The sequence below is a fragment of the Ensifer sp. Root278 genome, assembly GCF_001429285.1.
GTDB lineage: Bacteria > Pseudomonadota > Alphaproteobacteria > Rhizobiales > Rhizobiaceae > Ensifer.
In genome coordinates, this window is record NZ_LMJJ01000015.1 from 1 (window position 1) to 57,671 (window position 57,671).

Below are 57,671 nucleotides of genomic sequence, written 5' to 3' on the forward strand. Positions count from 1 at the left end.
GACCAGAGCACACCGCCGCCGGCACTTGCCGATTACATGCAGCAGCTTTACCTCGATGCGCCCGGCTGCGATCCGCAGATACGCCCCCTCGTGCACGTGAACGACAAGGGCGTCATTTCCGGATTTGTCGGCGTCAACGTCCTGCCMATGGTGCTGAATGGCCGCCGGCTGCGCGCCGCCATCTGCGGCTCGCTGATGGTCGAGGATCGCGAGAGCGACCCCCTGGCCGGAGCGCGCATCCTCAAGGCCTTTCTGGCCGGCCCACAGGATCTTTCCTTCAGCGAAACCGCAAGCGACGTTTCGACGAGCTCGTCCATGTCTTTCAGTCGCAGCATCAAGAGCGCATCGGTCTCGCCNGAGGATCGCGAGAGCGACCCCCTGGCCGGAGCGCGCATCCTCAAGGCCTTTCTGGCCGGCCCACAGGATCTTTCCTTCAGCGAAACCGCAAGCGACGTCTCGATGCAGATGTGGACACGGCTGCGGGGCGTCGTCCTGCCGCAATACAGCCTCGATTGGGTGCGTGTCATCCAACCCGCTTCCTTCAGCCTGAGTGTAGCGGCCAACCGCATCAAGCCGGCGCGGCTTGCCGCACCCTTCGCGCGGGCCATTGACAGTGCCTACCGCAAGCGGATGGCGCCGGGCGAACAACGTTGGTCCGCCGTCTCTGCCGCCGGCATCGGCCAGGCCGGTTTCACGACACAGGAAACCGATCGCAACGGCTTTGCCGCTGTGGTCGATCGTTTCATCGCGCAGTTTCCGCTGCGCCCCGAATGGGCCGAAGGGCAGCTCGACTACATTCTCGGCGATGCGGAGCAAAAGCCCGAACAGGGAGATCTCGTCTACGCTCTGGTCGCGGCGCGCACCGGCACGCTCGTTGGCGCTTTCGCCTATTACGCCAAGGCGGGTGCGATCGGGCGGGTGCTGCAGGTTTTGGCGCTGCCGGGCCAGGCCGGCCCGGTCATCGACTGTCTTGTCGATCATGCCGCCAAGCGTGGACTTCCGGGCCTACGAGGACGGACACAGCCGGTGCTTATGGAAGCCATGCTCGGGCGCCGGATTGCCTTCGTCCATGTCGCCTCGACCGTGCTCCACTCCCGTGACCCGGCAATCGTCCAGGCCTGCCGGGACGGGCAAGGCTTTTTCAATGGTATTGCCGGAGAGCATTGGTGCCGGCTGATCGCCGGACAGTTCGACTGACCAGGGCTTCGGTTATTGCGGCGCTTCCTTGAAGCCACCGCAACAACCTCGCCGAGCTACGCGGCTCGCGTTCAGCCCTTGATCTCCTCCACCGGCTGCACGAGCTGGGGACCCAGATGCAGGTAGCGCGTCGCCTTGCGCTTCGCGGCGATATCCGCCCAGACGCGCTCCACCTGCGTGACCGTCAGGCCTGCCGCTTGAGCGACGGCGTCGATCTCGATACCGTTGTTGAGCCCGTAGAGGCAGAGGTCCATGCGGTCGTATGGCAGCGAGAAGTAGAATTCCTCCTGCGTCTGCTCCAGCGAATAGGTGTCGGTTGTCGGCGGCCTGCGCCGGATCTCCTCAGGAATGCCGAGATGGGCGGCAAGCGCGTAGACCTGCGACTTGTAGAGATGCGCGATCGGCTTGACGTCGGCCGCGCCGTCACCGTTCTTGACGAAGAAACCCTGGTCGTATTCCAGCCGGTTCGGCGTGCCGAGCACGGCGAAATTCAGCCGGTCGGCGTGGTAATACTCCACCTGCTTGCGCGTGCGCTGCTTCATGTTGGTGGCGGCGACGATGCCGAGATAGACCGAAGGCGGCATGCGATGCTTCGACTGCGTGCCTTCAGGGCTTTGAACCACGAGCGAGGAAATGTTGTAGCCTTCGCCTTCGAGCGCATTGGCGATCACGATCTTCGAGGCCCATCCGTCACCATAGTCCGGAACCAGTTCGCGAATGAATGCATCGCGACGCTCGTAGCAGCCCATCGCCTTCAGCGTCGGACCGATATCCTCGATGATTGCCTCGACGCCGAAGGTCTCGGCGACGAGGCGGCCAAAGCGCAGGCTTTCCGGATCGGAATCGTTTTCCGGCATGAACAGGCAAAAGACATTCTTGGCGCCGACGGCGCGCACGGCCAGCGCGACCGAAACGCTCGAGTCGATACCACCGGAGAGCCCGAGCACCAGACCGCGCTTCTTCATCGACCGCAACTGCTCACGCAGCCCGGCGACGATCCGGTCAGTCTCGGCCGCATGATCGATCGTCAGCGTCTCGGCCGAAAACGGGCGCGCGCCCTCAGTCATCAGAATGTTCATTGGGCGGGCTCCATCGTCTCAGCCGCAAGGCGGCGGCTGACCTTACCAGTATCCGTCTTCGGAAGTTCGGTGCGGAATTCGACAATCTTCGGCACCATGAAATCTTCGAGATGGCGGGCGCAGTGGCGAATAATGTCCTTGTCCGTCAGGCTGGGATCGGACAGCACCACCAGCGCCGCAATCGCGTGGCCGAGCACCGGATCGGCGACGCCGACCACCACGGCCTCGGCGATGCCCGGATGCGCATGCAGCACGGTCTCGACTTCCTTGGGCGCGACCTTCTCGCCGCGCGTCTTGATGATGTCGTCCTTGCGGCCGACGAAATAGAGGAAGCCCTCTTCGTCGGCCTGGAAGAGGTCGCCCGTATAGAGCACCTTTTCCCATCGGTTCGTCCCCGGCCGCAGCATGCGCTCGGTCGCGGCATCGTTGCGCCAGTAGCCCTGCATGACGTGGGGGCCGCGAATGACAAGTTCACCGGGAACGCCCGGCGGCGCGCGTTGGCCTTCGTCATCGACGACGAACGCCTCGGTGTTCGGGATCGCGATGCCGACCGAACCCGGCCGGCGGTCGAGTTCTTCCGGCGGCAGATAGGTGCATCGCTTGCATTCCGTCAGCCCGTACATCGAATAGAGCCGGGCGCCCGGAAAGAGCTCGCGGAGCCGCGCAATATGCGGCGGCGGCAAGGCAGCGGCGGTGTTAGAGAGATAACGCAGGCTCGGCAGGAAGCCGGGTTCCAGATCGCGCATCTGCAGGATCATCGCCGCCATCGTCGGAACCAGTGGGAAGCCGGTAACGCCCTCCTCCCGGATCCGCTCGAAGATCGCATGCGGGAACGCGAAGGATTTTTCGAGCACCAGCGTCGCGCCGATGCGGATCGCCATCAGCATCTGGTAGAGGCCGTAGTCGAAGGCAAGCGGCAATACGTTGAGGATGATATCGTCCGGTTCGTTGCGCAAATAGGTGGTGATCGAATCCGATGCAGCATCGATGTTGCGATGGGTCATCATCACGCCCTTCGGCCGACCGGTCGAACCCGAGGTATAGATCAGCATCGCAAGGTCGACATCGATGCCGCGATGCGGCACGGGCGTTGCCACTTCCGCGAGGCAGGTTTCGAAGGAGATCGCGTCAGCCGGCGTCTGGCCATTGGGCGCAGCCGTCGAGGCAACGAAGAGATCCGAGTTGCCGCTCAGCGCCTGGGCCTCCGCCACGATCGGCATCAGCTTTGCCTGCGTCAGGATCGCCGCCGCCTCGCAGTCGGTGATGATATAGGCGAGCTTGTCCGCCTTGGTCGAGGCGTTGATCGGGCTGAAGGTCGCGCCGGCCTTCAGGATCGCGAAGATCGAGACAGCCGCTTCCCAGCAATTGTCCATGAAGACGAGCACGCGATCGTTGCGTTTGACGCCGGCCCGCGCCAGCGCGGCAGCCAGCCTGCCCGTTAGGTCGTCGAATTCGCCGTAGCTAAGGCGACGGCGGTCGGTGACCAGCGCCGTTTTCGCCGCTTGCCTGCCGGCATTGCCAATAAGGAATTGCTCGAACCGCATGGACGCCCCCTCGCGCCTAGATTATGCCGTGGCCGGCGCCCCGACCCGGGCCTCGATGAAGGCCGAAATGCGCGCAAGCGAATCGAGATTCGCAGGCACGATGTCGGCGTCGCCCATGACAATGCCGAACTGGTCTTCGATGAAGGCCACCAGTTCGAGAACGCCAGTTGAATCGATGATGTCATTCTCGATCAGCGAGGCTGTATCGGCGAGATCGTAGGACGTATCGCCGAACAGGAAGTTTTCGATGACGAAGGCTCTAACCTTGTCTTTGATCGTTTCCGTCATGTGGTTTCCTTTCCTCAATAGTTCAGGCTGCTTCCGCCGCGCGGACGCTGGTGCCGGTAAAGATTTGCAGCCAGAGCTGTGTCGACAGGACTCCGACGAAAGCCGCATTGTCGCGGAAGCCGGTGACCGGCTGCGACTGGCATTTTTCGTAGAGCTTCGTCACGGCTTTGGCATTGAAAAGCCCGCTGTCGCTGACGCGCGCCTCGCTCATGACATCGCGAACGTAATCGAGTTCGCCCACCCCGGTGAAGGAATGGCTGTCCGGCGCGCGATAGGGCTGCTTGGTTCTCTGGCCGATGGACGGGGGCAACAGATCCTTCGTCGCTTCGCGCAGGATATGCTTCTCCACCAGCCCCTTCAGCTTTATTTCGGGCGGCAGACGGGTCGCAAATTCGACGAGGCGATGATCGAGGAACGGGAAGCGTCCTTCGATCCCGTGGGCCATGGCCATGCGATCGCCCTGGCTCGACAGGATATAGCCCGGCAGCAGGAAGCGGCTTTCGAGGTATTGCGCCTGGTGCAAGGGGTGCCAGCGTCCGAAGGCTGCCGGAAGCCGGCTCGCCAGATCCTCTGCCGCATCGTAGTTGCTCAACCGCGTACGCAGATCGCCCGAGAAGAAGATCTTGGTCGCCGCCGTGCTCTTGAAGCGTGGCCGGTGCGAGAAGAGCGGATCGTCGAGCGGCACGTCGCCGGCGCCGAAGAACGCGGCGAGATACTCCGCCGATTGCTGCTGCAGGCCCGGGATGTAGGGATAGAGCTTGCGAAAGAGGTGCGTGCGCATGCGCGACCCGGGCTGGCGGCCGCAGAACCGACGGACCCGCGCCTCCTTGAAGATATCGTAGCCGGCAAAGACCTCGTCGGCGCCTTCGCCCGTCAGAACCACCTTCAGCCCCTGCTCCCGGACGAGACCCGAAAGCTGATAGAGCGGTGCCGGCGCCGTTCGGATGATCGGTCGCTCCGCAAAGCGGATCACCTCCGGAAAAGACCGCGCAATGTCGCCCGCCCGGCAGGCAACGGCGCTGTGATGCGTGCCGAGCGCTGTCGCCATTTCCATCTGGAAGGCGCTCTCGTCATGCTCCACGCTATCGAAGGTGACGGAGAAGGTCCTCAGCCCCTGCGGCGCCATGCCGGTCGCCATCGCCGCGACAATGGAGGAGTCGAGCCCGCCCGAAAGGTAGGAGCCGACGGGAACATCGGCGCGCATCCGGATCCGGGTGGCATCCGTGAGCAGCGCGCGCAGTTCTTCGGCAGCGGCACGGTCGTCCGTGAACAGCGGCGACGCCCCGCGGTCGGGATAGTCGAGTTGCCAGTAGGGGCGGATCGCGACCTTGCCCTTTTCTGCAATCATGAGATGCGCCGGCTCAAGCTCATGAATGTCGCGAAAACCGGTGCGCGGCGCGATCGGCGCCCAGAGCGTGAAGATCTGATCAAGCGCGATGGGATCGAGTTCGGCAGAAACGCCCGGCACCTGAAGCAGGGCCTTGATCTCGGATGCGAAGTAGAGGGTGCCGCCATGGTTCATGTAGAACAGCGGGCGTACGCCCATCCGGTCGCGCGCCAGCATCATCCGCTGGCGGCGGCGATCCCAGATGGCGAAGGAAAAGTCGCCATTGAGACGGGACAGGCATTCCTCCCCCATGACATCGTAAAGATGGAGGATCACTTCGGTGTCGCTCGAGGTGCGGAAGCGCCGGCCCTTGGCACGCAGCTCATCGCGCAATTCGACATAATTGAAGATCTCGCCGTTGAAGGCGATCGTCAATTCACCGCTCTCGTCCGACATCGGCTGCTGGCCGTCGCCGAGACCGACGATCGACAGGCGCGCATGACCAAGCCCGGCCTCCTTGTCGACGAAGACGCCGTTCTCGTCCGGGCCGCGATGGGCAATCGCGGAAACCATTCTCTCGAGGAGGTGCTTTGCGTCTGGAATTGAGCCGAAATAGCCACCGAAACCGCACATGTTCAAATACTTTCACACCGGTCGATCACCGCTGAAGCATAATCCGCATGAGGTACTCATGGGTTAAATCTCCGGCATTTTCTGGTTGTATGGTAAATGCCACGGTTCGGGCGCAAAACCCGACATAGTGGCAGGGAAGTCTAACCTTATCGCTCCGAAATTCTTGTTTTCGATATCATTTTAAACATCAGATAGAGAAACAGGACCGGCCAAAAAATGCAGATGAGCAGCCCAGCAAAGCGATACATGCTCCAAGGCGCACGCGCCTGCAAACCTTCAAGAAAAGTCATCGCCAGGAGAAACAAGGCGGTCAGGCAATAGGCGGCAGACGCAAAATACATCCATGACATGCGGTCGCCCTCACGATACAATATCAAGCTTCCTGCATGAACCCTTGGATCGACCTCAATCTGAGGACAAAGGCATGCAGCAAATCAAAGTACTACAACAACCTTTGCGCGTCTCGTATGACGCGCGGCGCGGTAAGCAATAGCGGCCAAGAAATTTATAGCACTGAAAATTACGTCTTTAAACGAAGAATTAACATTCTCTAAAGAATGGTTAACCATGCCGGCTCCGCGCCTGTTGTCGGCGGGAGCCTGTCTCGCTCGAGAATGATCCCGCAGGACGTGACCTGAACGCCTATCGCCGAGCGCGTCTGCGCGAAGAGACAGCCATCTGCTTCAAGCGGTGGGTGCCGTTCTCGCAACCGCCTAGCGGTCGCGCTGCCTGGAAACGAACAAAAGGTCGAAGCCCCGAAACTCCCGGCGGGCGATCGATTTGCGCAGCGCCGCCCAGATCGCCGAGGGATTGTCGAGGCTGAAGCCGCGCAGGCTGCGGATCAGGCGCATCGTGGCTGTAATCGTGCGAATGGCGCGGACCACTGAAGGACCGCTCAGCGAGGCAAAGAGGATTTGCGGGTGCACCGCAAGCAGGACGCCGGCTGTGCGTTGCGGATCGATAGCCCGGAACTGATCCAGGGCACGATACTCATATCCCTCGATGTCGATCTTGAAGCAGAGCCGCTCGGTCCGGGCCATGGTCTGAAGCTCGGCGATCGTAACCGTCTGCGCCCGGATCGCCTCGCCGTTGTCGTCGGCAATCAGCGCGGAGGTTTCCGAGCTGCCGAAACCGCCGCCGACAGAGTGCAACACCAGCACCTCGTCCTCGGAAAGTGCGGCGTTGATCACGCGCACCTCACCGCTGTTTTCGGGCTGCATCTCCTTGAGGATGCCGAAGCAAACGGGGTCGGGCTCGACGGTGATGACGTTGTCTGCGATCTGCGCGGCCCAATAGGGCGTCACTCCGATCCATCCGCCGATGTCGATGAAGGTCGTCTTGCGATCGACAAGGCGCTCGATGTTCTGAAACGTACAAGGCTCCCAATCGCCATTCTGCAGCCGCGCGAAGAAACGCTTCTTCTCCGGCTTTTCGGGAAACTGAACGGTTTTGCGGAAATAGGTGATCGAACGCATGTCGCCTGTCTAGCCGATAAACCCGCCAAGCGGAATCGCTTTTGCGAAAGGCTCACATGCCCCGAGGGAATGTCTCCACATGGTACAGCTTAGGTTGCGAGGTGCGTCAGGCGTCAACCCGCTCGACCTGGTTACGGGCTTCGCTGAGTTCGGCCGTGGTCTGGGCCAGGCGGTCAGCCAGGACACGCATGATTTCCACCGCCATCTCGGGAAAGTCAGCCAGCAGCTTGAGGAAATCCTCCTTGCGAATACGCAAGGCTTCGAGCGGTGTGGTGGTCCGCACGGTCGCTGTACGAGGCGTATTACAGAGGATGGCGATTTCGCCGACGATCGAATTTTGCTCAAACTCGGCAATCTTGAAGGGCCCGCCGGCGGTGTTGATCAGTACCTCCGCCTTGCCGGAGAGAATGACATAGGCCGCATCGCCGATGTCGCCCTGATAGAACAGCGCGTCGCCGGCACCGTACATCACCCTATCGGACGTGAAGGCAAGAAGCTTCAACTTTGCCGGCGGCAATCCTGAAAACAGGGTTATCCGGCGCAGCATTTCAACTTCATCCTTGAGCAACATCACAATCCGTGTCTCCGATTTCCCGTCGGGAGCAGTCTGCCTCCCGCATCGCGGCGGGACCATATGCTCGTGCCCTGACATTAATATTACATCAAGATGCCATTTCCTTGTAGTCGCGTCCGTCATCCACTGCGGCATCGGCACCGGTGTCATGAATCAGGCGCCCATTCTCGAACTTTGCGACACGGTCGAAGAGGTCCATCAACGAGGGATTGGCAAGAACCCAGACGATCGCTGGATCGCGCCCGGCCCGGTCAAGCATCGAGAAGACGTTGCGCACGACCTGCTCCTGGACGCGTTGATCGAGCGCAAGCAGCGGCTGGTTGAAGATATAGAAATCGCAGGCGCGGATAAGCGCGCGCGCAAGATCGAGCTTCTGTCGCTGTGCTGCCGTCAGACGTTTGCCGCCCGCGCCGACATTGTAGTCGAAACCGAAAGCCAGCACTTCGTTATAGAGGCCGCCGGCTTCGAAGAGATCGCGGACAATCGCCCGGATCTTTTCCGACCCATCGGCATGCTTGTGGCCAATACGCCCGAAGAGCACGTTGTCGATGATGCTGCCTGAGGCAATGTAACGGTTCGGACGATAATGCTCGATCATTCCAGCGAGGTCGGCCGGCAAACCCTCATCGAACTCACGGCGCGTGGCAACAACCTTCGCCATGACCTCTTCCGTCAGCAAACCGAAGCGGTGCCGCGGCTCGATGTAATCGAAGCACAGCCGGATGATCTTGATCTGATCGTCTTCGGAAACCTCGGCCTTGCCGCGACTGCGCACCTTCTGCAGGATGGCCTCGTAGACAGGTATTTCCTCGGCGGTCATGAAGGTCAGCTGCTGGAAGAACGGGTGATCCGGCGGCAAGTCGCGGAACAGTTCGACGACGTTCTCGGCGATCTCGATCCCCATCGCGTAGAATGTGTCACGCAGCCCGACCCGTTGCAGGATCGTCTTGAAGAACGGGTGGTTCTCAAGCGCGTTCGCCCACATCGCCTGATCGGTGATCGTGCCAAACAGCATGTTTTCGCCGATCGTCGCCTCGATGTTGTAGGTTCCCGGTTCGAAGAACACGACGAGATCGCTGAGCTTTTCCTTTTCAAGACGTTGCCTGAGCGCGCTGCGCATTTCGACGATGCCGGCTGCGAACGCCGCATGGCGGTTCGCGTCGATCGTCGAGCGGACGGCCAGCGCCATCACGTCATTGGTCAGCAGCACGGCGTCGAGAACCGGGCGGATCTGCACGAGCAGATCATCCGGACCGCTCGCCCCGGCCGAACCGTAGTCGAGCCAGTCGCTGTTGACATCCAGATGCGGATTGCCGGCCAGGCGCGCCTCGGTCACTTCCCACTTGCGGTGCGTAGCGCCCTCCCCTTCGTAGTTTACTTCCGTCAGCGGAGCGTGCTTGAGGCCGTAGAGGATGTTGTCGCCGAGGCTGCCTTGGAACACGTAGACATCGGACGAAGCGTAGGCGATCCGACGTCCGGTAACCGATTCCGGGATCTCCAGAATGTCCTGGCCGCCGATGACCACCTTGCCGCTCGCCGGCCAGACCAGCCGGCCGAAGGCCTCCGCCAGCACCTCGCCACCGCCTGTCAGCGCCACCTTCTCGCCAGGCTGCACCTGAAGCGACACGTGGTCGAGCACGGTCGAGCCGCCGTCGTCGATCACCGTCAGGTTCACCGCCGCCAGCGGACCACTCAACGATTCGATGGTCCCCGCCGCAACGGCCTGAACCTTCGGATCGAGCAACGGATCGACGCTGAATTGCTCGACGACCTGCGCGTACTTGACCTGAACGTCCTGGCGAGCCTGATCCCAATCGATCAGTTCCTTCAGCGGACCTGGCAGGTCCTTATAGGCGCCTATGACGGCAACGAGCTGACCGATATCGAGGCGACCTTGAAGCGCGAAATAGCCGCCGATCGCGTAGAACAGGAAAGGCGTGACCTGCGCCAGGAAATTGTTGATGAACTTGACGAGGAACTTCCACTGGTAGAGGTCGTAGCGGATCTTGAAGATCCGGCCGAGCCGCGCCGCGATGTCGGCGCGCTCATAGTTGGAGGTATCGTGCCCGCGGATGGCACCGATGCCGTCGACGATTTCGCTGACACGACCGGAGAGTTCGCGCGCCGTCAGCTGCCGTTCACGCCCAAGCACCAGCAGCCGCTTGCGCATGCGCGGGATGATGACCGCCTGCACGGCGACGATCAGCGTCGCGATCAGACCGAGCCAGAAGCTCTGCAGCAGGATGAACACCAGCGCCGTCAGCGCCTGGCCGCCGAGCAGCGCCGGCGAGACGAAGGCGTCACCGGTAAAGCCGCCGAGCGGCTCGACCTCATCCTTGATCATCGTTGCGATTTCGGCCGGCTTCACTCTTTTGAAGTGGCTTGGCGGAAAGCGGAGGACACGATCGACGAGTTCGAAGCGGATGCGCCGCAGCAGGCGCTCGCCAAGCCGGCCCTTGAAAGTGTTGATGTAGAACTTGAAGAGGCCGTTGATGACCACCAGCAGCAGGAAAACCAGGCTGAGCGCGAGCAGCATGCCTTCTCGGCCGAGATGGAAACCGTCAAAGACATTGATCGTTCCGAAATACGGCAAGTCGAACGAAATCGGCAGGAAGGCCTGCGTCGCCTCCGGACTGTCGAAGCCGTCACCCTGGATCGGTCCATTGACGATCTGCTTCGGCAGGTCGAAGGACAGGAAATAGGGGATCATCGACAGCGCGACGATCACCAGAATCCAAAGCTGATCCTTGCGCGTGTGGGCCCAGATGTAGCGGGAAAGGCGTGGTTCCATGTGTCTGGCAATAGGACCTTATTGAACACGATAGCTGCTGGCGTGGCGGGCTGCCGTTTGCCTCACCACGCATCATTCCTCGGCGAAGCCTCCGGATGGGTGCCTGTCGGCGCTCGATCGCGAAGTGGATGCCTGCATATTCCGTCCGGCGCCGAATCCGGTTCTGTCGATTATGCAGGTGCGAGGGAAATCTGCAATGGACGTGGTTTCGACTCCACTGCCGCGAAAGCAACCACAGAGAACGTCACTCTCCGAAGCACACGCCGTTATTGCACTCGCCCGGCGCCCAGCTTACAACGAGAGCATGAAACACACCAGCCACCCGACTTCCCAAACCAGCGATTGGTACGAGCATGCCTTTGATTTGGCACGCGGTATCGCCGCCTATACGCAGAGCCCCCTCATCGAAGGCGTCGCGAAGGTAATCGCCAAACATCCCGAAGCCCACATCGCCAACGCCTTCAATCACAAGCAGATTGCCTGCAAGCTCTGGGCGCGCGACACGCTTTTGAGTGTTGCTGGTTCATCCTACGCCAGGATTGCGATCCTCGGCGGTTGGTATGGCATCCTGGGCGCGATGCTGCTGGAGGATGCGCGCTTCAACGTCGCTGCGGTCGACAGCTTCGACATCGACCCGGATGTGGAAACGGTTGCGCGAACCCTGAATTTTGCCTTCCCGGAGAAATTCCGTGCGGTCACGGCCGACATGTATGCGATCGACTATACGACGCTTGGGGCCGACCTGGTCATCAACACGAGCTGCGAACACATCGCCGATCTGAGGTCGTGGCTCGATCGCATTCCCGCTGGCACGCGCGTCCTCTTGCAATCCAACGACTATTTCAGCGAGCCCACCCATATCAATTGCGTGGCCTCCGTCGAGGAGTTCACGAAACAGGCGGCGCTTTCGGCGGTCGAATTTGCCGGCGCGCTGCCGACGAAAAAATATACCCGCTTCATGCTGATCGGCACGGTCTGAGGGCGGCTGGGGCGCCGCAGCGAAGCGAGCTATCTGTCTGTCGAATAGCACCGCAAACCGGCCACAAGTTCACAGAAGCCGCCGCCCGCGCGGAGACCGATCAAAGAGCCGTGCGGCCTTCCAGGATTTCGGCGGTCTTCATCGCGCCGTCAAGATCCAGCGGCGGAATGTTCGGCTTCGGTCGCCCCAGCATCGCTTCGACATCGCGCGCCAGCCTCTCGGGCGTCACCTCCGCCTCCGGCAGAACGCCGGCAAGGCCGAGCTTTTCGAGCCGTTCCGCTCGGGTCGACTGCTCGGTTTCGCCGCCGGCGACGAAAGGGATCAGCAGGGATCCGCAACCGGCGCGGATGATGTCGCAGACCGTGTTGTAGCCGGCCTGAGAAACCGAAAGCCGCACGCCCGAAAGCAGGCTCGCGAAATCCTTGCGGAAGCGGAAGAGCTGCACGTTGCCGGGCGCGGCAGCTTGCAAGGCGTCATAGTCCTGCTGCGGCAGGTTCGGCCCCGTGACCAGGCACCATTGCAGCTCGCGCGGCAGCAAGCTCGCCGCCTGCAACGCCGCGCCGATCAGTTCCTTGCCCACCGCACCGCCACCGGCCGAAACGAGTACGTCGAACGTTTCCGTCGGAGCGTCCGGTGTCGGCCCCGCCACGAGGCCCGTATAGGCGACCTTGTCCTCGATCTCGGCCGCATAGGGATAGGTCTCTTCGAGCCGCGCGAAGGCAGGGTCCCCATGCACGAGCACGAGGTCGAAATACGCCCTGACGACGTCGAGTGTCTCCTCGGCGCGGCCGGGTTTCGTCCGCTCCTGCAGGATGTCCCTAAGCGAAGCGGCAACGAGGGGTCTTGGGGTCTGCCTTTCGATCACCTCGAGCAAGGGCATCAGCTCGAAACGCATCTGGCGGCGGCCGAAAGGGAAGGCTTCGAAGATGACGATATCGGGATCGCATTCAAGGTACGCCTCGATCAACAGCTCCCGGCGCCGATCCTTGAAGGCGTCGCTCACCGGATTTCCCTCGCTGTCGGCAAGGCCGGAAAAGCCCTTGTCGCCCGCGAGCACCGGCGGAAGGGCCACATGCTTTACGTCACTCCCCGGGAATCCCGGAACCGGGCTGCCGCCGGTCACGACGGTCACCTCGAAGCCCCTGGCGGCAAGGGCGCTCGCGATCCGGCTCGCCCGCGCCAGATGGCCGATGCCGAGGAGATGCTGCACGTAGAAAAAGACACGGCGCGCACGCATCACGCGGCTCTCCATTCGCTGGCAAACAGCCCTGCAAGCTGATCGATACTGGTGTGGTGATCGAATTGCGCGCGGACCTTCCGCTCCGCCGCACCGCCCAGGCCGTGACGGAGCGCGGGATCTCGGATGAGTTGCTCCAGGGCCCGTGCAAGCGCCTGCGGGTCTTCCGACGGGACGACCCTGCCGTTCTCACCATCGATGAGAAGTTCCGGAACGCCGGAAATCGCCGTCGAGACACACGGCAGCCGTTGGCTCGACGCTTCGACAAGCACGTTGGGCAACCCGTCGCGATCGCCGTCGGCGGTGATCCGGCAGGCAAGCGCGAAGATATCGCTCGTCCGGTAATGCGCCAGCACGTCGGTCTGGTCGAGCGCACCCTTCCAGGCAACCCTGTCGGAAACGCCAAGCTCGGCCGCAAGCCTCTTGAGCGTGCTGGTCAGTTCACCGGCACCGATATGCTCGAACCGCCAATGAAGGTCCGCCGGCAACAGCGAGAGTGCCTTCAGCAAGACGTCGTAGCCCTTCTTGTCGACGGCGCGGCCGACGCTGACGATGCGGACGGGATCCGAAGGGTCGGAACCATTGCGGTCAGAATGCGTGCCCTCGAAACGAGGGAAACGATCAAGATCAAGGCCGTGGTAGCTCAGATGCACCCTCGCCTTTTCGCTCGTCAGGCTCTTCAGATGTTCGTAGCCCATGCGCGTGCAGGTGACCGTCCAGCGCGCCCGGCCAAGCTTTTCGGAAAGCTCCCAGTCCGGCGACGTCCAGATGTCCTTGGCATGCGCCGAGCAGGTCCAGGGCGTAGCGGCGATCACGCTGGCATAGGCGGTCACCGAAGCAGGCGTATGGATGAAATGCGCATGCAGCCAGCGCGGATTGCCCGGCCATTCCGAAGCGAGCACGACCGCCTGCCCGAACCGGCGAAAGCGGTTGCGGCTGAAATCGCGGCGCAGGTCTTTCAGAAAGAGCCCGAATGCCGGCCAGAAACCCGGCTTCGGCAGGGAACGCACGAGACCGCGCAGCACCCGCAGCGGCTCTTCATGCAGATATTCGGGCAGATAGTGAACATCGGCACGAATCTCGTAATGCACCGGATGACGTTTGCCGTCGGTCGGACGGCGAAGCGAGATCAGTACGAGATCTAGTCCGGCCCGCTCAAGGCCAAGCAGTTCCTGCGCGATGAAGGTTTCCGAAAGACGCGGATAGCCCTTCAGCACGACTGCAATCTTGCGATCTGTCGGCAATGCTTCAGCTCGATTTCTTCACGATATTCAAGTGGTCGCTCGACGGCCGGTCGAGCCACCGACCAACGATCTCGGAGATATGCACGAGCCCTTCCAGCCGCAAGCCGTTGGCGGTGCTTTTCGAAGGCGGCGCCCGGGACGGCAGCGCCTTCAGCGCCGCCGCCAACCGCAGCGGATCGTCCGCTTCGTCCGGCAACAGCATTTCGATGAGCCCAAGCTCGGCCGCGCGGCGGGCGCGGATCAACTGCTCCTCGCGCGGTTGGATGCGCGGCACGATCAGCGCCGGCTTGTCGAAGGAGAGGATTTCGCAATAGGTGTTGTAGCCGCCCATGGCGACGACGCCCTTTGCGCCGGCGATGAGCTCTTCCATGCGATTGTCGAACTCGATGATCTTGATATAAGGGATCTTGCTGCCCTTGCGGATCAGCTTTTCCCGCTTCTTGACCGGCATATAGGGCCCGAGCACGATCAACGCATTGTGCGTAAGCTCCGGGTCCTGCTGGTAAGCGTGGATGACGTCGTGGATCAGGTCCGCACCGTCGCCGCCGCCCCCCGTGGTGACCAGGATATAATCGCCCTGCGGCTTGTGGCCCGGCAGTTCTTCCCGCGGAACGCTGCGCTGCAGGAAGCCGACGAAATTCATCCGGTCGCGGACAGCCGGCGGCACTTCGAGCTCGGTCAGCGGATCGTAAAAATCCGGCGGGCCATAAACCCAGATCGTATCGTAATACTGCTCGATCTTGCGCATGGTGTCGCGCCGCTTCCACTCCGCTTCCAGCAGATGCGGCGCATCCATGACCTCGCGCAAGCCCAAGACCAGCGTCGTGCCATGCGCCTTCAGATAGGTCAGCGTCTCCTCTACCTCGCCGCGCAGGCCCATCGGCTCCTTGTCGACGATGAAGATGTCCGGCTTGAAGGTCTCGGCTGTGTGGCGAATGATTGCCTGACGCATCTTCAGCGTCTCGTCGAGCTCGATATGACGGTCGAGCGAGGTGTAGTCGCCATTGTGCAGCTTGATGACGCTCGGAATCTTCACGAAGTCGACGCGCGCACGGTAGTCGAACGCACCGGCGATCGTCGCGCCGGAGATGATCAGGATGTTCAGACCGCGGTAGTCTTCCACCAGGGAATGCGCGATCGTGCGGCACCGCCGGAGGTGCCCAAGCCCGAACGTATCATGGCTATACATGAGGATCCGGGCATCTTCAAAACGCCGCATCATGCAAGAAACCTTTCGCTCAGGATCAATGAACCGTTTGGCGCTGACTGGTTGTCAGCTTCAAACCGGGCTTCATTTGTAGGGATCGGCTGCGTCACGCAACCCATCTCCCAAGAAGTTGAACGCCAAAATCACAAGAATGACCGGAATTGTGGGAAATAGGAGCCAGGGGTAGAAAGCAATAACGCTGACGCTCTTGGCCTCCGTCAAGAGAATGCCCCAACTGGTGATGGGGGGTCTAAGACCGAGACCGAGGAAGCTCAGAGCCGTCTCGCCGAGGATCATGCCGGGGATCGAGATCGTCGCAGTGGCGATCAGATGCGACATGAAGCCAGGCACGAGATGCCGGCCGATGATGCGGCTGCTCTTTGCGCCCATCAACTGGGCCGCAAGCACATAATCCTCCTCGCGCAGCGCCAGCAGTTTCGAGCGCACCGCGCGCGCAAGCCCCGTCCAGTCCAGGAGGCCAAGGATAATCGTGATCGCCAGATAGATCAGGATCGGACTCCAGGTCGCCGGCATGATCGCTGCGAGCGACAGCCAGAGCGGGATGCTCGGGATAGACTGCAGGACTTCGATGACGCGCTGGACGACGAGATCGAAGACGCCGCCGTGATAACCAGCAAGGCCACCGATGACGATGCCGAGCACGAAACTGACGGTGATGCCGAGCAGGCCGATCGTCAGCGAAATTCGGGCACCGTAAATGATGCGCGACAACACGTCGCGACCGAGACGGTCCGTCCCCAGGAAGAACGCCTGACCGTCCTTCGCCGGGCAAACGAGATGCACGTTGCTGTCGAACAGGCCCCAGAAACGATAGCTGTCGCCCCGGCAGAAGAAACGCAGTCGCTGCACGTCCGTGACATCGTCGGCATAGTTGCGCTTCAGCGTTTCCATATCCAGCGTCATGGTCCGTCCATAGACGAAGGGACCGACGAACTGGCCCTCATGGAACAGGTGCACCGCCTGCGGCGGTGCGTAGATGTAATCCATGTTGCGGGTATGCAGGTTGTAAGGTGCCAGAAACTCAGAGACGACGATCGTGAGGTAGAACACCGCGAGAAAGATGCCGGAGACGAGCGCGAGCCTGTGGCGGCGGAATTTCCACCACATCAGGCGAAGCTGGGAAGCCTGGTTGACGCGCACCTGCTCGTCGGTCATCGCCTCGACGGAATAGGGATCGAAGGGAGCAGTCGATACGTAATGCGGCAAGGGCTCGCCGGGCGCCGGAAGAAATGACGTCACTTGGTGCTCCTGCCTTGCAGCCGAATTCGAGGATCGAGAATGGCGAGCGCGATATCGGAAATCAGCACGCCGATCACGGTTAGGAAGGCGAGGAACATCAGGAACGAACCGGCGAGATACATGTCCTGGCTTTGCAGGGCCTTGATCAGCATCGGCCCGGTGGTTTCCAGCGACAACACGATCGCGGTGATTTCAGCGCCGGAAATGATCGCCGGCAGGATCGAGCCGATATCCGATATGAAGAAGTTCAACGCCATGCGCAGAGGGTATTTGACCAGCGTGCGCATCGGCGAAAGGCCCTTTGCGCGGGCCGTTACGACATACTGCTTCTGCAGCTCGTCGAGCAGATTTGCGCGCAGACGCCGGATCATGCCGGCCGTGCCCGCCGCGCCGACGATGACGACGGGGATCCAGATATGTTCGAGGATAGACTTCGCCTTGGCCCAGCTCATCGGCTCGGCCAGATACTGCTGGTCCATCAGGTGGCCGATCGAAATCCCGAACCAGATATTGGCGAAATACATCAGGATCAGCGCCAGCATGAAATTCGGAATGGCAATGCCGATCAAGCCCACCAGCGACAGGCCGTAGTCGCCCCAGCTATACTGGTGGGTCGCGGAATAGATGCCGATCGGAAAGGCGATCAGCCAGGTGAAGATGATGGTGACGAAGGAGACGAGGATCGTCAGCCACAGACGGTCGCCGACGACGGCGCTGACCGGCAGTTCGTATTCGAAGGAATAGCCGAAATCGCCCTGCAGCATGCCGCCGAGCCAGTAGACGTAGCGCAGGACCGGTGGCTGGTCGAAGCCGTACTCCTTCCTCAGCGCCTCGATCTGCTCCATGTCGACGCCTTCGCCCTGCGCCTTGATCTCGGAGACATAGCTCTCGAAGTAGTCGCCGGGCGGCAGTTCGATGATGGTGAAGACAAGAGCCGATATGATGAGGAGGGTTGGAACCATCGCTGCGATACGCCAGAGAATATATCGCAGCATGTCAGGCTTCCTGCTCGATCCAGAAGGTATCGGTTTTGTAAACACCAAAATAGGACGTGGGATCGAAGCCGTAGAGCCCCGTTTCCGGCACATTCCGCAGCTTCTTCGCCACGAGGATCGGCTGTAGCGAGGCGTTGACGATACCGATCGAGAAGACCTGGTCTGTGTAGATCGACAGCATGCGGGTCCAAATCTCCGTGCGCTCGGCGTCTTCAGCCGAATGCCGCCAGCGTTGCAACAGCTCCGTCAGTTCGACAGCGGCAGGCAGATCCGGCGGCTGGCCCATTTCGCCATGGGACAGGTAGTTGAGCCCCCAGACCGGCCATTGCAGCTGGTCGTCGGCCGTCGGCGCCAGTTGCCCCGGGTTCATGCCCGGGGTCGGAACGCCGTTGTCGAGCCCGAACCACATCGACATGACGATCTCGCCGCCGACAGCACGGCTGCGGAACGTGTCGCGCTGCGAGGTGCGGATGAAAAGCGATATCCCGACCTTCTGCCAGTAGTCGGTGACGAGCTGCAGCACGTCCGTCTCGAGCGTGCTTTCGCCGGCCGTTTCCACGACGATTTGCGCGGCCCTGCCATCGGGCAGGACGCGAATGCCGTCACTGTCGCGTTGCGTCAGGCCCGCTTCGTCGAGCAGTGCATTGGCTTGAGCTGGATCGTGGGCCACCCAAGCGTTGGCGAACTCCGGACGGAACAGCGGGCTGTCCGGCAGAACCGTGTCGGCGCTCTCCTTGGTTAAGCCGTAGAAGACTGCCTTGTTGATCTCGGTGCGGTCGATGGCCAGCGAGAGCGCACGGCGAACCCGCACATCCTGCAGCAACGACCGCCAGACCGTGTCGGAGCAGTTGAGGTTCGGCAACAGCGCCAGGCGCGAGCCTTGCGTCTTCTTCCACAGCAGTACCTTGACCGGGTACCGCTTCTCGGAATCCTTGAGGAAAGTATAGTCGACGAAGTCGATGCCCGTCGCCTGAAGGTCGCTTTCACCCGTGCCCGTCTTCGCCGGGATCAGCGCCGACGAGCTGACGTTGAGCACGAACTTGTCGATATAGGGAAGCTGCAACCCGTTCTCGTCGACGCGGTGGAAGTAGGGGTTGCGCTCAAAGATGAACTGTTCGGCAGGAAGCGACGTCGTGTTGCGCCATGGATCGAGCGTCGGAAGCTCAGGATTCTCAGGGCGATAGGAGCGAGCCATGCGCATATGGAGCTGGCTCCACTTCTTAACGCGCTGCTCCTTCATCAAAGCCTTGAGCTTGTCTTCTTCCTGATATTTCTCGTGGAACTGCTTGAGATAGGCTGAAGGCACCGCCACCACCAGCGGCTGCGGTGCGGCGAGCTTCTGCAGGAAGTCCGGGTTCGGCGTCGACCAAGTATAGCGAATGGTTCGCTCGTCGATGACTTCGAACTTTCCGGCTTCGCCGTCCATCACCAGCGCAGTCGGCAAACCGGCGGGGCTCAGCTTCTCGTTGTTGAGCACATCGTCCCAGCAATAGCGGAAGTCCTCGGTCGTCAGCGGTGTCCCGTCGGACCACTTGTGCCCTTCTCTCAGGTGGAAGGTGAAGATGCGGTCCTCTACCGTCTCGTAGCTTTCGAGGACATCCGCTTCGAGCTTCAGCGTTTCATCATAGCCGACCAGTCGGGCATAGCCGTAGACGGTCATGAGCCGGATGTCCTTGGCACTGCCGATGATCATCGTCACGATACCGCCATGCTTGCCGGGCGTGCGCCCCAGCGCCGCAACGTTGATGACACGCGGCGTCTTGGGCAAGCGCTCGTTGACCGGCGGAAGCTTGCCGTCGGCAATCAGCTTTTCAAGAAACGCCGGTTCACTCCCAGCAGCCAGGAGCCGCACGGGAAATGCCACGGATGCAAGCAATGCCAGTACAGTTCGGCGGGTGATCATGGCCGTAACTCCCTTGCATCCACGGACCGGCGCGCCAGCACGAAGTGGTCGCCACCGAGATCGGCGGGGATGAGCGTGTCGCCAGCGTCGTCGACGCGGAACTGCGGTCCCCAGCGCCGCATATCCGATCCTTCGCTGTCCTTCAGCCTGTCAAAGTCGAGCGGCCGATCGAGATCCGGATAGGGAACGGCCGCCAACAGCGACTTGGTATAGGGATGAACCGGCTTGCGCATCAGCACCTCGCGCGGCGCAAGCTCGACGATGCGCCCGGCGCACATGACGGCAATGCGGTCCGCCATGTAATCCACGACCGCGAGGTTGTGCGAGATGAACAGACAGGTCAGTCCCAGTTCTTTCTGCAAATCCTTGAGAAGGTTGAGGATTTGCGCCTGAACGGAAACGTCGAGCGCCGATACCGGCTCGTCGCAGATCAGCAGTTCCGGCACCAGCGCCAAAGCGCGGGCAATGCCAATGCGTTGACGCTGCCCGCCCGAGAAACTGTGCGGATAGCGGTTGATGAAGCGCTGGTCGAGCCCGACGGCTTGCAGCAGTTCGCGCACGGTCTCGACGCGCGATTTGCCCGTTCCGCGCCCATGGATCTCCAGGGGCTCGCTGAGAATGTTCTTGACGGTCATGCGCGGGGAAAGCGACGAAACCGGGTCCTGAAACACCATCTGGATCTTCGACCGGAGCGCCTTCAGTTCGTCGCCTTGAGCCTTCAGCACATCGACCGGACCTTCGCCGTTGTCGAAGGTCACCGAGCCGGTGTCCGGCGTTACCGCCCGCATCAGGATCTTGCTGACTGTCGTCTTGCCACAGCCGCTCTCGCCGACGAGGCCGAGGCATTCGCCGCGGCGGATATCAAAGCTGACATCGTCGACGGCGCGGTGATGAGAACTTTCGCCGCCACCAAACCAGGACGATTTTCGCGTTCCATATGTCTTCGAGAGGTTACGGACGGACAGCAGCACCTGTGGGCCGGCGCGCCGGTTGGCCACCGAAGTCCCAAGCACTGACCCGGCCTTGACCGGCACTTCGCGCAGCGCCTTCAGCCGTTCGCCGGGCTTCATGTCGAAATGCGGAACGGCGGCCATCAGGCCCTTGAGATAGGGATGCTGCGGGTTGCGGAAGATGGCCTCGACAGGGCCAGCCTCGACGATCTGCCCATGATAGATCACCACAACCTCGTCGGCCATGTTGGCGACGACACCGAGGTCGTGGGTGATCAGCAGCATTGCCATATTGAGCTTCACTTGAAGCTCGCGCAGAAGTTTAAGGATCTGGGCCTGTACGGTCACGTCGAGCGCAGTTGTCGGCTCGTCGGCGATCAAGAGGGCCGGTCGGCAGATCAGTGCCATCGCGATCATCGCGCGCTGGCGCATGCCGCCGGAAAGCTCGAACGGATACATTTCGTAGGCGCGCTTCGGCTTGGCAAAGCCAACATAGCCGAGCAGTTCCTCGGTCCGTGCCCGGCGTTCAGCCTTTTCCGCATCCGTGTGGATCTTCAGCACCTCGGAAATCTGGTTTCCGATCGTATGGAGCGGCGACAACGACGTCATCGGCTCCTGAAAGATCTTGCTGATACGCGTGCCGCGCAGGCTACGTATCTCATCACCTTCCCGCTCCAGCGAAAGCAGGTCGATGGGCTTTGCCGCCGTCGTGGGATCGTTGAACAGAATTTTGCCACCAACCCTGGCGACGTTGGGCAAGATGCCCATCACCGCCTGGCTGATTGCCGACTTGCCCGATCCCGACTCGCCAACGAGCGCCGTGACCTTGCCGGGCAAGATCCTGAAATTCGCATTATTGACGGCTTGAACTTCGCCGCCAAGCACCGAGAATGTGATCCGCAGACCTTCAACTCGAAGCAGGTCCGCCCCAGATGTCATAGCAGCACGCTTCCCTCATTGCTTTTTATCCGCCGCCTCTAAAAAAGACTAGCGCAGCTTCAGAGGGCTGTCCAGCATGGCCAACTGCAACCGGAGCATTGCCTCGTGCATCTTCAGTTGGTTAGAGCGCGGGGCACGTCCCGCCCTTCAGCACGTCGGCGCAGTTCGGCGAGCGGCGGAAGTCGTCATAGAACAGCGTCCAGTCGGTCGTATCGGCAGCCCGATAGGGGCCGAACTTGAAGTACTGATTCTTGCCGAGCCCCTTGTCGGCGTGGCCGACATGCCCCGCCACCGTGATGATCGGCTTGCCGTTGGCGAAGAGTTCGATGCGTCCCGTGCCACCGGCCCCCGGCAGCGTGTAGATCGCGAAGTCGATCCAGCCGGACTTCGGATCGGGCAGCGGATTGCCATGGTTGGTCACCTTGATGGCATCCGTGCAGGCGTTGAACAGACTGCCGTCTTCCGGTTTCCAGTTGCTGTCGGCGGCGACCAGCATACGCATCTGGTTGACGCTAGGCCGCCCCCACACCGGGATCTCGCCAGGCCTGCAGTTCGCCGGCGTACCTTCCGGGCCGGATGAGAGCGGCGCCATGTAATTCGTCTCCACCGTGACGAAGAGTTTGCCCGCCTCGAGGCGCAAAGCAAGGAACGGACTGAAATCACCTTCGGCGCCGGGATCGATCTCACGCTTCCATTGGGCGATCAGATAACGATGATCCTCCTTCGGGACCGGATCGGCGAACTTGACCGCGAAACCATACCAGACCCCCTGGTCGTAGGGCACGCGCAGCGCCGTCTTCTCCCAGATCTCGGCTCGCTCGCTACAACCGTCGAGGGAATCCGGACAGGTCGGAACGACGCTCAACTTGAGTGCGCCTTTGCCGGTGTGCGTCACCTGGTTTTGAAATTCCACCGTGCCCGCACTCTGCTCGAAGTTATCGCGATAGTAGAGCCCGCCTTCGGGTGCGAAATTCTGTCCCTCGAAGCCGTCTGACAGTTTGCTTTCCCACGGCTGCGCCATCGCGCCTCCGGCCATGGTGATGCTGGCGGCGACAAACACGGCTCGGAACATTCTTCCCCCTATTGAAGCATCTTGTCGATAAGGCCGCGCGGCGGCTGAAGCGGACGAGTATTGCGGTGAAGCAGCATGACATGTTCCGCCTCGGAAAGTCCATCCTGCAACACATCGTCGAAGCGCTCATCTGCTCTGGCAAGCAACGCTGCATCGTTGGGGTAGAGAATCGTGAATTTCTGCCGCACTCCGCGCAGTTTTTCCTGGCCGAGCGCCGTCCAATCTCCGCCGCAGTAATTGACGAAGGCCTCGCTGGCGACGACGCTATGCGCATATTTCTTGGTGAGGTTCTGCAACCGCTGCACTTCGTTAACGGCCGAGCCGAAGGCGGAGAAGGTCAGCCGGTCGCGCAGCCCGACATTGCCGAACATCACGTTGCCGACATGCAGCCCGATGCCGTAGCCGATGGGATCGCGGGATTGCTTGCGCCGTTCGCCGTTCAGCATCTCCATCCGCGCCGTTGCTGCGCGCACGGCGGCAAAGGCCTCGCGGGCGGCAAATTCGGACGGTTCCTTATGGCGCCCACACGGATAGACGGCGATGAACCCGTCGCCGACGAAGCTCAGGATATGGCCGCCATTGCGATTGAAGGGCGCGGCGATCGCGTCGAAATAGGTGTTCAACGTCTCGATATAGGACTGCCGCCCCTCCTTCTCCGCCAGCATCGTCGAGCGACGCATGTCGGCCATGACCAGGATCGCGCGCACGGTTTCGCCGTCGCCGCGGCGGACCTGGCCGCTCATCACGCGCCGGCCGGCACTGGAGCCGAGATAGGTGGTCAGCATATTGTCGGCGAGCTTTCCGAGCACCGCCATCTTCGCGGCGACCGCCAGGTGGTGTTGAAGCTTGAGCAACGCCCCGATCACATCATCGGTGAAGCCGCCATGGCGGTCCGTCGTCCAGGATCCGACCATGCCATGCCCCGAATCGGCGCCGAGCGATTGCATGAAGGCCAGATAGTCCGTGGCGCCCATCTCCTTGAGATCGTCGAAGATCGGGAACTCGGACGGCGTATCCTGGTAAAGACGCCGCCGGACATGCTCGAGATTGTTGTTGAGCAGATAGTAGTAGGGGCTCTGCAGGAAACGCTCGGGATTGAGCGCCAGCTCTTCGTGCCGAAGGCCGCTTACCTCGACGCCCTTGCCGCGGATCCAGGTAAAACCAAGCGCATCATAAAGCGGATGCAACATCGAAAAGGAGAGATGGACGCGCATCAGCGGCAGGCCGGCGGCAGCGAGCCGCTCGCAAAAGCCTTTGACGATCGTTTCCAGCGGCGCGTCGCTGAGCGACGTCCGCATAAGCCAGTCGGCAACCTTGTCGATGAGGATTTCGGATACGTTGTCGTTCGTCGGGGCCATTTCGCGTCCTCACCATGACAGACCGTCCCGCGTCAGCATCCGGAGACGACGAACGCCCCGGCAAGTTGCCGGTCCATGTTCGCGGTGGATGATGATGAGCCGTGCCCGTTAAGAAAATGCTCCAACCGATTCCGGCGTCGATGACGTGCAGGCACCCGGAATGCGGCACTTATATGGTGCAGATATTGATGCCACCCGGCGATTTCCAGAGGCCGGGCAAAGTTTTTCTCGCATGATGTTTTGATAGAGAGCTCAAAGGCCTGTCCTTCGGCGTGACGCAGTGCCTCGCTTGACTTGGAGCTTGTTTCTCTCCAACAAACCACGACATGTTCGCGCGGCGCCACCCGTCTGCCCACGAGATCCGGAAAGCAAACTTGACCTCACCTCATTTCGAAAGCCTGCTCTCGTCCATCTCCGCCTCGAACGCCAAGGTCGGCGTCATCGGTCTCGGCTATGTCGGCCTGCCGCTCGCCATCGCCGCTGCTCGCGCGGGTTTTGCCGTCATTGGATTCGACATCGACCCCACCAAGATCGTCGCGCTCGACGCGGGCAAGTCCTACATCGCCGCCGTATCGGACGCCGCGCTCGCGAAACAGAGCGGTGCCGGCCGCTTCCGCTCGACGACGGACTTTCAAAAGCTGGCGGACTGCGACGTCATCATCATCTGCGTGCCGACGCCGCTTACCAAGCACCGCGACCCGGATCTTTCCTTCGTCGAAAAGACGTCACGCGCGATCGCGGCGACCCTCAGGCCTGCACAACTCGTCGTCCTGGAATCGACCACCTATCCCGGGACGACCGACGGCGTCGTGCGCACCATCCTCGAGGAAACCGGGCTCAAATCCGGCAGCGACTTCTTCGTCGGCTTTTCGCCGGAACGTGAGGATCCCGGCAATCCGACCTACGAAACGGTCAGCATTCCAAAGGTCGTCGCCGGCGATGGACCGCAGGCTTCGGCCTTGATGGAACGGTTCTATGCAGCCGTGGTGAAAACCGTCGTGCCGGTCTCCTCCAACGCCACGGCGGAGGCCGTGAAGCTCACCGAGAACATCTTCCGCTCGGTCAACATCGCCCTCGTTAACGAATTGAAGATCGTCTACGAGGCCATGGGCATCGACGTCTGGGAAGTGATCGAAGCGGCGAAGACCAAGCCGTTCGGCTACATGCCGTTCTACCCCGGACCGGGGCTTGGCGGCCACTGCATCCCGATCGACCCCTTCTACCTCACCTGGAAGTCGCGGGAATACGAGCTGCCGACGCGCTTCATCGAGCTTGCCGGCGAGATCAACTCGGCCATGCCGCGCCATGTGGTCAGCCGCCTCGCCGAGGCACTCGACCGCAAGGCTGGCAAGGCGCTCAGCCGTTCCAACGTCCTCGTCGTCGGCCTCGCCTACAAGAAGAATGTTCCGGATATTCGCGAAAGCCCGTCGCTGCGCCTGATCGAGTTGATCGAAGAGCGCGGCGGACGCACTTCCTATCACGACCCCTACGTCGCCGAGATCCCACCGACACGCGAACACGGTGCTTTGAAGGGCCGGCGATCGGTCACGCTCGACGCACAAACAGTCGCGACATTCGATGCCGTGCTGATTGCCACCGATCACGACCAGGTGGATTACGCGGCCCTTGCCGCTTCCGCCTCGCTCATCGTCGATACGCGCAACGTGTTCTACCGCAACAGACTGACCGGCGAGCATATCGTCAAGGCTTAGTCCGCCCGGCCCACCACGGCTGAAACAGGCGGCACTTGCGGCGTCTTGCTAGGCGGTGCTTACGCGCGCCAGCGCGGCCTTGAGCTTGCTTGCCGCCACCGCGTAGCCGCCCGACGCGCCGTCGACGAAATGCATGTGATCCCGTGTCATCGGCGTCGGCACGATGCATGTCATCAGCGCCGAATCCTGTTGATGCAGGCCATAGTGCACGACATCTATGGCCTCTGCCTGCCTTAGCCTCGTCTCGATCCGTTCGAGCCGTTCAGTGCTGATGTCGATCGTCATTTTCAGCCCGTCGTCGAACTTGCGGAAATCCGTGTTGTCGGCGAGGTCGCGGCGGTAGCGGTTTGTGTCGAACGAGCCCAGATTCCAGCCCAGCCGGAGGCAAACAAACAGAACCAGCGTCTGCACGGTGATGAAGCAACGGGGAAGAAAGCGCCGTCCTTTCGGCGCCACGGCCCGCGTCTCGGCTTCAATGCCCTTGAAGGAGAACCGTGGCCTCGGCCCAAGTTCGGGAACAGGATGGCCATTGCGTTCTTCCTCGTCGGCCAATGCGACGATATCGGCGATCAACGCCTGAAACTCCGGCCCATTGCCCTTCGGCCCCGGCACGGCGATGATCGAGGCAATGGCGCCGTGGCGGGACTCGATCGGGTTCCAGCGACAGGAAAGCCCGGTGAGGTCGGGCCGGCTGCCAGCCGCCGCGGCGCCGACGGGATAGCGTCCCGCCTTCATCTCCGCTTCGGCCCAACTGGCGCCGCCGCCCGCAAACATCGCGTAGGAAACCTCTTCGCTCGCCTTGAAGCGGGCGACGCGCATATCGAGGCCGTTGGCGCGGATATCGCTGACCGGCACCAGGGCGGCGCGCAATTCGAGCCCGAGTTCCTCAGCGACCCAGGTCTTCACGGCGGCGAGTGCGTCGCGTGCGCGGTCCGTCATCGGCGCCGGCAGCGCGGCGAGCGCGCCGTCTCCCCCGAAAACAAAGGGCATCGACTTTTCTTCGAGCGCGTTCATCAACGCCGAAATGACGCTGGCGCCTGCCATGTTCACAGTTTTGTAGCGGCCTTCGGCGATCGCGCCGGTGGAGTTGACGATGTCGGCAACGGCGAGAAGCCAGCCGTCCGGCAGCGGACGATAATTCGCCTCGTCCGCGACCCCTTCGAACGCATCGAAGAGAGGTACGCTGTCATAGAACCGCCCGTCTGCTGCCTCAACCATGCGTGACCTGTTCCCTACGTTACTGCGTTCGATAAATAATCCACGTAACAGCGCAAGGAAAAGTTTCATGTGCTGTTGCGAAGGCCTCGCCATCGATCCGGCGCCCCCCGCTGAAATGCGGTTTCGTCGGACGATTTCCAACCGGGCGCTCTTGGCGACGCTAAGGTTACTTTCCAAATAATAACCCATGGCATTGCAGGGGTGTGGCCATTGTGCTTGTTTAACAGTCACACAAGGATCAAAATGGTCCGAGCGTGCGTAGTGAAGCCGAAACTGAATGCGTGACGACAACTTTCGAGTGCGGTTCTGGGGCGTAAGAGGAAGTTTGCCGGTATCCGGCCAACAATACGTCGCCTATGGGGGAAATACATCCTGCATCGAGATTCGATGCGGCAAGGATGTATTGCTCTTCGATGCGGGGTCGGGGTTGCGCGAGGCCGGTTACTCGCTGATCGCCGAAGGCATCGACCAATTCGACCTTTTCTTCACCCACAGCCACTATGACCACATCATCGGCCTTCCCTATTTCAAGCCGATCTACAAGTGTCAGAACTCGGTACGCTTCTGGTCCGGCCATCTGCACGGCACGATGACCACGAAGGAAATGATCCGCGACTTTATGCGCCCACCGTGGTTCCCAGTGGACCCGGATATCTGTCAGGCAAGCCTCGACGGCCTGGATTTCAAACCCGGTGACGTGCTGACGCCACGGGCGGGAATCACGGTCCGCACGGCAAGCCTCAGGCATCCGGGCGGCTGTGTCGGGTACCGCGTCGAATGGAACGGGCGCGCCGTCGCACTCGTCTACGACACCGAGCACGAGCCCGGCATTCTCGATCCCGCGGTTCTCGATCTGATCGCCGGCTGTGATCTGATGGTCTACGACTGCACCTATCTCGAAAGCGAGATGGATCATTTTCAGGGCTTTGGGCACTCGACCGGCATGCATGGCGCCCGGCTGGCGATGGCCGCCGGTGTCAAGCATCTCGCCATGTTCCATCACGATCCGTCCCGCACCGACGAGGCGCTGGCCGCGATGGAACGCGACGTTCAGGCGACGTTCGCCGGCGCCTTTGCCGCCCGCGACGGACAGATCATCGAGCTGTAATCTCGCGGCCGGCAAGCCAACGGCAGGCCGGATGTCCGCTGGTCGCCGCAAAGAGCTTTTCGAGGAATGTCCAGACGCCCTCGTCGTGAACGAGGTGATGCGTCAGCACGCCGATCGTGCGGCCCTTCTGCTCCGCTCTCTCCTCGACGTCGCCGGTCACCTGCCGAAGCCTCGCAATGATGTCGGAGACGATCAGTGCATGGTCGCGGCAACCGCGCGTCCCGCGCCAATCCATGACATCGACATGCGTGTTGACGAGCTTGAACGGCGATGGTTTCTCCGGCCCGAAGACCGAGAGCACCTTGAAACCGATGTCGGGCAAGCCGTCGAGAAGCGTGTTGTCGATCCGGTTCCACGGGGGAACGAGCATCGGCACGAAGCCGCCCGGGAAGAGCGTCCGCAAGCGGTCATAGCCGAGTTCGAGTTCGTGGAGCACCGTGGCGCGCGGCCGGTGCGCGCCAAGCTCCTGCTTCTTTTCCGAAGGCGGCGCATGATTGCGATGCGCCCACCCGTGCACGGCAATGCTGACATCTGCGAGCCCGCCAAGGCGGCGCGCGAGCGCCTCGCCGGTCTGGGCTGGCGGAACGGCCAAAACGACCGGAAGAGCGTGTCGGTCGACCAGCGACAGCAGCCGATCGAGCGCCCGCGTCGGCTCGGCTGCGTCGTCGTCACGCAGCCAGAAATCCACCGGCCGTCCCGACGCTTCAATGCGATCGAGCTCCGCAGCAAGGCGCTGCCAATGGATTTCCTCTGTCATTTCGGCGTCTCCAGAAATTCATCGAAAATCGAGCGAAGCCGTAGGGCGGCTGCCGGAAACGAGCGCTCCTCATGAACGAACCGTCGGGCGGCTGCGCCCAATCGCCTGCGGCCGGCCGGATCCTCGATCAGGTCGCGCACCGCCGCCGCATAGGCGCCGATATCCCCGTCCGGCGTCAGCAGCCCAGTCTCGCCGTCTCTCACCACTTCCGGCACGCCGGCCGTTCGTTGCGCAACGACCGGCAGGCCCACAGCCTGCGCTTCGAGATAGGCAAGCCCGTAGGCCTCGCCGCAGCCGGGCCACACGTAGAGATCAGTGCTGGCAAGAATATCCGGCAGGTCGGCTGCATCCTTTTCGCCAAGCCACATCAATCGCTCGGGAGGCAAAGTCGCAAAGGCCCCGATGACCTCGTCGCGGCAAGGTCCGTCGCCGACGATCGTCAAGGTCCAGGCGGCGTCGGCAACACGCGTCAGCGCCTGCGCCAGCATGCGGTAGCTATTCATCTTGTCGCCGCTGCGCATCATCGCGACCACGACCAGCCGGCAGGGGGCATCGGCTGATGGCTTGCTCTCAATGAACGGCGCAGCGTCGATGAACGGCGCAAGCATCGCGTGGCGGCATGAGGGAGCGGCTTCAAGAAGGCCGTCGCGGTCGCGGCGCGTCAGGCAGATGTTGACGGCCGCCTGCGAAATCCCCGCAAGAACATGGCGTTGGGCAATCGCGCGGACACCTTCATTCCGCCGCATCGAGTATGACGCTTCCGCCGTCGCATAGGGAATGGAGAACTCGCCCGCGAGCCCGGGGCCGAGAAGGTCGGGCGCCTTGTAATAGGGATGGTAGCAGAACCAGAGATCGGGAACGCCCTCGCTCTGCCAGAGTGTCCGAAGGCGCGCGGTTTCGGTTTCCGCCGCAAGCTCAAGTTCGCGGAAATCCTGATCCGATGGCTTGGCCATGAAACTGCGCAGATCCGATGCAATCGCAACCTCGTGCCCACCGATCCGCAGTGCCGCGATCAGCATGCGGGCCATCAGCCGGTCGCCTGACGGCACCGGGTGATCGGGCGATTTCAGCGGTGCATAAAAGGCGATCTTCATCCGCAGCGAGCTATCGTGCCTCCGCCCGAGACTGTCAACCAATGGGTTTCCGTACGCACAACCGGTTCGTCAGTCGATCGGCAGATCATAGTAATCGCGTCGGATAAGTCTAAGCGTGCGATCCGGTTCAATGACGTAGGTCTCCTGAACGAAACTGTTGCCGCTCGTGAAGCGGTGCGGGACGATGCTGCCCACCGGCGCCTTCGTCAGCTTCGTGCGGGGCTGTCCACCATAGGTGATGCTGCCCGGGATCGGCTCGATATCTGGCGTGGTACAGCCGGAGAGCATCAGAGCGAAAAGGCAAAGAAAGGCTGCCGACCGCCTCACAGGCGAGTTGCATTTCATAGCGACCATTTCGAGACCTCCACATCTCGCGAGAACACGTGCGCCGCACGCCTATGGCGCGGTGGCCGCCGACCTGTTTTCGACTTTCGCCGCGACCGCGTCAGCGTCATGGGCGTCCAGCAGGCTGTAGGCCACATAGTACTTATAGATGTTGCTGACATATTGAACCGTCTCGCGCCCGACGATCGCGGCGGCGGCATTTTCGACATTGCCGAACCAGAGGTTCGGATCGAGCCCCATATCCTTGGCCTTTGCCCGGAACTTGCGCAGGTTCCCAGGCCCGGCATTGTAGGCCGCGAAGGCAAACAGCAACTGATCTCGCGGGGTCACGGCCGGGTCGTTGATATAGGTATCGACGAGGAAGCGCAGATACTTGGATCCAGCTTCGACATTCAGATTCTCGTCCTTGTCGATGCCGTGGATGTTGACCGCCTTGTCCGCTGCGGTCGACGGCAGGAGCTGCATGATGCCGACAGCACCGCGATGGCTGCGCCTGGACTGATCAAGTTGTGATTCCTGGTATCCTTGCGCCATCAGCATCAGGTGGTCGAAGGAATAGGTCTTTCCGTGATTGCGGAAGATCTCGACCAGCACTTTGAAGCGTTCGACATCCGCCGGATCATAGGCGCGCTTCAGCATCTTGTCGCCCTTGTAGTAGGTGTTCTTCAAGATGTTGCCGAAGGTGGTGCCGACCTTGTGAGACTTGACGAAGTCGTCGAGGACGGCCTTGAGCTTCGGGCTGTCCTTGCGGATCGCTCAGGCGATTTCGCCATGATCGGACACAGCAATGTCCTCCCGCACCTTGAGGTCGGTGAAGACCTGCGACCAGATGTTCGCCTTGTACATATCGACGACCGTCCACGGCAGCAGGCCGGCATTGATCATCTCCAGGACGTCTTCGTCCTCCAGGTTCTCATCCATGTCCTTCAAGACAACAGGCGGGCGGCCGGACTTCTCGAAACCGGCACTGAGGGCCGCAAGGTGCTCGTAGTAGCTGCTCGAGCGGCGCACATGGATTTCCTGTCCGCTCAGGTCATCAAGACTGGCGATTGCGGGCGCGGATGGGCCGGTGACGAGAACCTCCCTGGCTTCGTCGTAGAGCGGCGCCGTGAAATCCATCTTGGCAAGCCGTGTTTCGGTGATCGTCAGGTTCGCCATGACGATATCGCCGAGACCTTCTTCCAGCGCCGACAGAAGTCTCGCCCGCGGCATCGGTACGAAACCGACGCGAATCTTGTCGGTCTGCTTCTTGCGGTCCTTGTTGAGCTCGTTTTCGAGCGCCGTCCCAAATTCAACAGCCGTGCCCAATTGCTGGCCGCGGTCGATAAAATAGATCGTCTTGCTGAACGGTACGATGATGCGGATCACACGTCGCTTTTCCATCCCGTCGAAGTCGTCCGTGTGCGGAGCGAGCATCGACCGAACGAATTGCTCGTTCGATTGCGCCAAGGCGCTGCCGCCCGCGAAGAACACGAGAAGCAAGATCCCGAACAGAACGCGTTTCATGGTCGGCCTCCCCCGCCCCTGGAAAACCTGTTGGCGAAATCCTATTCCTGCGGCGGGCCACCTTCGCCGAGCGCTGCTGCGGCATTCTTCTTGGCTATGGCATCACGGGTCGCGGCAGCGGCCGCCGCAGCTTGCTGCTGCTCGTCGCCCGCCACCTGCACCGTCGGCGAAGCGAAATTGATGCCGTTTTCCTTGAAGGCTTCCTTGATCATGACCTGGGCCCGACGTCTGACCTGGGTCTGATTTCCCGGCTTCGTCTTCATGGCGAAGCTGAGCGTCATCCCATAATCGCCAAACTGTTCGACGCCTTTCATCTTGACCGTTTCCAGGATCAACGGCCCCAGTTCGGGATCCTCGAGCAGCTTGGCCCCGATACCTTTCACCACCTTCTTTACCTTCGCCACATCGGTATCGAACGAAACGTTGATCATGAATTTGTCGATCACCCAGTCGCGGCTCATGTTCTGGACCGCACCCAGCGAGCCGAACGGCACGGTAAAGACCGGGCCCCGATGGTGCCGGAGCTTGACCGAGCGAATGCTGAAGGATTCGACCGTGCCCTTGTAGCTGCCGCTCTGGATATATTCGCCCACCCGGAATGCGTCATCCGTCATGTAGAAGATGCCGCTGATGACGTCCTTGACCAGCGACTGCGATCCGAAGCCGAGTGCGACACCGAACACGCCGGCGCCGGCGATCAGCGGACCGATTTCGACGCCGAGGCCGGAGAGAACCATCAGTACCGCCACGACGGCGATGAAAATCGCGAGGAAGTTGCGCAGGATCGGCAACAGGGTCAGCATGCGCGTGTTGCGAGCCAACTCCGCCGGATCGTTGGCCGCCGCATGCGCCTGCGTCAGGCGCAGGCTGATGAAACCCTTCACCAGTTGCCAGACGAGATCCGCCGCCAGCAGAATGACGACGCCGGCGAGCGCCCCGCGGAAAATCCGATTGAAAACATCATCATGCATCATCGCCGTCGCGTTGACCTTGAACACGACTCCCAACCAGGCGGCCGCGAGGGCGATGATCAGCAGACGGGCGCCCCGCTCGATCAGGACGTTGCGCATCACCCTGAGATCATCGGCGGCGTCGGCGTCCAGCATCGTCTTCGTGAAGGCGCTGGTGAAGCGCAGCAGTGGCGGCAGGCCAATCACATAGAGACCGATCCAGAACAGGACCTCCATGCCCGCGACCCAGAGCAGCCACAGCACGATGAGGAAAGCGACCAGCAGCACATTGCTAACCACGCGGCGCGAGCCGGAAACCGCGCCAATAGGTCGCCGCAAAGCCGTTGCGATCGCCAGGACCAGGACTCCGAGCCCGAGGATCGCCGTAACCAGTTCGCGCACATCCGCGGATATGGCAAGCGCCAACATCGCATCACCGACGCCCCAGACGAGCGCGGCGGCACTGATCAGCCAGAGAGAATGACGATACCAGAAGCCTGCCTCGTCTGCGGTCAGAGACAGATAGCCGCCACGGGCGTCGGCGCTCTCCTCGCCTTCGCGACCACCTTTCAGGACGGCGGATGCGATGATCATCAGCAGGCGAGCGCCGATCCAGGCTCCAAGCAGCGGCGCGATCGTCGCCTCAAGCAGCTTTGGCCATTCTGCGAAGGCAAGCACTGACATGCTGGCGGCAGCAAAGACGACGAGCGGCAGAACGCGTGCCAACATGGTCCGCGCCGGTCCTGCCAACGCGGCCCCTTGCAGGCTACGCCGCAACAGCCAGCGCAGCAGATATTCGGCACCGTAGCCGATCAGGAGAATGAAGAAGAAGCCCTTGAGAACGGGCGCCCTGCCGTGGCTCTCCATCACGCCGGCCAGCCGATCCCGCCCCGCCTGCATTTCCGGTAGAACGCGCGGCACGGCATCGCGAATGCCGGTCAGCCGCCGCCTGATCTCGGCGGTCCAGCGCGCGACGACGCCCGCAGCCGGCGCTTGGGCAGCCGGTGCCGGAGCCGGCTTCGCCGACAGCCATTGCTTCACTTCCGGGTCATCAAGAAGCTGGATCAATTGCTGAACCTTCGCAGGCGGAGCTGCGGGCACCGCCTCCTGCGCAAACCCCTCGGAAACGGGACAGAAAATAATTGAAAGAAACGCAAGAAGGCCGAATACCGGCCCCAGAAAACGACGCGACGACCCGACACAGCCCATTCTTACCACCCCCAGGGATCATGCCGGCCCCGACCGGCACGATTCTCAACTTTTACAAATGCTAACATACCTGTAGGCGGTTCTACCAACGCCCTTTCGCCGCGCCGCGGATCAACGACGACGGAAGCCGCCGCCCCCATGGAAGCCTCCCCCACCGTGGAAGCCCCCGCCTCCCTGAAAACCGCCGCCACCGTGGAAACCGCCTCCCTCGAAGCCACCGCCACCAAAGCCACCCGGGCGATCAAAACCACCACCTCCACTGCTCGGGAAATTCAGCGGCCGCTGATCGAAGGACTGACGCTCGAAGGAACGCTGGTTGCCGAGCTGTCGGCCGATATTGTCGATGGCCAGATGATCGGGTGCGCGGTCCAGAGTCCGGGTGCCTGCCCCCTGGCCGGATCCGATCCGCTGGTTCAGGTTTTGGACGGCGTCCGGATGATTGGCGGAAAACTGTTCGCCCGCCTTGGCCCTGTCCTGGATGGAAGGCTTGTCGATCGGCTGCCAGCCGTCAGGCGTGTGCTTCTGCCATTGCCCGTCGTCGCGGCGATAGACGTTTCCGTCGCGCCCGGCGTAGACGTCGCCACCCTTGCCGCCGGCGACGAAACCATGGTTGCCGTCTGACGTGCGCCAACGGGCACCCGCGCCGGCCGCAGTCGAACCGCCGGAAATGCGCGCAAAGTCGGAACCGTGCTTGACGGATGCCGTTCCCCAGCTCCCGTAGACATTGTGTCCGCCACGCGCGATCGCCGCGTTGCCGGTGCGCGGATTGTAGGCGGCGACGAAGCCCCGGTCACCGTTCGGCCCGTAGCCGACAGCGCCTCGCATGTAGGTACCGGTGCGCGGATTGTAGGCTGCACCGGCGGCGATGCCGCGATAGGGGCCATAGGCATAGCCGTAGCGGCCGAACGTTCCGACAGCCGGGTTGTAGAACGCACCGACGCCATAGGTCACGGGACGCGGATAATAGGGCCAGTAGCCGCCGCCAGCCCAGCCATAGTCCCAATAATCGTCATAGTACCAGCCGGTGCCGTAGACGAAGGTATCCCAGGCGAGATAGGCACCGAGATAGCCCATCGTGTAGCCGAACCAGACCGCGTCGGGCTCGGTCTCGTAGATCCGTACATAGGTGGCGTTGTAGACGGGCGAGGATGGCGGGATCTTGTAGATCTCGTCGGGCACCGCCTTGGCGACGCTGAAGGGTCCGGTCGGCGCATCGCCGACGAACCAGATACCGTCCTTCACGACAAAATACTTGTCACCGACCTTGATGACGGTCTCGTTGGTGTTGACGGCGTAGGTCAGCGAGGTGCCGTCGATCTTCTCGAATTTCGGATCGCCACTATAGGTCACGTCCACCGTGACCGACCCGTCGAGCGCCACACGCGCCTTTTCGGGGATGCTTGCCTTCAGCCGCGCTTCGGCGTTTTCGGACGTGCCTGGAACGGACGAGCGCACCGTGTAATAGGCGGCGTCCTGCGGGATATTCTGGAAATCTTCGGGAAGCTTGGGCGTCGCGAAAGTCCACGGACCGTCGAGGGAAGAGCTCGCAAACCAGCGACCGGAGACGAGAATGTACCAGTTGGAATCTGCATCGCGATAGAAGACGTCGCTCTCGCTGTTGGTCGCAACCTTGAGCCCGGTGCCGGGCACCTGCTCCAGCTTCGGCTCGCCGTCGAAGACGAGCAACTCGGAGGGCTTGTCCGAATAGATGACGTCAGGCACCGCGGCCTTGTCCGCTTGCGGCGGGATAGTCGCCTTGGCATCCTTCCAGTTGTCGTCGTCCGGAAGCTTGCCGAAAATGTCCGACAGGGACGCTGCAGGCTGCCACCCCGAGGCCAGGTCCTTCGATTGCAGCCACGCCTTGTCGTCGCGCAGATAATAGGCGCTGTCCGCATCGACCTTGAACAGGTCCCAATTGGTGTTGACCGCGAAGGACAGGCCTTCGACACCCTTGACCGGCGCGAACACCGCCTTGCCGTCGGTCTGCAGCAGCACCGCCGGCGCCTTGCTGACGAAGATCGGCGGCGGGTCGGCCTTCAGCCCCTCGACATTGCCGAGCCGCTCGTAGTCCGCCAGGCTCGCCGTCAATTTGTCTTCCGAAACCGTGATGGTTCCGACCGGCATCAGCTTGCCGACCTCGAGGGCGAGATCCGCCAGTTCCTTCCGGTCGAGGACGGAAAAATTGATCTCCGTCATCTTGATGTCCGATACGACGACCTGGCCGGATGCGCTGTCGGCGTCGGTCATGCCGGTCACCCCGATGACGCCATAGATCGGCTTGGCATCGTCGGACTGCTTGTATTCGGCGGCGATCAACGCATCGAGATCGGTGAAGTCCTTCCAAGCGTTGATCTGAGGCTGGTAGAGCGTAATGGTCGCGCCGATGTCGGTCTTGAAGGCGCGTGGCCAGCCGAGCCCCTTGGGATCGGCATCGTTCAGATACTTGCCGCTGACGAAGCCGTTCTGGCCATTGAAGCTCACCGCGCACCATGTGCCGCCATCGTCGCATTCCTTGACGTCGACTTCCGCGCCTTCCGCAATCGTGCCGAGGCTGTCGAAGGCGGTGCCCGGCCCTTCCCGGAAATTGACGGACGCGTTTGTCGTAGCCGGACCGGCCTCGGCCGGAACGGAGGCAATCACGAAAAGGGTCAAGGCCAGGGTCAATCTGCGCATCACGGTTCTCCGGCGTCTAGCAGCAATCCGAACCGAGACCGTGCTGTCGCCGCCTGTGCCACGTTGTTGGCAGGTGAGGAGCGGACATCGGACCGGTATGATCGCAGCATCTTCGGCATCGGGGGCAGCACAAGTACGTAACAGTAACGGCGACCGTAACAGGCCGTTGAAAAGGGACGATGAGGCCCGGGCATGAGCCTCCCTTCGGGCCGCCGAACGCAGATTGACGCAGGATCGATTCGCATGGGGCCGCCTCGCATTTTGGCGCGATCGAGACAACGTGACGCACGCGACCCGCCACAATTCGCGCGCTTGCGCCCCGGTGACGGCAGCATCGCCCGGCCCATCCCCTGGAAAACCGGGACGGCGCCGCAAATCTCCGCGTTTTAGCCCGTGGTGATTGCATCAGGGGATTTATTCAAGCAAACTCATATGTATGATTTGACCATTCCTACGTGCGGAGGAAATACAAGTGAACACAAAAGCCCCCAGCCAGATTGATGTCTTTGTCGGTTCCCGCGTCAGGATGCGTCGGTTGATGGCCGGGTTGAGCCAGGAAAAGCTGGCCGACGGTCTCGGGATCACATTCCAGCAGGTTCAAAAGTACGAAAAAGGCACCAACCGCATCGGCGCCAGCCGCCTCCAGGCGATCGCCGATATCCTCGGCGTGCATCCAAGCTTCTTCTTCCAGGAAGGCGACGACGCCGCTGCCCGCAACGGCGACACGACGCGCGAGCCGAGCGAAATCTCCTCTTTCGTTTCGTCGAAGGAAGGCATCGCTCTCAACCGCGCCTTCCTGAAGATCACCGATCCGGTGCTGCGCAAGAAGATCATCTCGCTCGTCGCCGCCGTCGCCCAGACGCCCGAGACGGAGAGCACCCGTACAGGAACCAGCCACGCCCAGGATCTGCACGGATAATCGTGTGCACCCGACAGGAATGACCGGATGACATTCAGACTGCAGACCCTCGGGCGCTTGCGTCTCGTCGATAAGGACGGGCGCGAAGTGACGTTCCCGGAGAAGGGTCTGCTTATCCTTTGCTATCTGATCGTCGGCGGATATCGCGAACAATCGAGAAACGACATCGCCAAGCTGTTGTGGGACGAAGTCGTTCCCAGTCAGGCCTTCGTCAATCTGCGCAAGACGATCTCCCGGATTAGTGCACGGCAGGACGAACTCGGCTGTCATTTCCTGAGCTTCTCTCCATCGTCGGTCGGACTCGACGTCGATCGACTGCAGAGCGACCTGGACGAAATCAGTCGTGATCCGGGCGATGCGCTCAACCGCTTCCAACTGGCAGCATCGACATTCCAGGAGGACTTTCTCAAGGACCTGAAGTCCCAGGGGCAAGCGCTGCACGGCTGGATCGAACGGCAGCGCGGCGAACACATGACGCTCTTGCGCGAAAGTCTCATCGCAGCCGCGCCGGAAGCGGCGAAGAGTCATCGCAAGCTGGTCAAGGCCGCGGCAGCGCGGCTCCTCGAGCGCAATCCGCTCGACGAGGAGGTGCGCAAGATCCTGACCCAGGTGTTTCAGCTGGAAGGCAATCACCTGGAAGCGAGAGCACTTGCACACAGCAATGCGCCGGCCGTTCCGGCGATCGCGGAATGGCGGCCAGCCTCGACGATCTTTGCGCCGGCCTCCGAGGCGGCCGCGGACTTGCGTCCGCCGCGCGTCGTGCTGCTGCCGCCGAGCAACGGAGCGATCGACAGTCCCGCCACCCAGTTTGCTGGCGCCTTGATCGAGGACGTCACCATCGGCCTTTGCGCGCTTCGTTCGGTTTCGGTCATCGCCCCCTACACGGCCGCGCAGATCAGCCTCCAGGCCGACAAGGCAAACACCTACCAGAAGCACGCCATCAGCTACATCCTCGACACTCGCCTGACGGACGAGGGCAGCCGGCTGACGCTATTCACGCAGCTGATCTTTTTTGCCAATGACGAAGTGATCTGGGCTGACCGCTTCAACCTCGACGGCGACGGACTGATGACCTCCAGGCGAGAGATCGCACGCCAGATCGCCTATGCCATCGCCAGCCAGGTGGAACGCAACGAGGCGCATCGCAAGACCTACGAAACCAATGTCGGCTCCTATCGCAGCTTCCTACTGGGGCAGCGCTATCTCAAGCAGCTGAACCTTCCGGAAGTGCGGCGCGCTCGCAAGAGTTTCCGTGAATCGCTGTACGAGAATTCCGACTTTGCGCCGGCGATGAGCGGGCTGGCGCGCAGCTACTTCTTCGAGTGGCTGTTGACGGCGCGTGGTGACAGCGAGTTGCTGGCGCTTGCGGAAAGGCATGCGCGCGACGCGGTGGGGGCCGATGACACGCTGGCAACGGGCTATCGCGAGCTCGGTGTCGTCAAGCTCTATCTGAGACAATTCGATGAGAGCATGGAATACCATGACAAGGCGGAGGCGCTCAGCCCGCAGCATGCCAACGTGATCGCGAGCTATGCCGACACGCTGGTGCAGGCCTCGCGTCCGGAAGGTGGTCTACGCAAGATCCAGGCGGCACTCGACCTCAACCCGATCGCACCGGATGAATATTTCTGGACTGCAGCCGGCGCCAGCTATTCGCTTGGCCAGTACGAGCAGGCGATCGCCTATATCGAGCGTATGCGCGATCCGACGCCTGCAGACCGGTTGTCGGCGGCGAGTTGGGGCATGCTTGGCAACAGGAAAAAGGCCCGCCAATTCGTCCGCAAGACATTCGACGTACATCCGGATTTTGATCTCGACAAATGGATGGCCATCGTTCCCTTCAGGGAAGAGTGGCAGCGAGTCCACTATTGCGAGGGCCTGCGCAAGGCAGGTTTCTGACGTCTTCATTCAGCGAAAGCCAGGAGGGGTAAATGGCGAAAGTGGTGGTAATTGGCGTGGCGGGCGACGACAGGCTCTGGATGGCGGATCTGGACGCGGGAACGGTGACGCAAATTCCGACGCCGACGCAGGGGCCGCTGGCAGCGGCCAACGATCTGCGCGTCAACGGTGGCGCAACGGTGCACAAGGGCGTGAACCTCGCTGTGGTGGCGGCCTCGTCCGGTTCGGTTTCCGGCGGGTTCATGGACGGCTAGCGCCGACACGTGGCGCAAGTCACCGGAATTGATCGGCCGTCGGATGATTGCTTCGGTTATCCGACGGCCGGTATGCTTTCATACAGCGATCGTGCCTGTCCGTCCGAAGAGACCCTTCGGCGCATCGAGCCGCTTTTGCCGACATTCGGCGTCAGCAGGCTTGCGCGCCTGACCGGGCTCGACAAGATCGGGATCCCGGTCTGGAGCGCCATATCCCCGAACGCGCGGTCGATCGTCATCAATCAAGGAAAAGGCATCACCGACAACGACGCCAAGGTTTCGGCCGCCATGGAGGCGATCGAACGCGCCGTTGCCTGCGCGCCGGCAGTGCCGACCAGAATGGCGACGCGGCGGGCATTGTGCGAAAGCGGCGATCGGGCGTTGACGCTTCCCGGTCTGGTCGCGACGGGCGAGCCCGATCTCGGCGACGATGAGACGGTCGCCTGGCTTCGCGGATTCGATCTCGCAGACGGAACTACCACATGGGCGCCGCTTCATGCGACCACCCTCGACCGAACCATCGAGGGCTGCCGATACTGGCAATCCTCCGATGGCCTTGCCTCCGGCAACACCGAGACCGAAGCCATCCTGCATGGCTTGCTCGAGCGGATCGAGCGCGACGCCGAAACGCTCTGGCGCCTGCTGCCGCTAAGCGGAAAGCTCGCGACGTGCATTGATCCGGCATCGTTCGAGGACCCGCTCCTCGACCAGATGGCGCGGCAGATCACGGCTTGCGGCCTGAACCTGCGTCTCTTCGACATGACCAGCGACGTCGCCGTCCCCTGTTATGCGGCGACACTTGCCGATGCTGGCATTCTGACCGCGCGGCAACCTCGGTACCACGACGTGACAATCGGCCACGGTGCGCACCTGGTGGCGCGCAGAGCCGCCATCCGCGCCGTGACGGAGGCGGCCCAGTCAAGGCTCACCTATATCAGCGGCGCCCGCGACGACGTCTTTCCCGAGACCTTTATCCGCCCCCTTCCGGGCGAGACGCGGCGCCTGTTCGAGGCGGTCCCGCAACGGAAAACGACGATCCCCACAGGTGCCGAGGGCGGACTGCCCGCGCTGCTGCGCTTCTTGATGCAGCGGCTCAGGGAGGCGCGTATCCGCTCGGTTGTGGTCGTACCGCTGGTGGAAGAAGGGGCCGTGCCGTTCTCTGCCGTCAAGGTTCTCGTTCCGGGCCTGGAAAACCCCGATGGGCTGCGCAAGCGCCGTTTCGGAGAGCGGGCGCTGGCACGCGCACTGGAGGTCGGATGAAGATCGTCTTCGTCGGGCCGACCCTGCCGGACGCGCGCCGCGTTGCGGGCGCCGCCATCACGCTCCAGCCGCCTGCCATGCAGGGCGACATTCTCCGCGCGACCAAGCGTGGTGCAACGGCTATCGGTCTGATCGACGGCAACTTTGAACAGGTCGCGCCGGTCTGGCACAAGGAGATCCTCTACGCACTGACGCAAGGCGTTCAGGTTTTCGGGGCAGCCAGCATGGGCGCGCTTCGCGCTGCCGAATGCGCTCCCTTCGGCATGACGGGCATCGGCGAGATCTATCGGCAATATGCGCAAGGCGAGCGAGTGGACGATGCCGATGTCGCCCTGATCCATAGTCCGGCTGAGCTTGGATACCTGCCGCTGACCTTGCCGCTCGTCAATGTGGACGTGACCCTCAGACGCCTGGCGGATCGCCAGCTGCTTTCTGTTGAAGCGGTGGCGGCGGTCCGCGCCGCGGCAGCCGGCGTCTTCTACAAGGAGCGCACCTGGGCCGCGGTTGTCGAGCGCGCACGCCTTCCCGCCGGTACAGACCGCACGTGTCTCGCAGACCTGCTTGCCGCCGAATTCGTCGATCAGAAACGTATCGATGCGCTGCTTCTGCTCGACGCACTGCACAACGCGCCGAACCAACGAACGGTTGTGGTGCGAGACTGGGAATTCAATTCTACCAGCATGTGGAAGAGGTTGTCCGGTCAACCTGACGCCTCATCTTAAGCGCGCGGTTTTCCCATACAACGTGTGTCACGCTCATGTCACGCGCACTGCCGCGCAGTCACGCTATGATTGGTCACGCTGAACTGGATCTGGCTGATCCATAGGGAGCTGGGGAAAATCATGCTGTCTTCATTTGCTGTACCGGTGGAACCGGAAGACAAGGAGAAGGAGCTACTGGCATTGGCTCGCCTTGTCACCTATGCGCGAGACTCCGCCAAGACCCTCAATGTCGAAGGTGTGCAATACTGTCTCGAGCTGGCGCTCGCATCGCTGCTCAAGGAGGCAGAGGAATGGGGAGACAAGCGCGCACATCTGACCAACGAACTGCTGACGCGACCGAGCCTCGGCCGCTGCTGAGGCCAGCAAGTTCGGGTGTTCTGCGTCCAGAATTGCGCAGCCGTGAAGGATCGTCCTCCGTCTTCCGGAACGATGGAATGATCTGATCAACCCAATCGTTACAACGCCCTGTTTTGCAGAAAAGCAAAACGGGGCTTTTCATTTTCCGCCTGCAAGCGAGTTCGCCTGCTGCGATGTGCACGGCGCGGCTTAAGGTGACGGCATTGCAGCTCCGCCGCTGCGTCACCGGGCAGTCGTCGGTATTTCAATTTCCACGCGAGGGCACGCTCGCCAGGGCGAGATGGAAGGGGACGGACGGAATTTCCCCGGAACCTCGGCCCGTTCGAATGTTTGCTTCGCCTGACGCTCAGAATTTAGTCCATAATTTCCATAGATATTATTGAATAATCAGCGCCGCCGGTTAGGCTTGAACCACTCGACACAAGCGGGGATGCCATGAGCCAACGCCGTTCAACGACCAGCGTTTTGTCGCGCAGCACCCCCTTGCGGCCAATAGGCACTGCGGCTGCTGCCGCATCCGCCGGCCTCACCCGAAGTCCTTCGATGTGCCCCTGCTCGCTCCGCTTAATCCGCGGGTTTCGGCAGCCAGCGGCACGCCTAACGAAACAACGGAGACGATCTTGAGCCAGACCACCCCTACCCTACCCGTCCTCGACCTTTCGCGCTTTGCGGCGGGCCACCCCGAGCGGGCGACGGCGCTCGACGAATTGCGCAGCGTTGCCCGCTCGGTGGGCTTCTTCTATCTCGAAGGCCACGGGATTCCGCAGGAACAGATCGACGGTATCCTTTCGCTTTCGCGGCGTTTCTTCGCACTGTCTGAGGATGACAAGCTGGCAATCGAGATGCGCAAGTCGCCGCATTTTCGCGGCTACAATCGCGCCGGGCTCGAATATACCCGCGGCACCCAGGACTGGCGCGAACAGGTCGATTTCGGCCCCGAGCGCCAGAGCCTTGAGGTCAAGCCCGAGGATGCACCGTGGAAGCGGCTGGTCGGCCCCAACCAGTTCCCGCAAGCTCTGCCCGAGTTGAAGCTGGCGATCCTCGCCTACATAGACGCCGTCACCGGGCTCGGTATCCGACTGATCGAGATTTTCTCCGAAGCGCTCGGCCAGCAGCCAGATGTCTTCGGGCCGATCTACCGCGATGGCCCCAACCAGCTCCTGAAGATCATCCGCTATCCCGGCCGCGACAAGACGGAAAGCGACCAGGGGGTGGGCGCCCACAAGGACGGCGGTTTCGTCACCATCCTGCTGCAGGACGTGGTCGGCGGTTTGCAGGTCGATGACGGCAAGGGCGGCTGGATCGACGCGCCGCCGAAGCGCGGCACCTTCGTCATCAATGTCGGCGAACTCCTGGAACTGGCGTCGAACGGCTATCTGCTCGCCAATATCCACCGGGTGGTTACGCCACCTGCAGGCGGCGACCGGCTTTCCGTCGCCTTCTTCCTCGGCGCCAACCTCGCCTCCACCATCCCGGTGCTCGACCTGCCGCCGGCGCTTGCGGCCGAGGTCCGCGGCGTCACCCAGGATCCGCAGAACCCGCTCTTCCACGAGGTCGGCCGCAACGTGCTGAAATCCCGGCTGCGCTCGCACCCCGATGTCGCCGCCGAGCACCATGCAGACCTGCTGGAGCAGCAGAAGGCGGCCGTGCCCGCCTGATCGACCGGACAGCGCCGATCAACCTGAGAACCAAGGAGAAATGGCATGACGATCCATCAGAAGCCGGAAGAACCAGCAGCCGAGATCAAGGCACCGACAGGGCTGCGCGAGCCCGGCGGACGGCTGCATCCGGAAACGCTGGCGCTCCATGGCGGCAGCTATCGCTTCGATCCGGCAAGCGGCGCCGTCGCCGTTCCGATCTATCAGACGACCTCCTATCAGCTGCCGGGCACCGATGGCGCCGACAAGCTCTTTGCGCTGGAGGCTCCCGGGCATCTCTACACCCGTGTCTCCAATCCGACCCAGGATGCGTTCGAGCAGCGGCTGGCGGAAATCGAAGGTGGCGCAGCAGCACTGGCGCTCGGTTCCGGCCAAGCGGCATCGGCCTTCGCGCTGCTGAACCTTGCCCGTGCCGGCGACAACATCGTCAGCGCCGCCGGCCTCTATGGCGGCACCTGGGCGCTCTTTGCCGCGACCCTCAAAAGCTTCGGCATCGAGGTGCGCTTCGTCGATGCCGCCGACCCGGGGGCCTTTGCCCGGGCAACGGACGACAGGACGCGCGCCTACTATGCCGAGTCCCTGCCGAACCCGAAGCTCGAGGTCTTTCCGATCGCCGAAGTGGCCGAAGTCGGCTTGCGCTTCGGCATTCCGCTGATCGTCGACAACACGGCCGCACCGCTGACGATCCGCCCCTTCGATCACGGCGCCGCAGTGGTCGTCTACTCCACGACGAAATATATCGGCGGTCACGGCACTTCGATCGGCGGCGCGATCATCGACAGTGGCCGCTTCCCCTGGCACGACCATGAGACGCGGCACCCGAACCTGCATGAGCCGGACCCGAGCTACCAGGGCAAGACCTGGCTCGAAAAGGCCGAGGCGATCGCCTTCCATCCCTATATTCTGCGCGCCCGCGCGGTGCTTTTGCGCGACCTCGGCGCCGCCATCAGTCCGTTGAACGCATTCCAGTTCATCCAGGGCCTGGAGACGCTGCCGCTCAGAATCCGCCAGCATAACGAGAATGCGATCAAGGTGGCCGAGTTCCTCCGCACCCACCCGAAAGTGGCGCGCGTGATCTTTCCAAAATTCCAGAAGGGCGAAGCGAAGGCTCGCGCCGAGAAGTATCTCCGGAATGGACACTATGGAGCCCTGGTCGGCTTCGAACTGAAGGATGGACGAGAGGCGGGACGCCGTCTCATCGACGGGCTGAAGCTGCTCTACCACGTCGCCAATATCGGCGACGCGCGCTCGCTTGCCATCCACCCGGCGACGACGACGCATTCGCAGCTTACCGAGGACGACCAGCTGAAGACCGGCGTAACGCCGGGCTATGTCCGGCTCTCGATCGGCATCGAGCATCCGGACGATATTATCGCCGACATCAAGCAGGCGATTGACGCCGCCTGATCGAACGCTTTTGCGGGAGTTGCCGCGGGCTCGCCCTTTAGGGCCGGGCCCGCGGCGCCATTTTGGCGTCCGAACGCGCCGGTAGGCCTCCGTTCGGTTTCATGCCACAACATGCTCTAATCGAGCGTCCGTCGGATGGCACCCCGGCGCAGATCCGGCCATGCATAAGGAAGGAAAGACAATGAGCACGAACACCCAGGTTCTGCTGGCCGCCCGGCCATCGGGGCGACCGACGCCGAGCGACTTCCGCATCGTCGAGACGGCAATACCGGAGCCGGCCGAAGGCGAGGTTCTGCTCAAAATCCTCTACCTCTCGCTCGATCCCTACATGCGCGGGCGCATGAACACCGGCCGGTCCTATGCCAAGCCGGTGGAGATCGGCGCGGTTATGGAGGGCGGCACGGTTGCCCGCGTCGTGCGCTCGCGCCACCCGGATTTCAGCGACGGTGATTTCGTGCTCTCCCATTCCGGCTGGCAGAGCTATGCGCTGTCGCGCGGCGCAGACCTGCGCAAGCTCGATCCGTCGGCGGCACCTCTGTCGACCGCGCTCGGCATTCTCGGCATGCCCGGTTTCACCGCCTATGCAGGACTGCTGACGATCGGCAAGCCGAAGCCGGGCGAGACAGTCGTCGTGGCCGCCGCAAGCGGCGCCGTCGGCTCGGCTGTCGGCCAGATCGCCCGCATCAAGGGGGCGCGCGCGGTCGGCATTGCGGGCGGTGCGGACAAATGCGCTTTCGTTCGCGACGTGCTCGGCTTCGATGCGGTGATCGATCACCGTGCACCGGATTTCGCCGAGCAGCTCGCCGCGGCCTGCCCCAAAGGCATCGACGTCTATTTCGAGAATGTCGGCGGCCATGTCTGGGACGCGGTTTTTCCGCTGCTGAACGACTTCGCCCGCGTGCCCGTTTGCGGCCTGATTGCGCAATACAACCAAGCCGGCGGTCCGCAAGCTGGTGGCGACAGGCTGCCGGGCGTCATGCGGGAAGTTCTGAGCAGGAGCCTGCTGATCAGGGGCTTCATCCAGCGCGAATTCGCCGATCAGCGTCCGGTTTTCTACCAGGAGATGGCAGGCTGGATCGCCAGCGGCGAGGTTCGCTACAAGGAGGACGTTGTCGATGGCATCGAGAACGCCCCGAATGCCTTCATCGGGCTCCTCGAAGGCCGCAACTTCGGCAAGCTGGTCGTGCGGGTGGCCGCCGAGAACTGAAAACCACGCCTCGCGCGCGATCAGTGCAGGCTGGCGAGGCGGACGCCGGCCTTGCCAAGACCATCATCGAGAAGCGCGATCAGTTCGGGCGTGTAACCACGCGCGGCGAGTTCGCTTTCAATCGACCGCATCGAGCCAGCCTTGTTCCGCTGTAAGCCGTCAAGAGCACTCGTGGCCTCTCTCGTCAGGCCGAGTTGACCTGCCGCCGCCATCCGCAGGAGGTTGACGGCAGTGTCGGCGGGATTGGCGAGCTGGCGCGCACGCGTCAGTGCTTCGCGGTATTTGCCGTTTCGGTAGTCTTCGAGCGCCAGCGTGAGCGCCGCGTCGTGGTGCACATATTCGCAGCCCATTTCCGCCACCCGCGCAAGACTCACGCCCTCCGAATATTGCCCGCTGACGAAGAGCAGCAGACCGAGCCGAGCGGGAATGGCATCATCGAGCGGATTGAGCGCAACGGCGCGGCGACCGGACATGAACGCGGCCTCCGTGTCGCCTGAGGCGAAGCGCGCCTGCATCTGAGCGATGTAGCTCTGGCTCGATTGCGGTGCGAGAGCTACGGCCTTATCAGCGAGCTTCACCGCCCGCGCCGCCACCGTCGGCGAGGCGCTTGCCTCGCCGGTCGCCACCAGCACCGTGGCCAGGCTGGCAAGGACGTCAGGGTCTGTCGCCTGATAGGTCACCGATTGCTCCAGGCAGGCATGTGCCGAAGCCAATCCTTCCGGGTCGATCCGCGCCAGCGCGACATCGGCAAGAAGCACGCAACCGTAGCCGATCGACGGTGACACGAGCTGCCGCGCCGCCTCAAGGCTGACGATGACACCTTCCTCGCCGGCGAGCGATCGGGCGAGCCGAGCCAGCAGTTTTTCCTGAACTGCTCGTGCGTCACCGCTGTCGATATCGGCTTTCGCCGTACCCGCTCGGAGCGCCTCGTTGCTTTGCGCATCGACAACCTGCCACGAGATCTGATGCTCCTTGACGTCAGCGCTGTAAGCGACCGAGAGCCGGTACTCCTTGCTCCCCTGCAGCTTCACCGGCGGTGCCGACGCGACCCAGCCGGTGACCGATGCAACATCGACGCCCGGCGCCGGCGCTTGCGCCAAAGTGCGCACCGCGGAGAACTGCGACAGCGCGTGGACCAGATAGTCGCCCGCCCTCCTCTGCTCTTCGGCACCGGCTCCGCTGGCCGCCGGAACGTCGATGACGATCGTCGGCTTGGCGGAAAGCACCGGTTGCCACGGGAGGCGCTCGACGACGGAGAGATAGAAAGCCCCGGCCATTGCCGCCGTCCCTGCGACAGCGACGGCGATCAGACCGAACGGTCGACGCTTCGGCTGGACGATGGCGGAAGCGACGTCGACCAGTTCCTCCAGCTCACTCGCCGACGCCTTGAGAGCCGTTGCGATTTCCGACGCGTCCGGTGAGCGGTCGCTCACCACGAAATGCGGAACGTAGTTGCCCTTGGGAAGCTCGATGCGAAGCCCCGCCTTATCGCCGACGGTCTCGTAATATTGCGTCAGCGCGGCGCGCAGGCGCGAGGCTTCGACACGCACGATCGGATCGGTTGCCGGATCAAAGGAAGCCGGCCGACCGAAAACGTCGATCGCGATGGTATAGGCTTTGACCTGCCCCGAGCGGCCAGCGAAGAATTCATCGACCAGGTAGCGCAGGAGTTTCCGGTGGCGCTCAGTGGCATGAAACTGATTATCGGCAAGAATACGATCAAGTGCAGGGCGTGCGTCACATTCGGCAACGGCACAATGAGCTGCTTGACCCGCATTTCTGGCTTCCATGATGCGCTCCCAACTGCCCACAACCCCAAAGAGAGTGCAAACGCGAGACGAACTCTAGACGAGAGCCGCAGTGGCGAAAAGCAAAATATTGCGCCATCACAAAACATTTTCACGAAGGAAATGAGTCATTTCAAAATAGAGCAAGAACCTTTTGAAAATCCCACAGAATTTTCAAGGGCTTTACATGAAATGTATGAACCCGATAAGGCTATTTGTTAATCACAATGGATTAGGTTCGCGGCCTGAATCGATGATACAGATGGAAATTACCTCTTCTTCGATCTCGCGACAGATCAATTCATACTCCGAGATCATCGAATGATCCAGCGGATCGAGTTTACGTTGCCGGTCGAGCATGGAGCTCGCCTCTTCATAGGCCTCGCAGAGGTTGGAAAGAGAAAGGTTCTTGACGCTCAGCAGTTGCAGTTGACCGCGCAACGCCGGAAGCTTCAGCATGAGCTTCAGAAGTCCGCGCTGTACGGCCGCGTTGGGCATTGTTTTCTACCCGCCTGATCGACAATCGATGACCTTGCCGCCAGCCCGATACGCTGGTGCACCATTTCTCAAGGATCATTTTCTCCGGGACCGTGACGACACATCAGCCCGCCGAGCGCTCAACCAAAACTGGCAGCCGGACCGGACCTCTCCCTCGATGGTTAAGGTGACAACAGACGCTCCGTTTCGGAAGTACGTAACAGTAACTTTGCCCCGATAGTCTTGACGCCGACGATATGATCATCCGAGTTTCGTCCTTGGATATGACAAGCTTTATGCCTCAGCAGGTCCCGGTATCGCCAAGGCGATCCCTATCGATGACAGACCGGTTTGGACGCCTTTGTCGAACCGTAGGTCATCGTCTCCGGAACTCCTCAAAGACTAGAATCCGTCGGCCGGAACGTCGCAGGCGAAGTCGACCTACATGGGCGCGCAACCAAAGGGGCTGATTGTCCGCTCCTTACTTGTCGAAAGTATAGATCTTGCGCCAGTCCTGTTTCATATCGACCAGCAGCCAGTTTCTCTGTTCGGCTTCGGTCAGCGCCTTGTCCAGCTTGCCGACGGGCGATTGCCGGTCATAGGCCCATTCGCGCTCGCCGTCCGTATGGTGCACGATCAGGCCGAAGCGTGGACCGGAGCCCGCTGTTACCCAGCGCAGCATCTCATAGTCGCCGTCGGAGTTGCCGGCCGCAAAGATCGGCCGCCGGCCGATGAACGTGTTGATGCCGACGGGTTTGCCCGGGCCGTCGTCGATGAAGTCGATCTTGGGCTCGCGTGTCAGCACCGGCGTATCGCCGTCGAGGTCATACTTCGTTGTGATGCTGCTGCCGACGACCTGTTCGGGCGGGATACCGTACATCTGTTCGGTCATCGGCCGCATGAATTCGATGCCGCCGCCGGAGACGATGTAGGTCTTGAAACCGTTTGCCCGGAGATAATCGAGCAGCTCACGCATCGGCAGATAGGTGATCTCGTTGTAGGGACGGTTGAAGCGCGGATGTTTGGCGGTCGCAAACCAGTCCTTGACCGTTTTGGTAAACGCATCCGTCGTCATGCGGGCATGGGTCGCCATCACGAGTTCGACGATGCCCTTCTCGCCCGAGGCGGCGACACCCGCCATGTCGCCCTTGAGCAGCGATGCGAATGGCTCCTTATCCTTCCACTCCGGATGTTCCGGCGCCATCGCCTTGACGCGATCCACAGCGAACATGCCCTGGAAATAGTTCGGCTGCTCGGTCCAGAGCGTGCCGTCATTGTCGAAGACGGCGATCCGTTCCTCCGGCGCCACGAAATCCGCCCCGTTCTCGCTGGTCACGCGCGTGACGAAATCAACGATGGCCGTCTTTGCCTCGCCATCATTCCAGGACGGAAGATTGTCGGCGGGCGCATCGGCCGCGACGACGGCGCCCGGAGCGGCGAACGCCGTGGAAAGCAGGAACAGGAGACCGACGAGCCGCGAACGGCGCCGGCTCGGCGTGGAATTGGATCGCATCGCAATTGCCGTCATCACGCATCCTCCTTGCGGGAACGATTTGAAACCCCTGGCAGGGTCAGGGCCGCCGAATACAGCGGAACCCGATATGGGTGGTCGCCGCGTTTTCCTCATGCGCATGGCGCGCCGCCGGCCGGTAGCGGCGGCAATAGTTGGGCGCGCAGAGATGCGAGCCGCCCTTCACCACCCGGCGGGCGATGTGGATCGTTGGTTGTCTCGGATCGAAGCTTGCTTCCCTGTCGCCGCCGCGCGGATTGGAAGGGATACAGCAGCTCTTTTGCGCCGGCGCCGGATGGTTGGTCGACCAGAAGTCGCTCGTCCATTCCCAGACATTGCCGATCATATCGTAGAGGCCGTAGCCGTTCGGTGGGAAACTTGCGACCGGAGAGGTCCGTTCGAAGCCGTCGGGTCTGAGATTTTCCGTCGGGAACATGCCATGCCAGGTGTTCGCCATGAAACGCCCCTCCGGCACCAGTTCGTCACCCCAGGCAAATTCCGCGCCCTCAAGCCCGCCCTTTGCCGCGAACTCCCATTCCGCCTCCGTCGGCAAGTCCTTGCCCGCCCATTCCGCATAGGCCCTGGCATCCAGATAGGAGACCTGGACGACCGGATGATCGAACTTGCCGCGGATATTGCTCTGCCGCCCATAGGGCCGCCGCCAATCGGCACCGAACTTGAAGTTCCACCATTGCGACGGGCTGTTGCTGGTAATCCGCTTCGGCGGATCGAAGATCACCGAGCCGGCGCGCATCATCTCCGGCAGGGCGCCGGGATAATCCTTGGGGTCCGGGGTCTTCTCCGCCTCGGTGACGTAGCCGGTCGCCTCGACGAAAGCGGCGAACTGCCGGTTGGTCACCGGCGCCACGTCGATCCAGAAGCCGTCCACTTTGACCGGATGCGCCGGCGCTTCCTCCGGATAGTGCTTGTCCGACCCCATGACGAAGGTGCCACCTTCGATCCAGATCGGCTCGCGCGCGCTGATTGCTGCCGGCGTTTCGTTGAGAAGCGGTATCTTCGGCGAAACTTGCATGCGGTTTCCATCTCCCGAAGGTGGCGGGTTCGACCACCAAACCGGTCCAAGCTAACGCCATTCCTCGCCGGCCCAAAGTACGTAACCGTTACGATGGCAAACAAAACCTCGTGGCCACGATGAAAATCGGCCAAATGTGGTCCTTGCGGGGGTCTTCGTTACTGTTACGTTCTTTCCAATTGGCCTGATTTAACAATAAGCTCTGCCAAAATTTCATGATGACTGATGCTGCCGGAGAGGCAGAGGGAGCAGGAATTCATGGGTGCACGCGACGATATCGAGCAACTCGGCAAGCGCATCGGCGATGCGATCATCGGCCAGGAAGGCATGATCGAGCGGTTGCTGCTGGGCTTGCTTAGCAACGGCCACTTGCTCGTCGAAGGCCTGCCGGGGCTCGCCAAGACCCGGGCCATCAAGAGCATGGCGAAGAACCTCGACGCGGAGCTGTCGCGCATCCAGTTCACGCCCGACCTCCTGCCCGCCGACATCACCGGGTCGGAGATCTATTTTTCCGACGGCGGCAAAGGCGAGTTTCGTTTTCAGGAAGGCCCTATCTTCGCCAACCTCATCCTCGCGGACGAGGTGAACCGTGCGCCGGCGAAGGTGCAATCGGCCCTGCTCGAGGCGATGGAGGAGCGCCAGGTCACCATCGGTGGCAAGAGCCACACGCTGCCGGATCTGTTCCTGGTGATGGCGACCCAGAACCCGATCGAGCAGGAAGGCACCTATCCCTTGCCAGAGGCACAGCTCGACCGCTTCCTCATGCATATCCAGGTGGATTATCCCGACGCCACGTCGGAAGCCGACATCATGCGGCTCGTACGTTCCGAGGAAATCCACGAAAAATCCAACAATCACGCGACGGAAAAACTCGCCCAGGATTCAGTGTTCACAGCGCGCCAGGAGATTTCGGCGATCACCGTTTCCGAAGCGATCGAGAACTACATCGTCGCGCTCGTCATGGCGACCCGCTACCCCGACAAGGTCGACAAGGATCTCGCCAAATGGCTGCAGGTCGGCGTCAGCCCGCGCGGCGTCATCGGTCTCGACAAGGTTTCGCGGGCCCACGCCTGGCTGAACGGCCGCGACTTCGTGACCCCCGACGATGTGCAGGCCACCGTGCACGACGTCTTTCGCCACCGGCTGGTGCTTTCCTATGAAGCGCATGCCGGCGGCACCACCGCCAACCAAGTGATCGACCGTATCGTCGAACTCGTCGCGGTCGCCTGAGGATGGAGGTTTGCCGATGGCCATATCCCTGCCGGCTCTCGCCCGTTCCCGCGGCATCGTAAAACCCCGCCAGGTCGATACGACCGGCGTCTATACCTCGGTCGACACGCTCGTCGGCCTCGAGGCCATGGCCCGAGACCTGACCTTCCTGCGCAAGGCGCCGGTGCAGCGACTGCTCGCCGGTCGCCATGAATCACGCATGCGCGGCCGCGGCCTCTCCTTCGAGGAGCTACGCAACTATCTCCCGGGCGACGACATCCGCGCGATCGACTGGCGGGTGACGGCGCGCACCGGCAAACCGGTCGTCCGTGTCTATGACGAAGAGAAGGACCGGCCGGCCCTGATCCTCGTCGACCAGCGCATCAACATGTTCTTCGGCAGCCGCCGGGCGATGAAGTCAGTCGCGGCGGCCGAAGTCGCCGCACTCTCGGCCTGGCGCGTGCTGGCGCTCGGCGATCGTGTCGGCGGCTTCGTCTTCGGCGACGAAGAGGTTACCGAGGTGCGCCCTTACCGCAGCCGCGAGGCGGTGGTCCGGCTTGCCGACAGCATCGTTCGCCACAATACGGCGCTGCAGGCCGGTTCGCAGGCGCCGCATGGCGCGGAGCAGCTTGACGTCGTCCTCACGACCGTCGCCAACATTGCCCGGCACGACCACCTAGTCATCGTCATCAGCGATTTCGACGGCTACAGCCTCGAAACCCGCGACATGCTGTTGAAGCTCTCGGCCCACAACGATGTGATCTCCGTTCTCATCTACGATCCCTTCCTGCTCGAACTGCCACGCAAGGGCGATATCGTCTTCAGCGGCGGCCTGCTTCAGGCCGAAGTGCAATTCGCCCACGGCAATGTCCGCGAGGCGATCGACAGTTTTGCCAGAAAACGCGGGCGGGCACTGCGCGCCTGGCAGGAAGAACTCGGCCTGCCGATGCTGCCGATTTCCGCCGCCGAGGAGGTCGCGCCACAATTGCGCACCATGCTCGGCCAGCTCGCCAGCCGGCAACGGAGGCGATAGCGATGGCGACGGCCGCCCCTGCGAAAGACCCGTTGCTCGAGGCAACCCTTCGGCAGCTCGCGGACATCGCCATGCCTCAGCCCGTCTCGATGATGCCGCAGACCTGGGCCTGGGCGGCGCTCGGCTGCGTCATACTCCTGCTGATCGCCTTCGCATGCTGGCGCTGGTACCGGCGCTGGGAGGCCAATGGTTACCGTCGCGAAGCGCTCGCCGACCTAAAGAAAATCGAGGGACGCCTCGCCGCGTCCGCGACCCGCGGCGAGGCGCTCGTCGCTTTACCCGTCCTCTTGAAGCGCACCGCCCTGGTGCTCTGGCCGCGCGAAACGATAGCCGGGCTCCATGGCACGGGATGGACCGGCTTCCTCGATGCCCATTCCGGCGGCCCGGTGTTCACGATCACCTCGGCGCGTTTCTTCGAGGAAGCCGAATATCGTGGCAGCGCGGCGCTCTGCGCCGTCCCGGAACCCGAAGCGCGGACCTATGCCGCCGCGGCACGTCACTGGATCGAGGCGCACCATGTACGTGCTTGACCACGCCTGGGCGCTGATCTTTCTGCCTCTGCCCTTCGTCGTCTGGGGGCTGCTTCCGCCCTACCGCGAGCAATCGGCCGCCGTCAGAATACCTTTCTTCAAGGACATTACGGCCGCCGCCAATCTCGGGCCGACCGAGGGCTCCGTCGTCCCAAGGACCAATCTCGGCCAGAAGGTGATTGCGCCCATCTGCTGGGCCCTGATCGTAGTGGCGCTGGCGCGGCCGCAATATGTCGAGCCGCCAATCGAAAAGACCGAGCCACAGCGCGACCTGATGCTGGCGATCGATCTTTCGCAGTCGATGGACACGCGGGATTTTCGCGATCCCTCCGGCAATCTGCAGACCCGCGTCGAGGCGGTGCACAAGGTTGTCGCCGACTTCATCGACCGGCGGCCGGACGACCGGCTCGGCCTGATCGCCTTCGGTGACGCGCCCTATCCGCTGGTGCCGTTCACGCTCGACCACAAGACGGTCAAGCTGATGCTGGCCGCCAGCCTGCCCGGCATGGCGGGCCCGCGCACTGCGGTCGGCGACGCGATTGGGCTCGCGATCAAGATGTTCGACGCCAGCACCGCGCCCGACAAGGTGATGATCCTCTTGACCGACGGCAACGACACCGCCAGCAAGATGCCGCCCGACAAGGCCGCCAGCATCGCCGCCGACCGGAACGTGGTGATCCACACCGTGGGGATTGGTGACCCCAGTGCGCAAGGCGAGCAGAAGCTCGATACGGTAACCCTTCAGGGTATCGCCGAGACGACGAAGGGCCGCTACTTCTTCGGCCAGGACCAGGCGGGCCTGCAGAACATCTATGAACTGCTCGATCAACTGACACCGGCGAACCAGAAGACACTCTCCTGGCGGCCGCGGATAGAACTGTTCCACTACCCGCTTGGCGCAGCACTGCTGATCGTCCTCGCCTACCACGCCATCATGTGGCTCCTCTCTTCGCTTGCCGAGCGCCGCCGGCGGCAGGAGGCAGCGCCATGATCGCGGACTTCCACTTCCTGAGACCGCTTTGGCTGCTGGCACTGCTCGCCGCCCCCCTGCTCGTCTACCTCGTCAGCCGGCGCGGCGATGTCCGCTCGCAATGGCAAGGCATGATCGCGCCGCACTTGCTCGATCACCTGTTGATCGAGAAGGGTGGCAAGCGGCGCCTCCAGCCCGTACACATCACCGCAGCGCTGATCGCCGTTGCGGCCATTGCTGCCGCCGGTCCGACCTGGCAGCGCGAGCGCCCGCCCTTCGTCGAGGACACCGCGCCGCTGGCGATCGCCATCGACCTCAACCCGACCATGAACGCGACGGACATCTCGCCGACGCGGCTCGAACGCGTCAAGCTCAAGGTCCAGGATATTTTGAGCCTCAGAAAGGGTTCGCGCACGGCGCTCTTCGCCTATGCCGGCTCCGCCCATATGGTGCTGCCGCTGAGCGACGATGCGGCACTGGTCAAGACCTATCTCGCGGCACTCTCGCCTCAGATCATGCCGGTAGAAGGCAAAGATACGGCAAAGGCCCTGCAGGAGGTCGAGAAAGCCCTGGCCAATGAAACCGCGCCTGGCACGATCCTGTTCATGACCGACGGGGTCGAGCGCTCCGCCTTTCAGGCGTTCAGCCAGTATCAGGGCCGCAACGCGGTGATGGTGCTCGGCATCGGCACGGTAGAAGGCGGCCCGGTGAAGACAGCCGACGGTGGGTTCCTGACCGACGCGACCGGCAGTCATGTTCGCTCCAAGCTGGATGTCGACAGCCTGAAGGCGTTGCAGTCCGCATCTAAGGCCGAGGTTGCCACCGTGACAGCTGATGATGCCGACGTGCGCTGGATCGTCAGGCGCATCCAGACCAACTTTGCCGCAAAGACCGCCGAGGGGCTGACCCGCTGGCACGATGCCGGCTGGTGGCTGACGATCCCGGTCGCCGTCTTCGGGCTGTTCTGGTTCCGGCGCGGCTGGACCGTGCGCTGGGCCGTCTATCTGCTCGCCATCAGCCTGCTCATGAGCAACGAGCGGGCGGAGGCGGCCGATAACCGCTTCCTCGATCTCTGGCTGACGCCGGACCAGCAGGGCCGTCGCGCCTTCGAGCAGGGCGACTTCCAGGGTGCGGCCGAAAAATTCGCCGATCCCACCTGGCGCGGATCGGCGCTCTACCGGGCCGGCCGTTTCCAGGATGCGATCGACGCCTTTGCCGAAACCGATACGGCCGAGAGCTACTACAACCAGGGCAACGCCCTGATGCACCTCGACAAGGCGGAAGAGGCGATCACCGTCTATAAGCAGGCATTGAAACGCCGCCCCGACTGGCCGGACGCGAAAAGGAACCTGGCGGCTGCCGAAAAATTCAAGGCCGACAAGGACAAGCAGGAACAGGACGCACAGCAGGAACAGGCGGGCATGGACCCCGACCAGGTCCAGTTCGACGAAAAGGGCAAGAAAGGCACGGAGGCGACGATCCAGGGTGGACCACAGACGGCGGACATGTGGATGCGCAACATCCAGGTCTCGCCCGCCGAGCTGCTCGCGCGTAAATTCGCGATCGAGGCAAAGGAGGCGACACCGTGAGTGCCTTGCCCCGAATGCCTCGGTTACTGGTCTGGCTCGTTGGCCTGTCGCTCTGGCTTTCGGGCGAAGCGCTCGCCGCCAACCCCTTCGCGCGCGCCACGCTCGCGACCAAGGGCACGATCTATGCCGGGCAGCAGATTGAGATCGACATCGACGTGTTCGTGCCGAACTACTTCCTGACGCCGCCGCAGTTTCCGCTGTTCGATCTTCGGGGTGCGGTGGTCACCATGCCCGACGACCGCGGCTTGAACCTCAACGAGACTGTCGATGGCGAGGCCTTTTCCGGCATCCGCAAAACCTATGTGATCACACCACAGGCGGCAGGTAATTACGCCCTGCCGACAATCGTGATCCCTTTTGGCTATGCCGCCGTGCCGGGCCAAACGACACAGGGTAAGGTTACCGTACCACGGCTCAAATTTACCGTGGAAGCGGTACCAGGAAGTGCCGGCGGCACGCCCGGCGTCACCGCTGGCGAAATCACCATCACGCAGACATTCGACCGCGACCCAGCCGGCCTGCATGCGGGCGATGCGCTTGTGCGCACGGTCACCACCCGCGCGGCCGGCCTCGCGCCGATGATGATCCCCGAGCCCAGCTTGAAGGCTCCAGAGGGCGTGCAGATTTATCAGCACGATCCGGTACTCTCCGAGGAACGCACGCCGCGCGGCGAGATCGCCGCGGGACTGCGCAAGGACACTGCAACCTACGTCTTTGCCGAGCCGGGCACCTTCTCTCTGGCGGCAATCACATTGGAGTGGTTCAATCCTCAGACCGGAAAGGCCGAAACCGCTGAGGCCGATGGCGCGGAAGTGGTCGTCGGTGCCGGGCCGGCAACGAAGCTTGCCATCGCGCCGCCCGCTCCTCCGCCGACAAAGGAACCCTTCGATTGGCTCTGGTGGGTCTTCGCGACGGCCACTGTTCTCGCCGTCGCCATTGTCATCCAGTTCGCCGCCAATCTGTTCGGACGGCTGGAAACCTGGATCGATGCGGCCATGACGCGCAAGGCGCAGTCGGAGGAGACGGCCTTCCGCCATGTTCTCGACGCCTGCCGCGACCACGACAGAGCGCGGCTGGACGCGGCACTCGATCGTTGGTCGCGCAAGACCGGCAATGTACCGCTTGCGAAATGGTTCGACCGGTTTGCCGACCCGGAGACGAGGGTCGCTTTCGCTCGGCACCGAAAGAGCCGCTACGGCACTCCGCAATTCCACCACGAGCGACCA

Annotated in this window: 47 protein-coding genes and 1 pseudogene (1 of these 48 running past the window's edge); 19 read left to right on the forward strand and 29 right to left on the reverse strand. The window is 62.3% G+C overall.

Features of this window, described 5'->3' with window-relative positions; genetic code table 11:
- Nucleotides 1-356: pseudogene (locus tag ASE60_RS35650) on the forward strand (hypothetical protein); the annotation flags it as partial.
- Between the two features lie 912 nt (nt 357-1,268).
- On the opposite strand, the gene nadE reads toward ASE60_RS35650, so the two are convergent.
- The 8 genes from nadE to ASE60_RS14610 all read right to left on the reverse strand — a co-directional run bounded on the left by nadE (nt 1,269) and on the right by ASE60_RS14610 (nt 10,908).
- A complete protein-coding gene (gene nadE / locus ASE60_RS14575; protein WP_057251287.1) occupies nt 1,269-2,276 on the reverse strand; it encodes an NAD(+) synthase in 1,008 nt (335 codons plus the stop codon).
- Nucleotides 2,273-3,820: an AMP-binding protein gene (locus ASE60_RS14580; protein WP_057251288.1), complete on the reverse strand. Its 1,548-nt coding sequence runs from the start codon at nt 3,818-3,820 to the stop codon at nt 2,273-2,275. The genes nadE and ASE60_RS14580 overlap by 4 nt, the downstream gene beginning before the upstream one ends.
- A 21-nt stretch (nt 3,821-3,841) precedes the next feature.
- Nucleotides 3,842-4,108, reverse strand: coding sequence for an acyl carrier protein (locus ASE60_RS14585; protein ID WP_057251289.1), 267 nt, complete (start codon nt 4,106-4,108; stop codon nt 3,842-3,844).
- 22 nt (nt 4,109-4,130) lie between these two features.
- On the reverse strand, nt 4,131-6,068 hold the full coding sequence (gene asnB / locus ASE60_RS14590; RefSeq protein ID WP_057251290.1) for an asparagine synthase (glutamine-hydrolyzing): 1,938 nt from the start codon (nt 6,066-6,068) through the stop codon (nt 4,131-4,133).
- A gap of 146 nt (nt 6,069-6,214) precedes the next feature.
- Nucleotides 6,215-6,439, reverse strand: a complete 225-nt coding sequence (locus tag ASE60_RS14595) for a hypothetical protein (RefSeq protein WP_156414643.1) — start codon at nt 6,437-6,439, stop codon at nt 6,215-6,217.
- 342 nt (nt 6,440-6,781) lie between these two features.
- Nucleotides 6,782-7,543, reverse strand: coding sequence for an FkbM family methyltransferase (locus ASE60_RS14600; RefSeq protein WP_057251292.1), 762 nt, complete (start codon nt 7,541-7,543; stop codon nt 6,782-6,784).
- A gap of 106 nt (nt 7,544-7,649) precedes the next feature.
- On the reverse strand, nt 7,650-8,114 hold the full coding sequence (locus ASE60_RS14605) for a Crp/Fnr family transcriptional regulator (RefSeq protein WP_057251293.1): 465 nt from the start codon (nt 8,112-8,114) through the stop codon (nt 7,650-7,652).
- 91 nt (nt 8,115-8,205) lie between these two features.
- Nucleotides 8,206-10,908 (reverse strand): ABC transporter transmembrane domain-containing protein, encoded by a 2,703-nt coding sequence (locus ASE60_RS14610; RefSeq protein WP_057251294.1) that lies wholly within the window; start codon nt 10,906-10,908, stop codon nt 8,206-8,208.
- Between the two features lie 304 nt (nt 10,909-11,212).
- On the opposite strand from ASE60_RS14610, the gene ASE60_RS14615 reads away from it, so the two are divergent.
- The gene (locus ASE60_RS14615; protein WP_057251295.1) at nt 11,213-11,887 is read left to right on the forward strand and encodes a hypothetical protein; all 675 of its coding nucleotides are present in this window, start codon (nt 11,213-11,215) and stop codon (nt 11,885-11,887) included.
- Nucleotides 11,888-11,987: 100 nt separating this feature from the next.
- On the opposite strand, the gene ASE60_RS14620 is transcribed toward ASE60_RS14615, so the two are convergent.
- The 9 genes from ASE60_RS14620 to ASE60_RS14660 form a co-directional block, all read right to left on the reverse strand.
- Nucleotides 11,988-13,124, reverse strand: a complete 1,137-nt coding sequence (locus ASE60_RS14620) for a glycosyltransferase (RefSeq protein ID WP_113133802.1) — start codon at nt 13,122-13,124, stop codon at nt 11,988-11,990.
- Nucleotides 13,124-14,368, reverse strand: coding sequence for a glycosyltransferase family 4 protein (locus ASE60_RS14625; RefSeq protein WP_057251297.1), 1,245 nt, complete (start codon nt 14,366-14,368; stop codon nt 13,124-13,126). The genes ASE60_RS14620 and ASE60_RS14625 overlap by 1 nt, the downstream gene beginning before the upstream one ends.
- A gap of 4 nt (nt 14,369-14,372) precedes the next feature.
- A complete protein-coding gene (locus ASE60_RS14630; RefSeq protein WP_057251298.1) occupies nt 14,373-15,590 on the reverse strand; it encodes a glycosyltransferase family protein in 1,218 nt (405 codons plus the stop codon).
- 69 nt (nt 15,591-15,659) lie between these two features.
- Nucleotides 15,660-16,835, reverse strand: coding sequence for an ABC transporter permease (locus ASE60_RS14635; RefSeq protein WP_057251299.1), 1,176 nt, complete (start codon nt 16,833-16,835; stop codon nt 15,660-15,662).
- On the reverse strand, nt 16,832-17,830 hold the full coding sequence (locus ASE60_RS14640) for an ABC transporter permease (protein ID WP_057251300.1): 999 nt from the start codon (nt 17,828-17,830) through the stop codon (nt 16,832-16,834). Before ASE60_RS14640 ends, ASE60_RS14635 begins: the two co-directional genes overlap by 4 nt.
- Before the next feature lies 1 nt (nt 17,831).
- Nucleotides 17,832-19,733: an ABC transporter substrate-binding protein gene (locus ASE60_RS14645; RefSeq protein ID WP_057251301.1), complete on the reverse strand. Its 1,902-nt coding sequence runs from the start codon at nt 19,731-19,733 to the stop codon at nt 17,832-17,834.
- Nucleotides 19,730-21,622: an ABC transporter ATP-binding protein gene (locus ASE60_RS14650; RefSeq protein ID WP_057251302.1), complete on the reverse strand. Its 1,893-nt coding sequence runs from the start codon at nt 21,620-21,622 to the stop codon at nt 19,730-19,732. The genes ASE60_RS14645 and ASE60_RS14650 overlap by 4 nt, the downstream gene beginning before the upstream one ends.
- Before the next feature lie 121 nt (nt 21,623-21,743).
- The gene (locus ASE60_RS14655) at nt 21,744-22,694 is read right to left on the reverse strand and encodes a polysaccharide lyase (protein ID WP_057251303.1); all 951 of its coding nucleotides are present in this window, start codon (nt 22,692-22,694) and stop codon (nt 21,744-21,746) included.
- An 8-nt stretch (nt 22,695-22,702) separates the two neighbouring features.
- On the reverse strand, nt 22,703-24,052 hold the full coding sequence (locus tag ASE60_RS14660; protein ID WP_057251304.1) for an adenylate/guanylate cyclase domain-containing protein: 1,350 nt from the start codon (nt 24,050-24,052) through the stop codon (nt 22,703-22,705).
- Between the two features lie 374 nt (nt 24,053-24,426).
- On the opposite strand from ASE60_RS14660, the gene ASE60_RS14665 reads away from it, so the two are divergent.
- Entirely contained in the window at nt 24,427-25,764 is a 1,338-nt protein-coding gene (locus ASE60_RS14665) for a nucleotide sugar dehydrogenase (protein ID WP_057251305.1), read from the forward strand.
- A gap of 48 nt (nt 25,765-25,812) precedes the next feature.
- Here the strand turns inward: ASE60_RS14665 and ASE60_RS14670 are convergent, their stop codons facing one another.
- Complete coding sequence (locus ASE60_RS14670; protein ID WP_057251306.1) at nt 25,813-26,982, reverse strand: DUF3095 domain-containing protein; 1,170 nt, start codon at nt 26,980-26,982, stop codon at nt 25,813-25,815.
- A 277-nt stretch (nt 26,983-27,259) separates the two neighbouring features.
- Here ASE60_RS14670 and ASE60_RS14675 point away from each other — a divergent pair, with 277 nt between their 5' ends.
- Nucleotides 27,260-28,090: an MBL fold metallo-hydrolase gene (locus ASE60_RS14675; protein ID WP_057251307.1), complete on the forward strand. Its 831-nt coding sequence runs from the start codon at nt 27,260-27,262 to the stop codon at nt 28,088-28,090.
- Here the strand turns inward: ASE60_RS14675 and ASE60_RS14680 are convergent.
- From ASE60_RS14680 to ASE60_RS14705, 7 genes are all read right to left on the reverse strand, one after another.
- Entirely contained in the window at nt 28,077-28,847 is a 771-nt protein-coding gene (locus ASE60_RS14680; protein WP_057251308.1) for a polysaccharide deacetylase family protein, read from the reverse strand. The two genes, ASE60_RS14675 and ASE60_RS14680, sit on opposite strands and share 14 nt — an antisense overlap.
- The gene (locus tag ASE60_RS14685; protein WP_057251309.1) at nt 28,844-29,941 is read right to left on the reverse strand and encodes a glycosyltransferase family 4 protein; all 1,098 of its coding nucleotides are present in this window, start codon (nt 29,939-29,941) and stop codon (nt 28,844-28,846) included. The genes ASE60_RS14680 and ASE60_RS14685 overlap by 4 nt, the downstream gene beginning before the upstream one ends.
- 69 nt (nt 29,942-30,010) lie before the next feature.
- Nucleotides 30,011-30,229, reverse strand: a complete 219-nt coding sequence (locus ASE60_RS14690) for a hypothetical protein (RefSeq protein ID WP_244495618.1) — start codon at nt 30,227-30,229, stop codon at nt 30,011-30,013.
- Between the two features lie 108 nt (nt 30,230-30,337).
- Nucleotides 30,338-30,955 (reverse strand): transglycosylase SLT domain-containing protein, encoded by a 618-nt coding sequence (locus ASE60_RS35655; protein WP_244495615.1) that lies wholly within the window; start codon nt 30,953-30,955, stop codon nt 30,338-30,340.
- Between the two features lie 87 nt (nt 30,956-31,042).
- The gene (locus ASE60_RS35660) at nt 31,043-31,792 is read right to left on the reverse strand and encodes a transporter substrate-binding domain-containing protein (protein ID WP_244495616.1); all 750 of its coding nucleotides are present in this window, start codon (nt 31,790-31,792) and stop codon (nt 31,043-31,045) included.
- Nucleotides 31,793-31,833: 41 nt separating this feature from the next.
- Nucleotides 31,834-33,951 carry a mechanosensitive ion channel family protein gene (locus tag ASE60_RS14700; protein ID WP_057251310.1) on the reverse strand — a complete coding sequence of 706 codons (2,118 nt, stop codon included), beginning with the start codon at nt 33,949-33,951 and terminating at the stop codon, nt 31,834-31,836.
- A 111-nt stretch (nt 33,952-34,062) separates the two neighbouring features.
- Nucleotides 34,063-36,624 carry an SH3 domain-containing protein gene (locus tag ASE60_RS14705; RefSeq protein WP_057251311.1) on the reverse strand — a complete coding sequence of 854 codons (2,562 nt, stop codon included), beginning with the start codon at nt 36,622-36,624 and terminating at the stop codon, nt 34,063-34,065.
- Nucleotides 36,625-37,096: 472 nt separating this feature from the next.
- On the opposite strand from ASE60_RS14705, the gene ASE60_RS14710 reads away from it, so the two are divergent.
- The 9 genes from ASE60_RS14710 to ASE60_RS14750 all read left to right on the forward strand — a co-directional run bounded on the left by ASE60_RS14710 (nt 37,097) and on the right by ASE60_RS14750 (nt 46,307).
- Nucleotides 37,097-37,543 (forward strand): helix-turn-helix transcriptional regulator, encoded by a 447-nt coding sequence (locus tag ASE60_RS14710; protein WP_057251312.1) that lies wholly within the window; start codon nt 37,097-37,099, stop codon nt 37,541-37,543.
- Between the two features lie 27 nt (nt 37,544-37,570).
- Nucleotides 37,571-39,442: a hypothetical protein gene (locus ASE60_RS14715; RefSeq protein WP_057251313.1), complete on the forward strand. Its 1,872-nt coding sequence runs from the start codon at nt 37,571-37,573 to the stop codon at nt 39,440-39,442.
- Nucleotides 39,443-39,474: 32 nt separating this feature from the next.
- Nucleotides 39,475-39,696, forward strand: coding sequence for a hypothetical protein (locus tag ASE60_RS14720; RefSeq protein WP_057251314.1), 222 nt, complete (start codon nt 39,475-39,477; stop codon nt 39,694-39,696).
- Nucleotides 39,697-39,768: 72 nt separating this feature from the next.
- Nucleotides 39,769-40,956 (forward strand): YcaO-like family protein, encoded by a 1,188-nt coding sequence (locus ASE60_RS14725; RefSeq protein WP_057251315.1) that lies wholly within the window; start codon nt 39,769-39,771, stop codon nt 40,954-40,956.
- Nucleotides 40,953-41,678, forward strand: a complete 726-nt coding sequence (locus tag ASE60_RS14730) for a TfuA-like protein (RefSeq protein ID WP_057251316.1) — start codon at nt 40,953-40,955, stop codon at nt 41,676-41,678. Before ASE60_RS14725 ends, ASE60_RS14730 begins: the two co-directional genes overlap by 4 nt.
- A 120-nt stretch (nt 41,679-41,798) precedes the next feature.
- Nucleotides 41,799-42,035, forward strand: a complete 237-nt coding sequence (locus ASE60_RS14735) for a hypothetical protein (protein WP_057251317.1) — start codon at nt 41,799-41,801, stop codon at nt 42,033-42,035.
- A 617-nt stretch (nt 42,036-42,652) separates the two neighbouring features.
- Nucleotides 42,653-43,693, forward strand: coding sequence for an isopenicillin N synthase family oxygenase (locus ASE60_RS14740; RefSeq protein WP_162261296.1), 1,041 nt, complete (start codon nt 42,653-42,655; stop codon nt 43,691-43,693).
- Between the two features lie 45 nt (nt 43,694-43,738).
- Nucleotides 43,739-45,100: a PLP-dependent transferase gene (locus ASE60_RS14745; RefSeq protein ID WP_082615863.1), complete on the forward strand. Its 1,362-nt coding sequence runs from the start codon at nt 43,739-43,741 to the stop codon at nt 45,098-45,100.
- A gap of 181 nt (nt 45,101-45,281) precedes the next feature.
- Nucleotides 45,282-46,307 (forward strand): NADP-dependent oxidoreductase, encoded by a 1,026-nt coding sequence (locus ASE60_RS14750; protein WP_057251319.1) that lies wholly within the window; start codon nt 45,282-45,284, stop codon nt 46,305-46,307.
- Between the two features lie 20 nt (nt 46,308-46,327).
- Here ASE60_RS14750 and ASE60_RS14755 read toward each other — a convergent pair whose 3' ends face one another.
- The 4 genes from ASE60_RS14755 to ASE60_RS14770 form a co-directional block, all read right to left on the reverse strand.
- Nucleotides 46,328-48,097, reverse strand: a complete 1,770-nt coding sequence (locus ASE60_RS14755; protein WP_057251320.1) for a hypothetical protein — start codon at nt 48,095-48,097, stop codon at nt 46,328-46,330.
- Nucleotides 48,098-48,316: 219 nt separating this feature from the next.
- On the reverse strand, nt 48,317-48,592 hold the full coding sequence (locus tag ASE60_RS14760) for a hypothetical protein (protein WP_057251321.1): 276 nt from the start codon (nt 48,590-48,592) through the stop codon (nt 48,317-48,319).
- A 460-nt stretch (nt 48,593-49,052) separates the two neighbouring features.
- A complete protein-coding gene (locus tag ASE60_RS14765) occupies nt 49,053-50,099 on the reverse strand; it encodes an HAD family hydrolase (protein WP_082615864.1) in 1,047 nt (348 codons plus the stop codon).
- A gap of 43 nt (nt 50,100-50,142) precedes the next feature.
- A complete protein-coding gene (locus tag ASE60_RS14770; RefSeq protein WP_057251322.1) occupies nt 50,143-51,114 on the reverse strand; it encodes a formylglycine-generating enzyme family protein in 972 nt (323 codons plus the stop codon).
- A 258-nt stretch (nt 51,115-51,372) separates the two neighbouring features.
- Between ASE60_RS14770 and ASE60_RS14775 the strand changes: the two genes are divergently transcribed.
- The 6 genes in view from ASE60_RS14775 to ASE60_RS14800 are tightly spaced (at most 16 nt apart) and all read left to right on the forward strand, a layout consistent with a single transcriptional unit that may run on beyond the window.
- Nucleotides 51,373-52,344 carry a MoxR family ATPase gene (locus ASE60_RS14775; RefSeq protein WP_057251323.1) on the forward strand — a complete coding sequence of 324 codons (972 nt, stop codon included), beginning with the start codon at nt 51,373-51,375 and terminating at the stop codon, nt 52,342-52,344.
- A gap of 16 nt (nt 52,345-52,360) precedes the next feature.
- Complete coding sequence (locus tag ASE60_RS14780; RefSeq protein ID WP_057251324.1) at nt 52,361-53,356, forward strand: DUF58 domain-containing protein; 996 nt, start codon at nt 52,361-52,363, stop codon at nt 53,354-53,356.
- A 2-nt stretch (nt 53,357-53,358) separates the two neighbouring features.
- Nucleotides 53,359-53,886, forward strand: a complete 528-nt coding sequence (locus ASE60_RS14785; RefSeq protein WP_057251325.1) for a DUF4381 domain-containing protein — start codon at nt 53,359-53,361, stop codon at nt 53,884-53,886.
- Nucleotides 53,873-54,877, forward strand: coding sequence for a VWA domain-containing protein (locus tag ASE60_RS14790; RefSeq protein ID WP_057251326.1), 1,005 nt, complete (start codon nt 53,873-53,875; stop codon nt 54,875-54,877). The genes ASE60_RS14785 and ASE60_RS14790 overlap by 14 nt, the downstream gene beginning before the upstream one ends.
- Nucleotides 54,874-56,445 carry a VWA domain-containing protein gene (locus ASE60_RS14795; protein WP_057251327.1) on the forward strand — a complete coding sequence of 524 codons (1,572 nt, stop codon included), beginning with the start codon at nt 54,874-54,876 and terminating at the stop codon, nt 56,443-56,445. Before ASE60_RS14790 ends, ASE60_RS14795 begins: the two co-directional genes overlap by 4 nt.
- Nucleotides 56,442-57,671, forward strand: the 5' portion of a protein-coding gene (locus tag ASE60_RS14800) for a BatD family protein (RefSeq protein WP_156414645.1). 141 nt of this gene lie beyond the right edge of the window; 1,230 of the gene's 1,371 nt are visible here — the first part of the coding sequence; it begins with the start codon at nt 56,442-56,444; its stop codon lies beyond the right edge, outside the window. The genes ASE60_RS14795 and ASE60_RS14800 overlap by 4 nt, the downstream gene beginning before the upstream one ends.

Bases quoted from the DNA above. Each gene is read 5' to 3' on its own strand.
- ASE60_RS14790 (WP_057251326.1), top strand. From the start codon at position 53,873: ATGTACGTGCTTGACCACGCCTGGGCGCTGATCTTTCTGCCTCTGCCC.
- ASE60_RS14735 (WP_057251317.1), top strand. From the start codon at position 41,799: ATGCTGTCTTCATTTGCTGTACCGGTGGAACCGGAAGACAAGGAGAAG.
- ASE60_RS14750 (WP_057251319.1), top strand. From the start codon at position 45,282: ATGAGCACGAACACCCAGGTTCTGCTGGCCGCCCGGCCATCGGGGCGA.
- ASE60_RS14680 (WP_057251308.1), bottom strand. From the start codon at position 28,847: ATGACAGAGGAAATCCATTGGCAGCGCCTTGCTGCGGAGCTCGATCGC.
- nadE (WP_057251287.1), bottom strand. From the start codon at position 2,276: ATGAACATTCTGATGACTGAGGGCGCGCGCCCGTTTTCGGCCGAGACG.
- ASE60_RS14760 (WP_057251321.1), bottom strand. From the start codon at position 48,592: ATGCCCAACGCGGCCGTACAGCGCGGACTTCTGAAGCTCATGCTGAAG.
- ASE60_RS14605 (WP_057251293.1), bottom strand. From the start codon at position 8,114: ATGTTGCTCAAGGATGAAGTTGAAATGCTGCGCCGGATAACCCTGTTT.
- ASE60_RS14685 (WP_057251309.1), bottom strand. From the start codon at position 29,941: ATGAAGATCGCCTTTTATGCACCGCTGAAATCGCCCGATCACCCGGTG.
- ASE60_RS14700 (WP_057251310.1), bottom strand. From the start codon at position 33,951: ATGGGCTGTGTCGGGTCGTCGCGTCGTTTTCTGGGGCCGGTATTCGGC.
- ASE60_RS14770 (WP_057251322.1), bottom strand. From the start codon at position 51,114: ATGCAAGTTTCGCCGAAGATACCGCTTCTCAACGAAACGCCGGCAGCA.
- ASE60_RS14795 (WP_057251327.1), top strand. From the start codon at position 54,874: ATGATCGCGGACTTCCACTTCCTGAGACCGCTTTGGCTGCTGGCACTG.
- ASE60_RS35660 (WP_244495616.1), bottom strand. From the start codon at position 31,792: ATGAAACGCGTTCTGTTCGGGATCTTGCTTCTCGTGTTCTTCGCGGGC.
- asnB (WP_057251290.1), bottom strand. From the start codon at position 6,068: ATGTGCGGTTTCGGTGGCTATTTCGGCTCAATTCCAGACGCAAAGCAC.
- ASE60_RS14640 (WP_057251300.1), bottom strand. From the start codon at position 17,830: ATGCTGCGATATATTCTCTGGCGTATCGCAGCGATGGTTCCAACCCTC.
- ASE60_RS14725 (WP_057251315.1), top strand. From the start codon at position 39,769: ATGCTTTCATACAGCGATCGTGCCTGTCCGTCCGAAGAGACCCTTCGG.
- ASE60_RS14650 (WP_057251302.1), bottom strand. From the start codon at position 21,622: ATGACATCTGGGGCGGACCTGCTTCGAGTTGAAGGTCTGCGGATCACA.
- ASE60_RS14705 (WP_057251311.1), bottom strand. From the start codon at position 36,624: ATGCGCAGATTGACCCTGGCCTTGACCCTTTTCGTGATTGCCTCCGTT.
- ASE60_RS14715 (WP_057251313.1), top strand. From the start codon at position 37,571: ATGACATTCAGACTGCAGACCCTCGGGCGCTTGCGTCTCGTCGATAAG.
- ASE60_RS14675 (WP_057251307.1), top strand. From the start codon at position 27,260: ATGCGTGACGACAACTTTCGAGTGCGGTTCTGGGGCGTAAGAGGAAGT.
- ASE60_RS14580 (WP_057251288.1), bottom strand. From the start codon at position 3,820: ATGCGGTTCGAGCAATTCCTTATTGGCAATGCCGGCAGGCAAGCGGCG.
- ASE60_RS14615 (WP_057251295.1), top strand. From the start codon at position 11,213: ATGAAACACACCAGCCACCCGACTTCCCAAACCAGCGATTGGTACGAG.
- ASE60_RS14780 (WP_057251324.1), top strand. From the start codon at position 52,361: ATGGCCATATCCCTGCCGGCTCTCGCCCGTTCCCGCGGCATCGTAAAA.
- ASE60_RS14670 (WP_057251306.1), bottom strand. From the start codon at position 26,982: ATGGTTGAGGCAGCAGACGGGCGGTTCTATGACAGCGTACCTCTCTTC.
- ASE60_RS14765 (WP_082615864.1), bottom strand. From the start codon at position 50,099: ATGACGGCAATTGCGATGCGATCCAATTCCACGCCGAGCCGGCGCCGT.
- ASE60_RS14720 (WP_057251314.1), top strand. From the start codon at position 39,475: ATGGCGAAAGTGGTGGTAATTGGCGTGGCGGGCGACGACAGGCTCTGG.
- ASE60_RS14755 (WP_057251320.1), bottom strand. From the start codon at position 48,097: ATGGAAGCCAGAAATGCGGGTCAAGCAGCTCATTGTGCCGTTGCCGAA.
- ASE60_RS14785 (WP_057251325.1), top strand. From the start codon at position 53,359: ATGGCGACGGCCGCCCCTGCGAAAGACCCGTTGCTCGAGGCAACCCTT.
- ASE60_RS14645 (WP_057251301.1), bottom strand. From the start codon at position 19,733: ATGATCACCCGCCGAACTGTACTGGCATTGCTTGCATCCGTGGCATTT.
- ASE60_RS14600 (WP_057251292.1), bottom strand. From the start codon at position 7,543: ATGCGTTCGATCACCTATTTCCGCAAAACCGTTCAGTTTCCCGAAAAG.
- ASE60_RS14655 (WP_057251303.1), bottom strand. From the start codon at position 22,694: ATGTTCCGAGCCGTGTTTGTCGCCGCCAGCATCACCATGGCCGGAGGC.
- ASE60_RS14620 (WP_113133802.1), bottom strand. From the start codon at position 13,124: ATGCGTGCGCGCCGTGTCTTTTTCTACGTGCAGCATCTCCTCGGCATC.
- ASE60_RS14745 (WP_082615863.1), top strand. From the start codon at position 43,739: ATGACGATCCATCAGAAGCCGGAAGAACCAGCAGCCGAGATCAAGGCA.
- ASE60_RS14610 (WP_057251294.1), bottom strand. From the start codon at position 10,908: ATGGAACCACGCCTTTCCCGCTACATCTGGGCCCACACGCGCAAGGAT.
- ASE60_RS14690 (WP_244495618.1), bottom strand. From the start codon at position 30,229: ATGCTCTCCGGCTGTACCACGCCAGATATCGAGCCGATCCCGGGCAGC.
- ASE60_RS14730 (WP_057251316.1), top strand. From the start codon at position 40,953: ATGAAGATCGTCTTCGTCGGGCCGACCCTGCCGGACGCGCGCCGCGTT.
- ASE60_RS14585 (WP_057251289.1), bottom strand. From the start codon at position 4,108: ATGACGGAAACGATCAAAGACAAGGTTAGAGCCTTCGTCATCGAAAAC.
- ASE60_RS14660 (WP_057251304.1), bottom strand. From the start codon at position 24,052: ATGGCCCCGACGAACGACAACGTATCCGAAATCCTCATCGACAAGGTT.
- ASE60_RS14775 (WP_057251323.1), top strand. From the start codon at position 51,373: ATGGGTGCACGCGACGATATCGAGCAACTCGGCAAGCGCATCGGCGAT.
- ASE60_RS14630 (WP_057251298.1), bottom strand. From the start codon at position 15,590: ATGATGCGGCGTTTTGAAGATGCCCGGATCCTCATGTATAGCCATGAT.